This window comes from Pseudarthrobacter oxydans (assembly GCF_013314975.1).
In the GTDB taxonomy this organism is placed as follows: domain Bacteria; phylum Actinomycetota; class Actinomycetes; order Actinomycetales; family Micrococcaceae; genus Arthrobacter; species Arthrobacter oxydans.
This window is the reverse complement of the sequence record NZ_JABTYH010000004.1, coordinates 57,672-112,668: the sequence shown is the minus strand read 5'-3', so window position 1 is coordinate 112,668 and position 54,997 is coordinate 57,672. Positions and strand designations below refer to the sequence as shown.

Genomic DNA, 54,997 nt, shown 5'->3' with positions numbered 1-54,997 from the left:
GAGAGCATGCTGTCATTCCCCCTTCGGGGTGAGGCGGAGCAGCCGGCGCTGGAGCCAGGTGACCAGGGCGATCATGGCCATGAAGATGATCGACTGGGCTGCGGCGTAGCCGAACTCCGAGTTGGCGAAAGTGCTGTAGATGCGGGTGGAGAGGATGTCCAGGGACTGCTTGGGCGGGTTGCCCGCGATGCCCAGGATCAGGTCGAAGGCCTTGAACGACTGCACGGTGGTGTAGGCCACCACAATGGACGTCGCCGGGGCCACGAAGGGCCAGGTGATGGACTTGAACTGCTGCCACTTGTTGGCACCGTCCATCTCGGCTGCCTCGTAGAGTTCCCGCGGAATGGCCTGCAGGCCGGCGATGTATACCACCATCATCTGCCCGGCGTGGAACCACACCTGGGTCACAGCCACCCAGTACAGGGCCTGGGCGTCGTTGCCGAGGTAGGAGCTCTGGAGGGCTTCCAGGCCCACTCCGCCCAACACCGCGTTGGCCAGGCCGAAGTTGGGATCGTAGATGAACTTCCAGATGAAGGCCACGGACACCGAGGACAGGATGGTGGGGAAGAAGAACAGGGCGCGGAGCAGGACGCTTCCCCGCGAGTTCTTGGTCAGCAGCAGCGCAAGGATCAGCGAGAAGAACGTTTGCGCGATGACCACCAGCAGCACGAACTTGAGGTTGTTCGTGAGGGCGTTGGTGAACAGTGAGTCGTTGGTGAACGCCCGGATGAAGTTGTCCAGTCCCACGTAGTTGAACGCTGCCGAGAAACCGTTCCAGTCAGTGAGGGCGTACTGGAAGGCCTGCAGCGTGGGCATCACCAGGAAGAAGGCGATGACCGCGACGGCGGGAAGCGGGAAGAGGTACAGCGCCGGATTCACCCGGGTGGGGGAGCGGCGGCGCCCCTTATTGTCATTCACGTCGGGAGGGCTGCCTGGTGCCTTCCGCTTCGCAGGCAGCCCTGTATGGGTGCTCATATCCGTTCGTCAACAATCTTCTGGGCGGCCTCTGCTGCCTGCTCGGGGCTGGTGCCCGAGATGACGGCGGTGGCGCTGGCTTCCACGGCATTACGGACGTCCAGGTTCTGGAACTGGAACCGGGCTGCCAGTGCTGTGTTCTTGTCCAGCCAGGGACTCAGGCGCTTCAGGTCCGGGTTGGTGTAGTCCACGTCCTTCACGGACACGTGCTGCGCCGTCTCGTTGGCGTAGTAGGCGGCGTTCTCCGGCTCGGAGAGGAAATCGATCCAGGCAGCCGCTGCGGCCTGGTTCTTGCTGGCCGAGTTCACGCCCAGGATGAAGGTGGCGTTGTAGACACCCTCATACTTGGCGTTGCCGTCGGAGGTGTTGGGGAACACCAGCTCGATGGGGAACTGGGCACCCAGGCCGCGGACGGCGGCAATGTGGTACGAACCGGTGGCGAGCATGGCTGCCTTGCCCTGCGAGAACAGGTTCTGGGCCGGTTCCACGGCGGTGCCCGTGGCGTTGGGCTGCAGGTAGGGGACCAGGTCCTTGTACTGGTTGAGCATCTTAATGAACCAGTCGTCGGTGACTTTGAGCTTGCCCTGTTCGATCTGGGCGCACATGTCGTCCACGGGGGCGTTGTTGGCGATCATGCAGTTGAAGAGCTGGCCGCCGTTTCCAACGTCACCGCCGGGCCAGGAGATGGGGATGACGCCGGAGGACGCCAGCTTCTCGCACATGGCCAGGAACGAGTCCCAGTCCTTCGGGGCGAGTTCCGCTCCGGCCTTGTCGAACAGGTCCACGTTGGCCATGGGCATGGGGAACACCACCTGGTACGGCAGTCCCAGCTGGCTCTCGCCGGATTTGCCGGCGGAGAGCAGCCCCTCCTGGTAGTTCGAAACGGCCTTGCTGTCCTTGAGCTCGGTGTAGATCCCGGCCTCGGTGAAGTTCTTGAACTGGGATCCGCGGAAGGTTGCAAAGGCATCGCCGATGGAGCCGCCGCGAAGCTTCTGCAAGGCCTGGGCGGTGTAGTCGTTGGACGTGGAAATGTCCTGGGCCACTTCAACGCCGTCGTGCAATGCGGCAAAGCGCTTGATGAGCTCGTCGAACACCACTTTGTCCTCGCCGCGCCAGTGGGCGAAGGACACCTTGCCGGTGATGTCACCGGTGGCGGGGGCTGCCGGCCCGGTGGCGCCGCCGGGTGCCGTGGAACCGCCGGGGCCGGCGCAGGCTGCGGCAGTGGCGCCGAAGCCCAGGGCCCCCAGGAGTGCGATGGCCTGCCTGCGTGAAATCTGACTCACAATAATCTCCTCGTTGAGTGTTTTGCTGTGCCTGTTGTTGACTGCGGAACGGGTTGCCACGGTTCTGACGCTGTGGCGCTCCAGGAGGGCTATGCGTTGGTCCTTTGCGCGGTGACGACGTCGTCCACCACGGCGCAGAGGCGCTGCAGCCGGCGCACGGCGTCTGTGGACAAGGATTCGACGACGTCGGGCGCTCCGATGCAGGATGCCCAGACGGCGCGTCCGGAGAGGAAGCCGCTGGCGCCTTCCAGGCAGGCCCACCGGACTGCATCCGGGAAGACGTCTTCGGGGACGCCCGAGGAGAGCACCACCCAGGGGCCGTCGATGGCGTTGGTGAGCTCGGCGCATGCGGCGCGGACCTCGGCTTCGGAGGCCTGGCCGTGGAAGGGGACCTCCGCCTTGTACAGGTCCGCCCCCAGGCTGCCCAGTTCCCTGGCGGCGGCGAGGATCCCGGCGTTCCAGTCGAAGTCCCCGCCGGCCAGCGGCTTGCGGGAGACGGGCTCGATGATGCTGATGAGTCCTGCGGACCGGCAGCTCTCCACGAATTCGCGGACCATGGCCACCCTGCCCTCGGCGGGCTCGTCCGGGCGGTACAGCACCAGGAGCTTAAGCGCCTTGACGCCGAGGGCCTTGTACTTGTGCGGGTCCACCAGGCGGTCGATGGTCACCTCGCCCACCAGCTCGCCGTGCGCCGATTCGAAGTGGTCCGCCGAGGCGATCAGCCCGCAACTGGGGTCCACCACGTTGTCCGCGATGGCCTGGTCCAGGGCGAACTGCCGGTCGATGAGGACGCCGGATGCGTAGGGGGTGAGGATTTTGGCGGCCTGGAGCTTGAAGTCCTGGAGGTCCTGGTCCGTGACGGGCTGGTCCGTGTGTTCGGCGAACATGTTGCGCATGGCTTCGCGCTGGTCGACGGCGAGCATTGCGAAGGCGCCTGACGGGCGCTGGAGGGGTGAAAGGTCTGTGGGGCTCATGGGCTGCTTCTTTCAGCTAGGCGGTGTGGTTGGAAGTAAGGACAGGGGAGATGGTCTGGTGCGGGATTGCGGAGCGGCCGTCCAGTCCTTCGCAGGAAGCGGAGGCAGTGCGGCCGGCGAAGGCTGCCGCGTCAGCCAGGGAAAGACCGGCGGCGACGGCGGCGAGCAGGGCGCCGTGGTAGACGTCGCCGGCTCCCAGCGTGGAGACAATGGCGGCGGGTGTTGCGGGCACGCGGAGCGGGTGCGCGGTGCCGTCCTTGACCCAGGCACCGTCGGAGCCGGCGGTGGCGACGACGGCGGAGGCGCCGTCGTCGACCGCTTTGCCCAGGAGCGCCTCGGGGGAGTGGTGCCCGCCGTACTCTGCCTGGAGCCGTTCGATGGTTGGGACGTAGAGGGCCACGCCCCGCGGGCTGAACGACGCGATGGGGTTGCCGGCATCCACGCTGACGTCCAGGCTTCCGGCGCTGAAGGCCGGAAGGGATGCGACGGCGTTCCAGCCCAGGTGGTCCACGTGGACCCAGGCTGCAGATTCCACCAGCTCATGGAAGCGGCTGCCGGCCGGAAAGCTGACGGGCGGCACGGGCCGGGTGACAATCGCCCGGCTTTCGGAGGCCTTGCTGACCACGATCACGCTGGCACCTGTTTTGACGTTGGGATCGCGGATCACCGCGGAGGTGTCCACGCCTTCGGCCTGCAGGCCGGCGATGATGCGGTCGCCTTCCTCGTCTGTGCCGAGGACACCCGCGAAAGCTGTGTTTGCTCCGGCACGGGCCGCTGCCACGGCTGCGGTGGCGGCCGGGCCGCCACCCGCCGTCGCGAAGTCCGATGCGACGGTGCGGCTGTCCGCGGCGGGGTAATCCTCCACCAAAGCGATGGAGTCAAGCGTGGCGCAGCCTACGAAGAGCAGGGTTCCAGTTGACGGTTGGGGCACGTTCCACCTCGTTGTAGTTTCGGCTGGTACTGAAGAAATATACACACGCTATGTTGGAATAACAACACTTTCTGTATAGTTCTGTTTGGGATGCAACGCCGCGGTCCCCCAAAAACTCAACGTAGAGAAACGGAGCAGCACATGTCATTGCCTTCTGCGGAAACGGTCCGGACCATCCGATACGGCCTCATCGGGGCCGGCCACATGGCCCGCGAACACGTCCGGAACCTCGCCCTGATTCCCGGAAGCCGGATCACTGCAGTCTCCGATCCCCAGCCGTCATCCCTGGAGGAGACCGCTGCTGAGATCGGCTACGAGGTGCAGACCTTCCCCTCGCACCAGGAGCTGCTCGCTTCCGGCCTGGTGGACGCACTGGTGATCGCCAGCCCCAACGACACGCACCTGGCCATCCTCAAGGACATCTTCGCCAGCGGAACCAACCTGCCCGTGCTTGTGGAGAAGCCGGTGTGCACCACCGCCGCGCAGGCAGATGAACTCGAGGTGCTGGCCGCCGGCTACCCGGCGCCTGTGTGGGTTGCCATGGAATACCGCTACATGCCTCCGGTCCAGGAAGTCATCCAGGCCGCACACAACGGCAAGCTCGGCAACATCTACATGCTGTCCATCGTGGAGCACCGCTTCCCGTTCCTGCATAAGGTGGATGCCTGGAACCGCTTCGCGGAGCGGACCGGCGGGACCCTGGTGGAGAAATGCTGCCACTTCTTCGACCTGATGCGGCTGATCCTGCAGGATGAGCCCGTGCGTGTGTACGCCAGCGGCGGCCACGACGTGAACCACATGGATGAGGTGTACGACGGCCGTGTGTCGGACATGATCGACAACGCCTACGTGATTGTCGACTTCAAGGGCGGCCGCCGGGCGATGCTGGAACTGTCCATGTTCGCCGAGGGCTCCAAGTTCCAGGAGCGGATCTCCATTGTTGGCGATGCCGCCAAGATCGAAACGCTCATCCCGGTGGCGGCCAACCACTGGATCGAAGGCGATGAAGCGGAAGCCACCGTTGAGTTCAGCCCGCGTTCGCCGCTCGGACCGGAAAAGCACGAAGTTCCGGTGGATGAGGCAGTGCTCGCCGCGGGCGCCCACCACGGCTCCACCTACTACGAGCACCTGGGGTACCGGAAGGCGATCCTGGGTGAAGGGCCGGTTGAGGTGACGGTGGCTGACGGCCTGCAGTCGGTCCGGATGGGGCTGGCGGCAGAGCGTTCCATTATGGAGGGGCGCCCCGTTGAGCTTACGAATGCCGGTGCCGGGGTACGACACTAGGTAAGTTGGTGTTGGAAAAGCAACACTTCGTGGGCCGGGGGCCGGCGGGTGGGGCAGGAAGAAGGGGATATGAGCACCGCACGTGATGAGGCGCCGCTGACGCCCCGCCAGCGCACCATCCTGGAGGAACTTGGCCGTCGCGGGTTTATTTCCACCACGGACCTGGCCGAGACCTTTGCGGTATCGGACATGACCGTGCGCAGGGACACCCGGGTACTGTCCAAGCTGGGCCTGGTCAGGGTGGTTCACGGCGGGGTCAGCGCCATCCATGGACAGGGCCAGAACGCGGACTTTGCCGCCCGCGTGCGGGAGGACGCCGACGCGAAGCTCCGGGTGGCGCGGGCCTGCATCTCCATGATCGGGGAACGGGACGCGGTCATCCTGGACGCCGGCACCACCACGTACCAGATCGCGCAGGAGCTGCCCACGTCCTTCACGGGCACCATCATCACCCACTCCGCACCAGCCATCCAGCGCTGCCTGCAGCTGACGGCTGCCCGGACCATCTGCCTGGGCGGGGAATTGCTCCTGGACAGCCAGGCGTTCAACGGTCCCATGACTGTCAGCGCCGCCGCAGGCCTCCGTGCCAAGACGGCCTTCATTGGCGTGAGCGGAATCCACGACGAAGCGTTTTACATTGAGCGGGACGTGGAGCGCGCCACTAAGATCGCCCTCATGAACTCTGCGGAACAGGTGGTAGTAGTGGCAACACACCAGAAAATGCTGCGGTATGCGCTGGCCAGGCTGGCAGCCTTTGATGCGGCGGACGTGCTGGTGACGGACGCGCCGCCGCCGCGGGAAATCGAAACGGCGCTGCGGGCCGCGGACGTGAAGCTTGTGGTGGCCGCGTGAGGGCGCCGCTGCACGTTTCCCTTCCGGACCAGAAACTGCTGGACGCGCTCGCCCCGACTGCCGGCGTCGAGTTCTTCGTGTGGGACTTTTCCGGGCCTGCCCCCGCCGGGCGGTTAGACATCGTGGTGCCGCCGTACATGCGCGGGCCGGAGGTGCTGGCCGCGCTGGAGTCCGTGGACATCGGCCTGGTCCAAAGCCAGTCCATCGGGTACGACGGCGTGGCGGACGTGCTGCCCGCCGGGTGCGTTTTCGCCAACGCGGCAGGGGTCCATGAGACGTCGACGGCGGAGCTCGCCCTGGGCATGATGATTGCCAGCCAGCGCGGCATGGATGGCTTCGTGCGCAACCAGGCCACCGGGACATGGGACAACAGCCAGCGGCCCAGCCTCGCGGACCGGCGCGTGCTGCTGGTGGGCTACGGTGGAGTGGGCAAGGCCATCGAGGCCCGGCTGCTGCCGTTCGAGACGCACGTTACCCGGATGGCAAGCCGGGAACGGGAGGATGCCAGCGGCAAAATCTTCGGCATCGACTCGCTGTATGAGCAGCTGCCGCTGCACGACATCGCGGTGGTCAGCGTGCCCCTCAGCGAGCAGACCCGGCAGCTGGTGGACGCGAAGTTCCTGGCCGCGATGCCGGACGGGGCGCTGCTGGTCAATGTGGCCCGCGGGGCGGTGGCGGACACGGATGCGCTGCTGGCCGAGACATCCACGGGCCGGTTGCGTGCTGCTGTTGATGTGACGGATCCGGAGCCGCTGCCGGCGGACCACCCTCTGTGGACCACGCCCGGCGTACTGATCACCCCGCATGTGGGCGGGGCGAGCTCGGCGATGTTCCCCCGCATGGTCCGGCTGGTCAAGCAGCAGATCGGCCTCATGCTCGAGGGCAAGGAGCCGGTGAACGTGGTGCTCGGCGGGGCTGGGGAGTAGGGGCTCGGGTCGAGTCTGGGCGTTATCCACATAGCGATTTCCGCAGCCTCTGAATGTCAGGGGTCGCTGGAAGACTGTGGTTATGGATGGCACCGTTCAGGATTTGATTAACCAAATTCGGTGTTTGCCCGTGTCCTCTGACAGTACCGCGCTGGTTGACCAGTTGCGGGCCCTGGAGGAGTTGAAGGCGGCTGCTGCGGCCGCGCAGGCGAGGGTAGCTGTGGCGTTCGATCGTGCCCAGCGCGCTGAGCAGGCTGAGGCCGGGATTCCTGCGTCGGAGCAGGGCCAGGGGGTGGCGGCGCAGGTTGCGTTGGCCCGGGGTGAGTCGCCGTCCCGGGGCGGGCGGCTGCTCGGGCTGGCCAAGGCGCTGGTGGCGGAGATGCCGCGTACCCTGGCTGCGCTGGATGCTGGCCGGCTGAATGAGTGGCGGGCCACGCTGGTGGTGCGGGAGACGGCGTGCCTGGGCGCGGCGGACCGGTGCGCGGTTGATGAGGAGTTGGCCGCTGACACGGGTACTTTTGCCGGGGCCGGGGACCGGGCGGTGGTGGCTGCGGCGAGGGCGGCGGCGTACCGGCGGGACCCCCGTTCGGTGACACAGCGGGCGGCCCATGCTGCCGGGGAGCGGTGTGTGAGCCTGCGTCCGGCCCCGGACACCATGGCGCGCCTGACGGCGCTGCTGCCGGTCGCGGAGGGCGTGGCGGCGTATGCGGCACTAAGCGCGCATGCCGATACTTTGCGTGCCGGCGGTGACGACCGTTCCCGGGGGCAGCTCATGGCCGATGCCCTGGTGGAGCGGACCACCGGCACCCCGGGCGGTGTCAGTAGTGTGGAGATCCAGCTTGTCATGACCGACAGGACTTTGTTCCAGGGTGATTCTGAACCGGCACGCCTTCCCGGTTACGGGATTGTCCCGGCCGGCTGGGCCCGCAGTCTGGTCTCAAGCGGTGGCAAGGGCGGCAAAGCCAAGAGTCCGGGATCAGCTGCCGGCGGCAGGGAGCCTGCGCTGGGTGGACCGGAAAGTCCGGGCAACAGGACGCCCGCCGCCGGCGCCTGCCAGCCCGCAGCCGAGGCGCTTGAGCCCGAGCCCGGGGAGAAGGACTTCAGGGTGTGGCTGCGGCGACTGTACACGGCCCCCGGGGCGGGTGACCTCGTGGGGATGGATTCGCGGGCGCGCTTGTTTCCTGCAGGGCTGTGCCGTTTTATCCAGGCCCGTGATGACACGTGCCGCACGCCCTATTGCGATGCGCCCATCCGGCACCACGACCACGTGGTGGCCTGGCATAGGGGCGGAACCACCAGCCTCGGCAATGCAGCCGGGCTATGCGAGGCCTGCAACCACACCAAGGAAAACCCCGGCTGGAAAACCACCCCTCGGCCGGGCCCAAGGCACACCATCGAATACAGGACACCCACCGGCCACACCTACCATTCAACAGCACCTCCACCACCCGGAAGCCTGCCAGCAGGTCACTTGGTGGGTGCCGCGCAGCTCGTGCGTGTTTAGTTGTCCTGGTGCGTGCCGCGCAGTTGGTGGCGGCTGGCCTTCCGGATGGCCTTGGTGACGCGGTCGAGCCGCGGGGAGTCAAGCGTCCAGGTCTGCCAGTAGAGCGCGACGTCATGGTGCCCGCGCTCCTTCAAGACCGCCAGGGAGCCATCGGCGAGGTCCGTTCCCAGCTGCAGCTCGGGAATCATTCCCCATCCAAGGCCTGCCCTCAAACCTGCAAGGAATCCCTCGGATGAAGGGATGAAGTGTGTTGGTGGAGCCTGCTGTACGCCGCGGGCCTTGAGCTGCAGCTGCTGCAGGTTGTCCTTGGCATTGAACTGCAGCATGGGCATGCGCTGCCAGTCCACCCCGCTGCCTGCTGTGAAGCGTTTGCGCAGCCCGGGGGTGGCTACGGGCAGGTAGCGCATGTAGCCCAGCCGTTCCGCCCGGCATCCGTTGACGGGCGTGGGGTCGGAGGTGATCGCTCCGAGGACGTCAGCCCGGCGCAGGAGTTGGCTGCTGTGGTCCTGGTCCTCCACATGCAGATCCAGGGTGGTCTCCGCCCAGGTGCTGGCCTCATGGAGCACGTCCACGAACCACGTGGCAAGGGAGTCGGCATTCACGGCAATGGGGGTTACGGCCCGGGAGGAAACACCGTGTCCGAGCGACTCCCACGTTTCCGCTTCAAGGACCTGCACCTGCCGGGACATGCGCAGCAGGATTGAGCCGGCATCGGTCGGGGTGCACGGCACGCTGCGGCGAACCACCACCTGCCCCACGGACTTCTCCAAGGCCCTGATGCGCTGGCTGACGGCGGAGGGGCTGATCCCCAGCAGATCGGCCGCGGCCTCGAAAGTTCCCTCGTCCACGATCGCGGCGAGGGCCCGGAGATACTCGAAGTTCATGAAGATATTCTAATGGAAGTGCAGAATCTATCGTTTGTCTTCATCTGGTGCGGCGGGCTACCGTCAAAACATGTGGAGTATCTGGACTACTGGGCTGATGACGGGCCTGGCTTTGATCATTGCCATCGGCGCGCAGAATGCGTTCTTGCTGCGGCAGGGAATCCGCCGTGAACATGTTGGCGTGGTGGTGGTGCTCTGCATGGTCAGTGATGCGCTGCTGATCCTTGGCGGCACAGTGGGGATCGGGGTTTTGGTTTCCCGATTTCCACTGGCGCTTGAGGTGCTGAAGTGGGGCGGGGCTGCCTACCTGGCATGGTGGGCGGTGCGTTCATTTAAGTCGGCACTGAAACCGTCAGCGTTGACGGCCGAGGCCCCTCGGTCCAAGGGATCCGTTATCGCCACCACCTTGGCGCTGACCTACCTGAATCCGCACGTCTACCTGGACACCGTGGTGCTGCTGGGCGGCCTGGCCAACCAGCACGGTCCGGACGCGCGGTGGATCTTCGCGGCCGGGGCCGTGGTGGGAAGCGCCCTATGGTTTTCGGCCCTGGGGTATGGAGCCCGAAAGCTTTCCGGGGTGCTCAGCAGCCCGCGGACGTGGCGGATTGTGGACCTGGCCATCGGCGTGGTGATGCTCGCCCTGGCCGTCAAACTCGTTCTCGGCTGACACGCCGATGGGGAGCACTACCGCCTGAATTCGATACGGACGGAGTTATCGTCCGGCAGGACGATGACCGTTCCGTCCCGCGGCGTCCAACCGTCGTGCAGGAAAAAGAAGCGTCCGCCGCTGAGGACCAGCAGGCGGAGGCCGTCGTACCGGTAGAGTGCTGCATCCCCGGTTCCCACCTGGACCTCCGTGACCGCGGTCGAGCCGATGCCCAGCGGTTTAGGCGAATAAACCTCCGCCCGGGGCATGTACTGGACTCCCTGCTCGAAGTTCAAGGCTAGCCGGCGGCCCACAGCCTGGGCGTAGTCGGCCGTGCCCCAGAAGAGCAGCAGCGTCACGATGCTGAGGATCAGCGTGGTTTCCACAGCCCGCTGCTCGGAGCTGAGGGCGGATGATGTGCGGTCGCGGCCCAGCCGGCGCAGGCGCATGCACCAAGTGGCCACGAGTACGCCCAAAGCCATCAGATACGGAGTGAAGAGTGCTGTCCGGGCGGGTTCCACAACCGCCAGGACCAGGCTGACGCCCACGAGGAGGCCGCTTAGCAGGGCTGTTATGCCGGCGGCCTTCAGGATGAGGGTCCGGCCGCGGCCCTCTTCGATGCGGAGGCGCAGCCAGCGGTCCAGGGCCAGCCAGACGACGCTCGCCGCCAGGATGCAGACGAGCGGCAGGAACAGCGCGTTGATGCTGATCAGGATGTAGTCCTGCACTGCGTACCCAAAGAGGCTGACGTTCAGGCCCATCTGTGCTGCCTGTGCCTCCGCGCGGGCCCAGCCGAAGTAGAACAGAAGCGCCGTGGCCACCGTGACCGGCGGGCCGATAGCCGAGATCACTCCGAGGGCGCGGGACCAGGAGGAACGCTCGTCCCCGCCGGTCTCCGTCATGGCGCGGTGCCTGGCGCCTGCGGGCATGTGCCCTGGTCCGTTGCGTACTCGAAGGAAGCGGATCCGCGTACCGGCCAATCGGCGTCGGCAATGCTGACCTCGGAAAGGGCTGGCTGCCCCGGTTCGAGGGGCGGTGCCAGGAAGTAGAACTCAAGCGGGTGGTTCGTGTCGATGAAGCTTTGGCGCTGCATGACGGGAGCAGTTGTGGTACCGACATAAACCGAGCGGACGGTCCCGGCAGGCAGGCCGGTGATGTTTCCGGACAGGACAATGGCCTGGCCGGGACAGACCAGGAAGGGCGGGGAGTTGCCTTCGATGTCCTCCAGGCCCGAGAGTTCGGGCGGGCACGCGGTTCCGCGGCGAGGGGCAAGCTCCACGGAGACGCCCGGATTCTGTTTCCGGACCACAGCTATGGTGCGGAGGATCTCGATGGCGGTGGCGGACCAGCAATCGCCCTCGAATGGCGGCGGCATCGTGTCCAGCGCAGAGGCTCCCGCATCCCAGGCAGCCTGGTCTCCCGTCAAGCCGAGGCACAGCGTTTTCGCCGCTTCCTCGACGGTGTTGAAGGGGCCGGTGTACTCGGGAAGGGATCCGCAGTCCATGCCCCTCAGGTTCCTGTACCAAATGGGGTCACCCCTGCCTACGGGGCCTATCGGCAACCAGTCGAGCACCACGGTCTCCGGGACGGGCGGCAACTGCGGGGCGGGCGGTCCCGGAGGCGGGGCGGGTGGCTGGTTCGGGGCAGGTGCGGCAGGCGGCTGAGCAGGTGCGGCAGGCGGCTGGGCCGGCGCGGGCGGGCCCGGCGGCTGGGCAGGTGGCTGGTTTGGCGCCGGCGGGCCAGGCGGTTGTGCCGGCGGCGGTGCCGGATCGGGCTGCTGCTGCCCTCCGGGTACGGGCCGTTCCTGGCCCTGTTCCGGACTTGCGGACTGGCTGCCCGCTCCGCCGCTGGTGGGGGTGTCGCCAGAAACGCCGGACTCTATGGGCTGGCTCGATTGTGACGTGCTGCTGCTGGGAGCCGGCTCACCATCGCCGCCGGTTGCCATGCACGCAGACAAAAGCAGCGCCAGGGTGACCGCCCAGGTGAGGGCGATCGGGCGGCGGCTGCAGGAGTGCATCTCGCACCATCACTATCTGTGCTGCCCGGGTTCCAGCCTTGGGTAGGGTCCCGGCAGGCCACGGAAAGCATGGACCGCCAGGAGATCATTGCGTCCACTGGAATTAGACCCTGCAGGCGTTACAGCGGCGTTACTGCCGGCGGAGAGCGAACGACGGCGGTGCGTGCCGCCGAAGCAGGCCCATCATGGGTGCCTCCAAGGCAAAGTCCGGCGCCGCCGTCGTCCGTTGCCTGGTGCTTTGACCTAGACGGCAGGCTCGCGCCGCCGCCGGAACACCATGCGGAGGTTGTCCCGGAAGCTCAGGCTGTTCCGCCTGCTGACCACAACCACGGCGGCCACGGCCGCCAGCAGCACGATGATCCCTCCGGCCGCCACGGACCAGCGGGCGCCGAACTCCGAGCCGACCCAGCCCATGAGCGGAGCGCCCACAGCGGTTCCGCCCTGGAGCACGGCAAGGTACAGGGCCAGCACCCGCCCGCGGAACTGGGGCTCCACCGAGAGCTGGATGCTGGTATTGCAGCTGTTCAGGAACGTGATGGAGGCCAGGCCCACCGGAATCAGGACCGCTGCATACAGCCAGAACGACGGCGACACGCTTCCCAGGAGGGTAAAGGCACCAAGCCCGAGCGCACCGCCCAGCAGGAACCTCAGCCGCGGACCGGCCCTCCGTGCGGCAAGGAGCGCCCCGGCCAGGGTGCCCACCGCCATGATGGAGCCCAGCAGCCCGAACTCGCCGGGGCCCACCCCAAATTCAGTGGTGGCCATCAGGGCGTTGATGATGGGAAAGTTCATCCCGAACGCGCCGAGGATGCCCACCAAAACCATGATCAGCACCAGATCCGGGCGGTTGCGCACATAGCGGACGCCTTCCGCCACCTGGTGCTTGCCCCTGCTGGCGGGCGCCGCGGGGGCAAGTTCGGAGGTCCGGATCCGGAACAGCGAGATGATGACTGCGCCAAAACTGGCGGCGTTGAGCAGGAACACCGGGCCGGTTCCCACCCAGGCAATCAGCACGCCGGCGATGGCAGGGCCGGTAAGCCTGGCCGTGTTGAAGGACGCGGAATTCAGTGCCACCGCGTTGGAGATGTTGTCCTGGCCCACGAGTTCGGAGACGAAGGCCTGCCGGGAGGGCGCGTCCACGGCGCTGGCAATGCCCAGGCAGAGGGCGGCGAGGTAGGCGTGCCACAGTTCCGCGGTGCCCGTGACCACCAGCAGCCCCAGCGCCAGCCCGGTCAGGCCCATGGCCACCTGCGTCCACAGCAGGATCACCCGTTTGCGGTAGCGGTCCGCCAGCACTCCGCCATATGGTCCGAGGAGCAGCATGGGAAGGAACTGCAGGCCGGTGGTGATCCCGACGGCGGCGCCCGAGTAGTTGGTAAGGACAGTCAGCACCAGCCAGTCCTGGGCTATTCGCTGCATCCAGGTGCCGATGTTGGACACCAGCGCGCCGCTGGCCCAGATCCGGTAGTTGCGGTTCTCCAGGGCCCGGAACATGGCGCTCATGTGCCGCTCATTTCCTGCATGATGTGCGCCGCGCGGCTGAGGATCTGCCGGTCCTCCTCGCTCAGCCCGGCCACCCGCTGCGCCAGCCACGCCGTCCGCTGGTTCCGGGCCTCGGCAAGGACTGCCCGGCCGGCGTCGGTGATGTCCACGCGGACCTGGCGCCCGTCGTCGGGGTTTGCGGCCCTGGACACGAAACCCTGGTCCGCGAGCGCGTTGACGATCCGCGTCATGGACGGAGCCTGTACGTGCTCGCTGTCGGCAAGTGCGCGGAGGGTGCTGGGGCCGTTGCCGTCCAGGAGCGCCAGGACCGTGTACTGCCCCGGAGTGATGGCGTCCCCGGTGGCCTCGACGCGGAGCCGGCGCGAGGTGCGCATGACTGCCGTGCGGAGATCAATGGCCAGGCTGTCCGGGCCGGCCGATCCGGTGGTTCTCGGGTTCTGGGTGTCGGTGGTGGTCACGCCCGGGTTGCGCCTCCTGAAAATACTTAGCACTGCTAATTAGTCCTGCTAATAAGTATGCTCCTGTTCCTCGTCTCCGGCAAGGAAGTGTGGGTGGACTAACAGCCTTCCAAGGCCTTCCGATAGTTTCCATGTTCATCAGGAAAGGCGGAGCGTTGCGGGTTTACGGTGCTTGAGCTCCCTGGGGCTGTCCGAGTCCGTGCTGACCCGACGCCGGGCAGTCAGCGCCTGGTCTCGTACCGGGTCAGGACCACACCGCCGGGAAACATCCGGGTCTCAATCAGGCTCAGGTTCACCCAGTTGTCCAGGGTGGTGAAGAACGGAGTGCCGCCGCCAACCAGGACCGGATGGGTGACGATGGCGTATTCGTCGATCAGCCCTGCCCGCATGGCTGCCGCGGCGAGTGTGGCACCGCCGATATCCATGGAGCCGCCGTCGTCGGCCTTGAGGCGGGTAATCTCGGTGACCGCGTCGCCGGTAACCAGGCGGGTGTTCCAGTCAACCGTGCTCTTTGTCGAGGAGAACACCACCTTCGGCATGTCCCGCCAGCGGCGGGCGAACTCGATCTCCGCCGGCGTGGCGTCGGGCTGCTGGTCAGCAGTCGGCCAGTGGGAGCTCATCGTCTCCCACAGTTTGCGCCCGTACAGCGCCAGGCCCGTCGAACCCACCCGGTCGGACCACCATTGGAACAGCTCGTCGCTTGGTGCGCTCCAGCCGAGATTGTCGCCGGGGGCTGCGGTGTAGCCGTCCAGGCTTACGTTCATGGCGAAGGCCAGTTTGCGCATGGGGTCAGTCTCCCGTGAGCCCTTATCCGTTGTACAGACCGGCACGGTGCGGAAGGCTCATAGGGCCAGGGACACGCAGACCAGCTGACTACCGCGGGGCTCGCACGGGCTAGCCAGCCGCGGCCGCGGGCGTGCCGGCCAGGGAGCCGAGCTCGGCGGAGGTGGGAGGGTTGGCGCCGGGCCGGGAACAGGTGATGGCGGCCGCCCGGTTCGCATAGGACGCCAGGGCAGCCAGTTCCGCGGGGGAGAGGCTGTGCAGGCGTTCGCGTCCGCCGGCGCCCAGCGTGTCCAGCTGCGCCAGGCCGGAGATGAGGCCCGCCATGAAGGAGTCGCCGGCCCCCACGGTGTCCGCAACGGTGGTAACTTCCCTGGGCATTTCAACACGTCCGTGCCGGGTCAGGATCACCGGACCGTCCGCGCCGCGCGTCAGTGCAACCAGCGCCGGTCCCAGCTCCAGCCAGGCAGCCAGGGATTCGTCCGGCGTCCTGCCCGGGTACAGCCAGCGCAGGTCCTCGTCGCTGGCCTTGACGATGTCGCTGGCGGCAACGAAGCCTTCAACGTCGCCCCGGACCGCGTCCGCCTCTGCGCTGATCGCGGGCCGGCAGTTGGGATCGAAGCTGACGGTGGCGTGCGTGCGCGCAGCCGCCACCAGCCGCCGGACCATCTGGTTGCCCGGATCCAGGACGGTGGCGATGGACCCGGTATGGACATGGAGGGAGCTCTCCACTGCCGCAAGGGCCGGGATGGAGGCGCCGGTGATGTCCCAGGTGATGGAGAAGCTGTACTCCGCCGCTCCGGTGCTGTCCAGGCGCGCCACCGCGGACGACGTCGGAGAGGCGCCTCCCACAATCGCCTCGACGCCGTTGCCGCGGAGGTGCCCGGCAATCACGTGGCCGTGCGGGTCGTCGGCATAGTGCGTGACGAGCGTGGCTGCCTGGCCGAGGCGGGCAATGCCCACAGCGACATTGAGGGGGCTGCCGCCGGGATGGACCCGACGGCAGCTTGCCCTGGCCGCGCCTTCGCTGTCAGGGGAGTCAATGATGTCAACGAGTGACTCGCCGATCACGGTGAACATGGTCAGCGGCCGGGGTAGACAACGGCTTTGAGCTGGCCGGGCTGCCTGCCCGCCGTGAGCGCCTGTTCGGACTCGGCGAGGGCGAACCTGCCGGTGACCAGGATGTCCAGGTTCACTTTCCCGTCGGCAATGAGCTGGATGGCCAGCGGCCAGGTGTTGGTGTAGCGGAACACGCCGGAGAGCCAGATTTCGCGGTTCTGGATGAAGGAGACGGGCAGTTCCACGTCGTCCGCGCCCAGCCCGACAAGGATGACCCTTCCGGCGGGGGCAACGGCCTTGATGCCGGAACGGACCGCCTGCGGTGCCCCGGACGCGTCAATGAACGCGTCGACGTCGAGCCCTTCCACGTTGTCCGTCTTCGCGTTCAGCGCGTGGGTGGCGCCGTGTTCCAGCGCGAAGGCCAGGCGGTCTTCGGCGATGTCGCTGATGTAGATTTCGGTGGCGCCGTAGGCGCGGGCGGCCTGGGCGGCGATGATGCCGATGGGTCCGGCACCGGCAATCAGCACCCGGCTGCCGGGCTTGATCCCGGCACGTTCGCAGGCCCAGAGGCCGACGGAGAGCGGTTCGATAAGGGCGGCTGCCTCGTCGCTGACACTGTCCGGGATGTCGTAGGCGAAGTCGCTCTGGATGGTCACGTACTCGGCGAACGCGCCGTCCACCGGCGGGGTGGCGTAGAACTCGATGTCCGGGCAGAGGTTGTACCGCCCGGCCTTGCACTGCTTGCAGGTCCGGCACGGGCGTTGGGGTTCGACGGCGACGCGCCGGCCGATGCGGGCCGGATCCACGGCACTTCCGACGGCGGCGATCCGCCCCGAAAGCTCATGGCCGAGGATGAGCGGGTGGTCCACCACATACGGGCCGATCCGGCCGTGCTCGTAGTAGTGCACGTCGCTGCCGCAGACGCCGACGGCCGCGACCTGCACCAGGACCTGGTCGGCGTCCAGCCCAGGTAGGGGCAGGGTTTCCATGGTCATCTCGCCCTGGCTTTTGAGGATGTTGGCGCGCATGGTGGCGGGCAGCGCCTGATCGGTGGCGGGCACGGTCTGGGCGGTTGGTGTTGTCATTGACGTGATCCTTGAAAGAGTTTGGTGGGGCGGCGGGCTATTTCATGGCCTGTTATTTCACGGCGCCCAGGGAGAGCCCCTGGACGAGTTTGTCCTGGGCGGCGAACCCTGCGAACAGCACCGGCAGGGAGATGACGACGGCGGCCGCACAGACCTGGGCGAGGAAGAGGCCCTGGCCGGAAACGAAGCCGGTGAGGAACACGGGCGCTGTGCCTGCCACCACGCCGGTGAGGACCCGGGCCAGGAGCAGTTCGTTCCAGCTGAAGATGAAGCAGATCAGGGCGGTGGCTGCGATGCCGGGCATGGCCACGGGGGCGATGATTTTGCGGAGGATGAGCAGGAGGTTGGCGCCGTCGATCTGTGCTGCCTCCAGCATTTCTTCAGGCACCTCGGCCAGGAAGGACCGCATCATCCAGACGGCGATGGGCAGGTTCATGGAGGTGTACATCAGGATCAGGAACCAGATGTTGTCCAGTGCCCCCACGGTCCGCGCGAAAAGGTAGAGCGGAAGGATGGCCGCGACCACGGGCATCATCTTGGTCGAAAGGAAGAAGAACATGACGTCCGTCCACTTCTTCACCGGCCGGATGGAGAGCGCGTACGCTGCCGGGAAGGCCAGGAGCAGCACGAGGACCGTGGACAGGATCGAGGCGGAGGCGGAGTTGATCAGCGACGGCCACGGGCTGACGCCGGACGTTTCGCCGAAAAATTCCCGGTACGCGTCCAGGGTGAGGTTCGCGGCGATGGACGGCGGGTTCGTCGCGGCGTCGGTCTCGGAGTGGAACGAGGTAAGGATCATCCACAGGACCGGGACTGCGAAGAGAAGCGCCAGCAACCAGGCTGCAATGCCGGCGGCGGTGTTGTTGCGGGTGGGGTCCATGCGTGCCTTGCCGCGGCGTGGAGCGCGGCCGGTTGCCCGTGCGGCGGGGGAGGTGGAACGGGCCGGGCCTGAGCTTTGCGGTGCAGCGGGGGTGAGGGTGCTCATCGTGCTGCCTCCTTCTTGAAGAGTGAAAAGACGGTACGGAGTGCGAAGGTGGCCACGATGATGGTGCCGATGACCACCACGACGCCGGCGGCGGAAGCCAGGCCGTATTCGTTGGCGAAGTAAAACGTCTGGTAGATGGCGTAGGGCAGGTTGGCTGTGCCCAGTCCGCCGGCGGTGAGGGTGAAGACCGCGTCGAAGTTCTGCACGATGTAGATCGCGCCGAGCAGGCCGCCGAGTTCCAGATATTGGCGCAAGTGCGGCAGGGTCAGGTGCCGGAAGATCCCCCAGGGTGTGGCGCCGTCCATCTGGGCAGCTTCCACGGTGTCCATGGGACGGGACTGCAGCCCGGCCAGCAGGATCAGCATCATGAACGGCGTCCACTGCCACACCAGGGAGAGGATCACGGCCATCATGGGAGCCTGCGAGAGCAGGTCCAGTTGCGGCGCCGCCGTGCTGCCGAACAGCGACCAGACCCAGGTCAGGATTCCGTTGATCAGCCCGTACGTGGGGTTGAGCAGGGCATGTTTCCAGATGAGGGCCGCTGCCACCGGCACCACCAGGAACGGGGCGATCAGCAGGGTCCGGGCGAGGCCGCGGCCAATGAACTTCTTGTCCAGCAGCAGGGCAAGTCCCAGGCCGATCAGCAGGCTGATCAGCACGACGGAGACGGTCAGGAGGATGGTGGTGAAGATGGCCTGGCGCAGGTCAGGGTCGGTCAGGACCGTGGCGTAGTTCTCCAGCCCGGCAAAGGCGGTCTTGTCCGGGCTGAGGCTGTTCCAGTTCATGAACGAGATGACCAGGGTCGCCACGAACGGAAGCTGGGTGACCAGGATAAGGAAGACCAGGGCCGGCAGCAGCGGTGCACGCCGTGCCCAGGCCAGGGAGCGTTCCCGTTGCCGGGCGTTGAGTGAAGGTGTGGCTGCATTGCGTCCCGGGCGGGAGATGCGCGCCGTTGCGGTAGTCATGATGTTCTCCTGCGGTTCGGTTAAGGCTGCTTGTACTTGTCGCCGACCTTTTGGGCGGCTTCCTGGCCTTTGGCCAGCGCGTCGGCCACGCTGCCCTGGCCGGCGATGGCGGAGCTGACGCCTTGGGACACGTTCGTTCCCAGGGCTGCGAATTCGGGGATGCCCACAAACTGGATCCCGACGGCGGGACGTTCCTGGGCGCCGGGGTTCTTCGGGTCGGCGTTTTCGATGGCGAAGCGTTCTGCCTCGAAGAACGGGGCGGCCTTCTGGAATTCCGCGTTTTCGTAGGTGGAGATGCGCTTGCCGGACGGGACCTTTGCCCAGCCGAGCTCGGAGGCGACGAGTTCCTCGTAGTCCTTTGAGCTGGCCCAGGCAATGAATTTCTCGGCAGCGTCCTGCTTCTTGGACGCAGCCTGCATGGCCCAGGACCACGTCCACAACCAGCCGGAAGAGGCGGTTTCCTTGACCGGCGCCTGGGCGTAGCCGATCTTGCCCTGGACCGGGGAATCCTCGGCTTCCAGTGCCCCTGCGGCGGACGTTGCGTCGTACCACATGGCCACTTTGCCCTGGCCCATGTTGTTGAGGCACTCGGTGAACCCTGCCTGCGCGGCGCCTGCTTCACCGTGCTCGCGCACCAGAGTTGTGTAGAACTCCACCGCCTCGGTGAACTCGGGGGAATTGACCTGGGCGTTCCAGTCCTTGTCGAACCAGGTTCCGCCGAAGGTGTTCACCACGGTGGTCAGGGGTGCGAAGACCTGGCCCCAGCCCGGCTGTCCGCGGAGGCAGATGCCCTTCATGCCCGGTTCCGCGCCGTCCACCTTTGCCGCTATGCCAGCAACCTCATCCCAGGTGGGCTTTGCCGGCATGGCCAGGCCCTTGGCGTCCAGGATGTCTTTCCGGTACATCAGGAAGGAGGACTCCCCGTAGAACGGTTCGCCGTACAGCTTGCCGTCCTCACCGGTGAGGGACGCCGTGTAGGCGGGCAGGATGTCGTCTTGGTCAAATCCGGGATCGGCAGCGACGTCGTCCAGCGGCGCCAGCCAGCCGTTGGCGGAGTAGAACGGGATCTCGTAGTTGGAGAGGGAGGCGACGTCGTATTGGCCGGCCTGGCTGGAGAACTCCTGGCTGATCTTGGCCCGTACGTCGTTTTCCGGCAGGATCGTGTAGTTGACCCTGATCCCGGTTTCCTTGGTGAAGTTCTCTGCCGTGAGCCGCTGCAGGTCCTCCATCTGGGGGTTGTTGACCATCAGGACACTGATGCTGTTCGGGTCTCCGGCGGAATTGCCGCCGCCGGCACCTGCACAGGCCGAGGCACTCAGCGCGACACACAAAGCGCCGGCGGCCAGGGTCGCAGCACGCATTTTTGGGCGCATTAAGGACTCCTTTGTTCTTCAGGGGTGCACAGTCACCGCACCTCGACTGCCGTGCCGGGGTGCTGGACCTGGGCGAGGGCTGGGACCGGAGATTCCGGGGTTCCTCGCTGATGTAGTTCAAGGTTAGGCGGGAGGCTGAGGTAACAACTAGCGCCCTGGTTGCCGTTTTCTGATACTTATTTTCCCGCCGTGCACCCCCGTGAAGGCGCTACTCTGGGACCAGGGCCACCAATGCCTGTCCCGAGTTCATAACCGGCCACCCCTATGGAGCACCTCGATGACCGCCGCGGAAATAGCTGACGGAGCCACGGCACGGCTCGCCGAACGCCTGCTGGGGATGCGGGCAAACCGCGAGGTCATCCCGCCTGATCCCAACCATTCGGTCCGGTGGCACCAGCACAGCTACCCCAGCCCGCTGGCACGGTGGAACTACCATCCCGAGTACGAGATCCACTTGATCCGCAAGGGGACCGGAAAGTTCATTGTTGGTGACCATATCGGCACATTCGAGGCGGGCCACGTTGCCTTGGTGGGGTCCGGCCTGCCGCACGACTGGGTCAGTGACCTTGAGCCAGGTGAGGTGCTTGAGAACCGGGATGCCGTCATCCAGTTCGACGGCAGATGGGTTGAACAGGCGGCGGCCCTGGTTCCCGAACTGGCCGAGGTGGCGCCGCTGCTGGAGCAGTCCCGGCGGGGAATCGAGTTCCTGGGACGTTCAGCGGAGGAGGCAGCCGCGGCTATCGAGGCGATGGGCGCTACGAGCGGGCTGCAGCGGCTCCAGCACCTGTTCGCCCTCTTTGGAATCCTGACCCGGGCACCCAGGGAGGAACGGCGCTACCTTGCCGAGGAATGGTTCAGGCCGCAGCTGGACGGACAGGCCGCCGCCGTCGTCGACCTTGTCCTGGAGTATGTGTTCAGCAACCACGCCGGCAGTGTCAAAATGTCCGAGGCAGCGGCGCTGGTGGGCATGCCCGAGCCCACCTTTTCCAAGTACTTCAAGCGCGCCACCGGCCAGAACTTCAGCGATCTTGTGCGCAAGCTCCGTCTTGCCCACGCCAGGCGCCTGCTGGAGCGGACGGACAAGCCCATCTCGGACATCTGCTACGAAGTGGGCTTCTCCAACCTGTCCAACTTCAACCGGCACTTCCTGAACGACGCGGGGGAGACGCCGAGGAACTACCGCCGGCGCGTTCAAACCTGACCGGAAAGCCCGGTGGCAGGTCTGTTGCCGCCGGACCAACGCCCATAGGGTGGGGCCATGGCTGATGCATTCCCGACACTGATCGAAGCATTCAAGAACGTCGGCGTCTCCCGGGCGTACGGTTCCCCGGTCCAGCTCGGAGGGGAAGAAATCATCCCGGTGGCGTTGGTGTCCTTCGGGTTCGGTGGAGGCGGCGAAGCCGGGCCGGACGGCGCCTCCGGCGGCGGGGGAGGCGGAATGGTGCTGCCGCTTGGTGTGTACCGGAACGTCGGCGGGCAGGTGTCCTTCCGGCCCAACACCGTGGTGGCACTGGTTTGCCTGGTGCCAGTCATTTCGGCCGTCGGGGCGGCGGTGCGCAAGGCGATCCGGGCTTCGAAAGCGTAGCCGGAAAGCCTGGCGGCACCGGGCTGCGCACGGGTCTAGACTGACCGCATGGGTGACGTTGACGATTCCCTTGCCGCCTTGGCTGAACCTGCGCGCGGCTGCCTGCAGCGCGTTATCGCGGCCGCGCGGCGCATTGTCCCGGACGCCGAGGAAGGCCGAAGCTACGGGATGCCTGCCCTGAAGCTGGACGGAAAGCCGCTGATCGGTGTGGCGGCGGCAGCCAAGCACCTGTCCATCTTCCCGTTCTCGCCCGGGGTGGTGGACGCCGTCGCGCCCAGGCTGGAGGGCTTTTCACTGTCGAAGGGCACCGTCCGGTTCACCCCGGACCACCCCGTCCCGGATGACGTGGTGGAGGAGATGGTCCGGCTGCGGCAGGCGGAGATCCGGAAGTAACGCACGGGGCCCACGCGCCCCTGGGGAAAGACGCAGGAAGGGAACCGTGAAAACCAACGAACTGCTGCTGGACGCCTTTGTCCGGATCCGCGAGACCGTTGAGGCCACCCTTGAAGGGCTCGACGGCGGTGCGCTGGCCCTGCGGCCAGGCGGCACCGGCAACTCGATCGCCTGGCTGCTATGGCACCTGGGCCGCGTGGAGGATGCGCAGGTGGCGGACGTCGCTGGTCGCGAGCAGGTGTGGACCGCGCAGGATTTCGTGGGCCGCTTCGCCCTGCCGTTGCCCCGGAAAGACACCGGGTATGGACATTCCAGTGAGCAGGTGGACGCGGTGCGCGCCGAGCCGCAACTGCTTTTGGACTACTACAACGCCGTCCACCGGCAGACCGTGGACTTCCTGGAGACCCTCGGTGATGGTGACCTTGACCGTGTTGTCGACACCCGCTGGGACCCGCCCGTCACGCTCGGTGTGCGGCTTGTCAGCACCCTCGCCGACTGCCTCCAGCACGTTGGACAAGCCGCCTACGCCAAGGGCCTGAAACCTACGCGGGGTCAATAACATTTCCCTATTTCCGTGGGCGCAATTCGGTTCCATAATGGCCACGTAGGCTTCGGGGACACGCGCGCCATTGATGGCTGGCGGGGCACGCACGGTTCCAGGTGGCCGCCCCGGAAGTGGCGCGACGGGCGGCCATGCGCCCCTCACCGGGATGTCCCGGGGGAGCGCAGCCGGGGGAGAGCAACCGCCATCAGTGCGCACAACGCATAAAGGAATCACCATGCTCAAGGATTCAGCAATCATGGCTGTTCTTCCCGCGAAGGACATCAACAGGGCCAAGGATTTCTACCGGGACAAGCTGGGACTGGAACCCTCTGAAACCATCGAGGAAAGCCTGTTGTACCGCTGCGGCAAGGGAACCAGCTTCCTCATCTACCAGACCGACAACGCCGGCACTGCAAAGAACACCCAGATGGGCTGGGAGACGGACAACCTTGAACGGGACATGGAGGAACTGCGGGGCCGCGGGGTGGTCTTCGAAGACTACGACTTCCCTGGCCTGAAGACGGAGAACGGCGTGTCCACCGACTCATTCGGAAAGGGCGCCTGGTTCCTGGACAGCGAGGGGAACATCCTCAACATCGCCCAGCGCGCGTAGTTCAGGGGCAGTTCCCGAAGAGGACAACGACGCAACACGATGCCGTGGATACCCTCGCAGGGTGTCCACGGCATTTCCGTGAGTTGGTCCCGGCGTCCCACTGTCAGTGCGACGTCAGTTCGCGCATCAGTCCGAGCTGTCCAAGGAACTCCGTCTGGTCGAAGTAGAAGTGGTGGGACGTGATTTCGCCTCCTTCAACCCGGGCGATATCGCAGCTCCGGACCCTGACCTGCTTGCCCGTGGCCGGTATTGTCTCGCCGGTGGGCAGGCTCAGCGGCCCGGTGTTCGTCCCGATGACGAAGCCCTCGTCGATGGCCACGTTTCCGGCCTCGTAGCTGTCACCGTGCTCGTACCGGACGTCGGGCATGGACTCCCAGAAGTGGAAGAGGTAGTTGGTAATGGCGTCGCGCCCGGTCAGTTCCCCTTCGTCGGGGGTGTAGGCAACAGCGTTTGCTGCGTAGCACCGGGCCAGCGTCTCTTTGTCTTTTTCGTCCATGGCCGTGGTGAGACGGTCCATGACTTCGCGTGCCTGTCCCATTGTGGACCTCCAATTTTTGGGCGGCCTCACGGAAGCGGGGGCCGCTTCGTGGATTGGCTTCGGCTGCTGCCGGAACCACTTTAATTGCACGTCCGCCGCAATTTGCTGTCAACGGACAGGGCTACCCTGCTTCAGAAGGGCAGCGTCACCAGTGCCAGCAGGGCCGGAACGGTGGCGCCCAGGGTGCCCGGGATGCTGTCGCCCTTCTTCGGGTAGTGGCCCAGCATGTCCGCCAGGAACATGGCCGGAGCGGTCAGCACCATGTTCAGGCAGCAGTAGACCACCAGGGTGTAGCCCACCACCAGGTAGCCCATGTTCACCGCGGCCACCCCCGCCAGGACTCCCAGGCCGATCACCAGGTTCCGGAACCCGGTGGGGATGGCCCACATCATCACGGCCGGAACATTGCGCGGCGGGGTACTCAGGAACTTCTGCGCCCACGGCCGGTGCATCAGGAAGCTTTCCAGCGGGAACACCGCGATGTACACCACGGCGGCGAGGACCGCGAAGATCTGGGATACGGCGTTCATGAGGGAAGAGTACGACGGCGGTGCGCACCTTCCCCATCCCCTGCCAGGGGGTTCCGGGGTGCCCGGGGAATACCCACTTTGGGGGATTGCGCTGCGGCCCCCCGGGCGGATACTGGAGCTATGTGGGAGGAGCGCGCTGAGCGTGCCCGGCGGGACATCGCCGCCCTGGCCACCAGTGGAGTGAACCTGGCGGACCTCTACCCTGCGGCGCTCGCGGTGGTGCAGCGCACGGTGCCGTTCGAGCAGGGGTGCTGGGCCGGCGTCGACCCCCACACCCTGGTGATGACGTCCATCACCAACTGGAAGCCCTGGCCGGTGCGGAGAGAGGAGTACGTGGAGTACTCGGCCCGCTTCGCCGAGACTGAATATGCGGGCAACGAACCGAACACCTTCGCCCAGCTGCTGCGGCGTCCCCGTCCCATCGCACGCATGTCCGACGCCCCGCACCGGGAGGTGGTCCGCAGCATCCGGATCAATGACCTGCTCAAGCCGCAGGGCCTGGAGCACGAACTGCGGGCGGCCTTCCGCGTGGACGGTACCTGCTGGGGTGTCGGCAGCATCTTCCGCGATGCCGGCCGGGATTTCACGGACCGCGAGGTGGAGTTCCTGGCGGCGGTGACAGCCTCCCTGGCGGCCGCCACCAGGATCGCGGTAAGGGCAGGGCACCCAACCCGGGCCGCCGCCGTCGGACCCGTGATTGTCATCGCCGGCCGGCACGGGGAACTGAAGGCGGCAACCCCCGCGGCCGCTTCCTGGCTCGCCGAGGTGGAGGACGCCGCGCCGGGCCGGTTCAGCATGGTGCTGTACTCGGTGGTGGCCCAGGCCTCCGCGGCCGTTTCGGGCACGGCTCGGGCCAGGATGCGCGACGCCGGGAACAACTGGGTGGTGCTGCAGGCCAGCCGCCTGATCACCGGCGACGATCCCGAGCAGATGGTGGTCACCGTGGAACCCGCCACCACCCATGACCTGGCCACCCTGCTGCTGGCCGCGTATGGCGTCACGGCACGCGAGCAGCAGGTCTGCCTGGAGGTGCTGTCCGGAAACCCGACGGCTGACATCGCCCGGCACCTGTTCATCTCCCCGCACACTGTGCACGACCACCTGAAGTCGCTCTTTGAGAAGGTGGGTGTGGGCAGCCGCGGCGAACTGGTGGCCAAGCTGGTGGCCTGAGGGCCCCTGCGCCGCCCTGGAAACGCGCCACGGCGCCAGTGCTCTGCGGCTCTTCCTCGCCGGCGCGGGCGCTTGTATGCTGTGGATCGGAGAGCCGGGAAGCCTGGTCGGCCCGCAGTCAATGCCTGCGGAACGCCTTGGCGCCGCCAAGGGCGTTCGCGTGACGAGCCAAGGAGCGGACTGCCGATGAACGCAGCAGCACAACCCGTTATTGAAGCCCACGGCCTGGCTAAGCACTTCGGCAGAACCCGTGCGCTGGACGGTCTCACTTTGAGCGTGGCGCCGGGGGAGGTCCACGGATTCCTGGGTCCCAACGGCGCCGGCAAATCCACCACGCTCCAAATCCTCCTGGGCCTGATCCGTCCCACCGCGGGCACCGCCCGCGTCTTCGGGCTGGACCCGTGGGCCGACCCGGTGGCAGTGCACCGGGACGTTGCCTACGTTCCGGGTGACGTGAGCCTGTGGCCGAACCTTTCCGGCGGCGAAGTCATCGGCCTCCTCACAGGCCTGCGCGGCGGTGCCGACGACAAACTGCGCCGCGACCTCATTGCGGAGTTCGAGTTCGATCCCCGCAAGAAGGCCCGGACGTATTCGAAGGGCAACCGGCAGAAGGTCGCCCTGATAGCGGCGTTTGCCCGCCCCGCCCGGCTGTACCTGCTGGATGAGCCGAGCGCCGGCTTGGACCCGGTGATGGATGCCGTATTCCGGCGCCAGATTGCGCGGGTCAGCCGGGACGGAGCCACCGTTTTGCTGTCCAGCCACATCCTCAGCGAAGTGGAACAGCTCTGCGACCGGGTGACCATCATCCGCGCCGGGACAGCCGTGGAAACGGGCACCCTGGGCGAACTGCGGCACCTGCAGCGCACGCATTTCCGCGTCACCGGGTTGGCTGATCCGGCACGGCTGGCTGGGATGCCCGGCACCCACGGGGTGAGTATCGCCGGCAGCGCCGCAGAGTTCGACGCCGACCCCGGGGACCTCGGGGCTGTCTTGGCCGGCATCGCGGAACCGGGGATCAGCGGCCTGTCGGTGGCTCCGCCGTCGCTGGAGTCCCTGTTCCTGCGCCACTACAGCGACGGTAACGGGGGACAGCGGACGGGTGGAAAGCGGGCCGGCAACGGCAAGGACAGCAGCGAGCGCACGGACAGCGGGGTGCTGTGATGTCCGGGGTGCTGCGGCTGCTCCTGTTCCAGGCCCGGCGGGACAGGGTGGCGGTGCCCGTCTGGATCCTGGGCATCACCCTGCTCAGTTTCGCCACCTCCACCGCCGTCGCCACCCAGTTCGGGGATGAAGCAGCGCAGGTTGCCATCCTCACCCTGGCAGCAGCGAATCCTGCGTTCCTCTTCCTCCGCGGCCTGCCGGACGGAACCGGCGTGGGCGCGGTGGTGTTTCTTTCAGGGCTATGCGTTCACGGCAGTCCTGGCCGGCCTCATGAGCACCTTACTGGTGGTGCGGCACACGCGCTCGGACGAAGAGCTGGGACGGGCCGAACTCCTCGGCTCGGTGCCCATCCCGCGGGCCGCGTCCCTGACGGCAACGCTGCTGCTGGGAACCGCCGCGAACCTGGTGCTGGCCGTCTTTGTGGCCGGCGCCTTTATCGCGGCCGGACTGCCCGCGGCCGGTTCGGCTGCGGCGGGTGCCGCCGTCGGAAGCGTGGGCACCTTCTTCGTGGCACTTGCGGCCGTGGCCGCACAGGCCCTGCCCTCGGGACGGAGCGCAAACGGTGCCGCCGCGGGACTGGTCGGCGTGGCCTACCTGGTCCGCGGCATCGGGGACGCGCTGGGGACACCGTCCGCGGACCTGCTGCACGTCGCCAGTGCCTGGCCGTCGCTCCTTTCGCCCATCGGCTGGGGCCAGCGCACCCGGCCGTTCAGCAGCCCGGACTTGGCATTCCTGCTGGTGCCGCTCGCTGCCGCGGCCGTCCTGGCGGCGCTTGCGGTAGTGATCCGACGACGGCGGGACGTGGGTGCCAGCCTGCTGCCCGAGCGGTTGGGCAAAGAGCGTGCGGGCGTGGGCGGCCGGTCCTTTGTGGGCCTGGCCTGGCGGCTGCAGCGGTCCACCCTAGCCGGATGGTGTGTGGGGGCCGCCGCCCTGGGAGCGGTGGCAGGCGTCCTAAGCCCCATGGCCTCCGAAACAGTCTCCAGCATTGCACCGCTGAGGGAGCTCATTGCCAGGCTGGTGCCGGGCGGCCAGACCGGACTGATCGACGTGTTCGTCACGGCGCTGCTGGGCATGGCCGGGGTGTTCGCGGCCGCAGCCGGGATCCAGGCAGTCCTCCGGATGCGTGCCGAGGAGGCGGAAGGCAGGGCGGAGATCCTGCTGTCAGCGCCGGTATCCCGTGCCCGCTGGCTGGGCGCCAACCTGTTCGTCGCCGCGGTCTCCGCCGCCGTGGTCTCCACGACGGCGGGAGCCGCGGCCGCCGTCGGCCTGGCTGTCTCAGGGACCTCCGATGGGCCCGCCTGGTCACTGGTGCCGGCGGCGCTGGCCCACGTCCCGGCAGCCCTGGTGTTCGCGACCGCGGCCGCTGTCGCCTTCGCGCTGGCACCTCGGCTGAGCATCCTGGTGGCGTGGGGCGTGCTTGCTGTGGCCATAGTCCTGGGCGAGTTCGGGGAGCTGTTCGGCCTGCCGGCGTGGCTGCAGGACGCGAGCCCGTTCCGGCACTCCTCCGCCATGCCGGTGGAATCCTTCAACCAAGCGGGGGCGGTGGGCCTGCTGCTCGTGGCGGCGGCCGGGGCGTCCCTGGCCGCCTACTTCCTGCGCCGGCGGGACCTGGCAGCATGATGCCAACACTCCCCACCGGGGGAAGGACCCTCGTGCCATGAAGGTGATGCTGCTGACCGCCGGGACGCGCGGCGACGTGGAACCCTTCTTTGCCCTGGCCCGGGCCGCAGCGGCCCGGGGGCACCAGGTCCGGATCGCCATTCCGGAGAACTCCGGCGCGGACACCGCCGGCCTGGACACCGTCAGCCTGCGCATGGACTTCGCCCGGCTCGTCAGTGACCAGGGGGTTTCGCCCCGGGCTGCAGCCAGGACCTTCCGGACAGTGATCCGGCCCGCCGTCGGCCAGCTTCTCTCCGCGGCCGTGGAGCATATCGTGGCGTTCGCCCCGGATGTGGTGGTCTATCACCCGAAGGTCCTCAGTGCTCCGGCCGCGGCCCGCAGGCTGGGGATCCCGTCAGTGCTGGTGGAGACCGTGCCTGCGCTGACGCCCACCAGGGAGTTCCCGTCGCCCATCATCCCCGCGGCCAGCCTGGGCCCGCTGAACCGGGCCAGCTACGCCCCGGCCCGGGCGGCCACCCTGATGTTCAGGCGGGAACTGCAATCTGCGCTGGACCTGCTGCCGCCAGGGCGCACACCGGCAACGGAAACCCGCGCCACACTGATCCCCGTCAGTCCCCACCTGCTTCCCCGCCCGTCCGATTGGCCCGAATCGGTGCACCTGACGGGCCATTGGGCCGACAAACCCGCGGCCACGGAAATCGACGACGAGCTGGAAGCTTTCCTCAACGGCGGGGATGTTGTGTACGCGGGGTTCGGGTCCATGAAGGCCGGCGACGCCCGGGCCCGCGGCGAAGCGATCATTGAGGCGGCCCGGAGGAACGGCCTGAGGGCGCTTGTTGCCACGGGCTGGGGAGGGATCGACATTCCGGCGGCTGCGATGGGCGGTGATGTCCTGGTCAGAAAATCGGTGGCCCACCACCTGGTCCTGCCACGCGCCGCGGCCGCGATCTACCACGGCGGGGCGGGAACGGTCCATGCCGTGGCGCGGGCAGGGGTTCCGTCCGTGGTGGTGCCGTTCATCGCTGACCAGCCGTTCTGGGGAGCAGTCCTGCACCGGCGCGGCCTCGGCCCGCAGCCGGTCCCGTACCGGAAACTCTCCGCGGACACGCTGGCCCGGGCCCTTGGCGAGGCGGGGAACTGCCGTGGCCAGGCCGCGCGCACCGGTGAGCTGATGCGCGCAGAGGACGGGACCGCCGTCGCGCTTGGTGTGCTGGAAAACCTGGCGGGTGCGTAGGCGCCCAGGTTCCCGGGCCCGGAAGTCCCCAGGCTCGGGAAGTCTGATGTTCAGTCAGCCCCGGGAACGCTGGCGGGGAGATGGCGGGCGGGGTCGAACGCGTCAAAGGATGACGCGCCGATCAGGAAGATGCCACGCTGCGGAATCCAGAAGTCGCCCAGCCGGGTCTGCACGCGCAGTGGCTGCAGGGTGCCAAAGTCTTGCCCTCCCAGCGAGGCCGAGCTGCGGGACACGAACCACAGGCGGCGGGGTTTCGCGCGGAAGCCCTGCCCGTTGGGAACAGCCCCGGTCAATCCAAGCCGTCCCGCCCGCAACACCGGTCCCGAGGCCGCACCCATGGCTTTCAGGACCGCCGTGTTCTCCAGGACCGCGCCAGGCAGGGCCGCCAGCACCGCCGTCATGGCACGCGTGACGGGCGTTGACGCCAGCTCAATGTCCCAGGCCAGGTCCACGTCCGCGCCAATGTGCACACTGAACGCCGAATCGCCCGTCCAGGTGACCGTGACAGGGCATTGGACCGCAGCCTCCAGGGCGGCGCCGAAGTAGCGGGCGCAGGACACGGCGGGCGGGGCGTCGGCGTAGATGGTCCAGGAGCCGGCGGGCCGGCGCAGCCACACCGATTTATACCCGGGCCCAACACTGGTGACGGGGAAACGCCGCATGGCCAGGACATGGCCGGAACTGAAGGATAGGCCCATCACCCCGTACCCGGAAAACCGCTCATCCTCCCCGGGACCCAGGGCGGCACTCTGTTCAGTTTCGAGGACCTGCGCCCGGATGCTCTTCATGGCTTCCCTGCCTCCACCGTCAGCGGTGGCGTCAGTCTACGCCCGGCTGTCCTGCCGCGGGAGTGACCCGGATCCACCCTGGGACTCTTCCGACGTTTCCTGACAGTGGCCCGGTTCTAACGCAAGTGATTGTTGACTCCTCTTGAGTCCTGAGTAGGCTCACAGATGCCGGGGAACGCGACAGTAGTTGTTTCGGCGCTGTGCGGCACTGCCATTGGCAGTCGCTTCGCCGGCGTCGCCCCGCCGAATGTTTCGGCGACATTTGACGTGCGGCTACCTTCTGGAAGCCCATCTTTCTGCTGCGGTCAATTGACCGTCCAAGCCGGATCATTGGAGACATCATGCGTTTTCCTGCACTAAGTCAACTAGTTCCCGTTTCCCTTCTTGCCGCCGCGGTACTGGCAATACCAACTGCAGCAGCCGGCGCGCCACCTATCCCAAACGATCCCCTGGCACCGTTTGGTCCCATCGATCTTCCCGCTGGGATCGCGTGTCCGGACTTCGACTTGCGGATTGAAGGCTCCGACCCTATGGGAAAGGTGAGGACATTTGTGGACCAGAACGGCGATCCTGTGCGGATCCTGACGACTGGGCTGGGTTACACCCTGACATTCACCAACTTAGACACGGGCGAAGAGTTAGTTACCAGATCAACGGGATCAAGTCAGGTTACAGTCCCCAACGCAGACGGTACCTACAGCTCCACGATCCGAGGTTCCGCGCTGATAATTTTGTTTCCGGAGGATGATCCCGCGGGGCCAAGCAGCAATATCTATCACGGCCGTACGGTTTTCTCATTGGAGTCGGATGGTTCAACATTCACGTCGTTGGCAACATATGGGACGAGCTTAGATGTATGCGAGGCACTGGGCTGAGCCGAGCCTTTTCCTCGGTAAACCTGCCTCCACCGTCAGCGGTGGCGTCAGTCTACGCCCGGCTGTCCTGCCGCGGGAGTGACCCGGATCCGGGAGATGCGCAGCCGGTCCATCGCCGTCACGGTGAGCACGTGCCCGGCCACCTCTACGCTGTCGCCCACCCGGGGGAGCCGGCCCAGCCGGTCGATGACGTATCCGGCCACGGTCTCATAGTGGCCCTCCGGCAGTTCGATGCCGGATGCGGTTTCGAACTCCTGCAGGATCAGGGCGCCGTCCACGTCCACCGTCCCGTTGGCCCGTGTGATCCGGTCCTCGGCGTCCACGCCGGTGTCGTACTCGTCGTAGATTTCTCCCACCAGCTCCTCCACCAGGTCCTCGAGGGTGACGATGCCGTCCGTGCCGCCGTACTCGTCCACCACCAGCGCGATGTGCTGGCCCAGGCGGCGCATCCGGGACAGCGAGGGCAGCACTTTGTTGGTGCCCGGCAGTGGAAGGATCTCCCGCACGATGCCCCGCACCGGACCGTCGTCGTACCCTCCCTCGCGGGGCATAAGGTCACGGATGTGGACAAACCCCAGGACGTCGTCGGGCGTCTTGTCCATGACGGGATAGCGCGAGAACGGGCCGTCCCGCACCATGCTGCGTGCCTCGGCGATGCTCAGGCTGCCGTTGATGAACGTCACCTCGGTGCGCGGGCGCATCACCTCCTGCAGCGAGCGCTCGCCGGCGCCGAACACGTCGCTGAGGATAACGCGGCTGTGTTCCTCCAGCATGTCGCTCTCGGCCACCATGTCCCACAGTTCCTCGGAGCTGATGCTTTCCTGCTTGGCGTTGGGGTCGCCGCCGAAGAGCCGCACCACCGCGTCCGTGGAGACGGACAGCAGCCAGACGGCGGGCCGCATGATCTCGGAGAGGACGCCCAGCGGCGGGGCCAGGACCTTGGTAAAGCCGACGGCGCTCTGCATGGCCAGGCGCTTGGGCACCAGTTCGCCGAGCACCAGGGAGAGGTACGCCACCAGCAGCGTCATGCCGATGAAGGCGACCGGCTCGGCCGCGGAGCCGAATCCGACGCCTTCCAGGAGGGGCTCGACGTCCGGCGCGATGGTGGACGCACCGTACGCGGCGGAGAAGAATCCGGACAGGGTGACACCGATCTGGACGGTGGACAGAAACCGGTTGGGGTTGCCCGCCAGTGCGGCGATCCGGGCCCCGCGCTTGCCGGATTTTTCCATCCGGCGGACCTGGCTCTCGCGGAGGGACACCAGCGCCATCTCCGTGCCCGCGAACACCCCGCCCAGCAGCACAAAGAAGAGGACCAACAGGAAGTTGAGCAGGGTGTCGCTGTCCATGATCAGACATTACCCAATGGCGCCGCGCGGGTTACGCTCCGGGGCTTTGCGGCGTAGGGTCTGAGGGACCATGACTGAACAGCAACCCTATGAGCTCGTGAGGCGCTACCCGCACTTCGAGCTGCGCCGCTATCCCGCCTATGCTGTGGCGGAAGTCCAGGTCAACGCGACTTTTGACCGTGCCGGGAACGCCGCATTCAGGCACCTCTTCAACTACATCAGCGGCAGCAACACCGAACGGCAGAAGCTCGCCATGACGGCGCCCGTCATCCAGGCGCCGGGGGCCTCGCAGAAGCTGGCGATGACCGCCCCCGTGCTCCAAAGCGGCCCGCTGCAGGGCGGCACACCCACTGATTTTTCCGTTGCTTTTGTGCTGCCTGCGGGGCTCACCGCAGAGACGGCACCCGTTCCGCAGAATCCCGACGTGAAAATCCGTGCCGTCCCCGGCTCCCTGACAGCGGTTGTCCGGTTCTCTGGCAGCGGTTCGGAGGCCGCGTTTGCCCGGCACAACGAGGGGCTGCAGGCCGCGCTGAACCTGGTAGGGCTGGCGCCCGTGGGGCCGCCCCGGTTCGCCCGCTTTGATCCGCCGTTCAAGCCGTGGTTCCTCCGCCATAACGAGGTGCTGCAGGACATCGCGGACGCTTAACTGAATGACGACGGCGGAGGGTGCGTTGGTCAGGACGCGCGGTCCTTCGCGAGGAACCTTCGCAGGACGGTGGCCGTCAGCCAGGTGACCAGGCTGCAGGCCGCGGCGCCCCAGAGGATGTCCGTCACGGCGACGACGGCGGGGAAGTCCTTGAGCACGGCAAACGCCGTGAGCGCCCAGGTGGCATAGGTGAAGAAGCCGAACAGCGCCGCGCCTGTGACCCGCTGCCGCAGGGTGGCGTGTGCGTCGTTGGGCCGGACGCCGTAGTGCACCATCCCTGCTACAAAGATGAGGTAGAAGGCCACGGCTCCGGCAGCGTTGGGCCTGGGGGCAATCAGGTGGCCGATCTGGCTTTGGTAGAGGTTGCTAGCCACGAAGCTGATCCAGACGAGGTCCAGCACAGCGAAGATCACGGCGGTGACCGCGTAGGAGAGCAGCCATCTTTTGGTCCGGGTGTTCATGCTTGGCTCCTTGACTCGGCGTAGAGGTTCTCCACGATGTGGCGGGCGCGTTCGGTGAACGCGGTGCGTTTGAGTTTCATGGTGGGTGTGACCATTCCGTTGGCTTCGCTGAGGTCGGCCAGCAGCAGCACGAACGTGCGCACCTGCTCGGAGCGGGCCAGCTTTGCGTTGGCGGCACTGACCGCTTTGCCGATGGTGCTGAGGAGGCGCGCGTCCTCGATCTGGACGGCGCAGCCGTCGTCCGGGACCCGCAGCCCGGCGAGATCGTTGATGCCCTCGCGCTCGGCCCACGCCGTGACCGACTCGGGGTCCAGCAGCACCAGGCCGCCCAGGTACGGTTTGCCCTCGCCCACCATGACGGCGTGGGCCACGAGCGGATCGCCCTCCACATAGCCTTCCCAGATGGCCGGGGTGATGGTCTTGCCGCCGGCGGTGACAATCACGTCCTTGATCCGGCCCTTGAGGGTGAGCCGTCCCAGCTCGTCGAGCTCTCCGAGGTCCCCTGTGTGGAAGTACCCGTCCGTGAACGCGTCCTGGTTGTCCGCCGGCCTGCGGTAGCCGGCGAACACGCCCACGCCGCGGGCCAGCACCTCGCCGCGGTCCGAGATGCGCACGGTGGTTCCGGGCATCGGGACGCCCACCGTTCCGGCGCTGATGGCGTCCGGCATGTTCCCGGTGAGCGGCGCGGTGGTTTCCGTGAGGCCGTAGCCCTCGATGACGGGCAGGCCCAGGCCGCGGAAGAACAGGGACAGCTCGGCGTCCAGTGCGGCGGCGCCGGAGAGCAGGTAGTCCAGGCGGCCGCCCACCAGCGCGCGCAGCCGGGCGTAGAAAAGGCGGTCGAACACTGCATGCCTGGCACGCAGGCCGAGCGGGGCGCGGACGGAGGGGTCGGCGTCGTGCGCTTCGGCGAACCGGCCCCACTCCACCGCGGTCTGCTGCGCCACCACCCACACCCGCCCCAGGTGCTTACGGGCTGCGGCGGCGGCAGCGGACGCCTGGATCTTCTGGAGCACGCGGGGGACCACCACCAGGAACGTGGGCTTCAGGACGCCGAGGGCGGGCACCACGTCCCTGGGATCGGAGAGGTGGGCGATGCGCATGCCGTTGGCCAGGCAGATCAGCTGCAGGCCGCGGGCCAGCACGTGGGCCATGGGCAGGAAGATGACGGTGTTGCCGCCTTCGCGGACCACGCCCGTGTAGGCGGCGCCCACGTTGAGCACCTGGCCCACGAAGTTGCCGTGGGTGATAAGGGCGCCCTTGGGGGCGGCGGTGGTGCCGGAGGTGTAGACGATGGTGGCCACCGAGTCGAGGTCCGGCAGCAGGCGCCGCTCCTCGACGGCGCTGTCCGGGACGCCGGCGCCGCGCTGCGTCAGCTCGGCAAGGTCCGCGCCGGGGCGCGGGTCCATGGTCCAGACGCCCAGGCTGGTCCGTCCGGCCTGTTCAAAGCCCTGTTCCAGCAGGAGGGCATGCCCGGCGGTGCCAGCGATGGCCAGGCGGACGGCGGCGTCGTCGAGGACCGCGGCCACCTGGGGCAGGGCGGAGGTTTCGTAGACGGGGACCACGACGGCGGCGGCGAACCACGCTGCCATGTCCGCCACCGCCCACTCGTACCGGGTGGGCGACATGATGGCGAGGGATTCGCCGGGCTGCAGTCCGGCGGCGATGAGGCCTTTGGCAAGGGCGCGCACCTCCCCGACGAACTGCCGGGTGGTCACCTGGCGCCACGGGTCCGTGATGGCGCCTTCGGAAGCGCGCACCTCGAAGGCGACGTGGTCCGGGGACGTCCGGAACCGCTGCATCAGCAGCTCCGTGGCGTTCCGGTGGCTGGACGGTTCAACCAGCAGCGGGGTGGAGAACTCTCTCAAGCGGTGTCCTTTGGTGTAAGCGTGTGCAGGTGGTCCTGCATGAGGCGCTGGGCGGTGTGGAGGAACCCGGCCACGGCGTCCTGCTGGGCGGCGGGCAGCGATTCGATGTGCCGGTTGGTGGCGTCCATGAGGGGCCGCATCAGGTGCATGATGTCCCGGGAGGCGGCGGCGGTGGCGCTGACGTTGACATGGCGGCGGTCGCCTCCGCCCCGGAGGCGTTCGGCGTAGCCGCGGGTTTGCAGCCGGTTGACGATCGCGGTGGTGGTGGCGGCCGTGGCGCCCAGCTTCACAGCGAGGTTCCCCACCGTCAGGGGTCCGGACTGGGACAGGGCGGAGAGGGCGCGGTAGTCGGTGAGGTTCAGCCCCAGCCTGCCTGCCACTTCGCGTTCGGTCTCGTTGGCCAGTGCCAGCACTGCCTGTAGGGCAAGGGCGGCCGGATGGTACGTGCGTGCGCTCATGGTTCCTCCTCTCCTTCGCTAGTCTATATAGTAATTAGATAAGCTTGTAATCAAATCAGTTTGAATAGGCGGTTGCGCCGGTGCCTCCTGCGGCTTCCGGCCCGGCGTGCGAAAGGAACATCCTCATGAAGGACTCGGACCGTAAGGCGCTCATCATTTTTGTCATTGCGGTGCTGGTGGGGGCTCTCGTTGCCGTCGCCGGCAGCCAGGGTGGTGCCGCCGTGGGCGGTTTCCCCCTCTTTGCGCTGGGGGTGGCGGCGGCGTTCCTCATTCAATGGCTGGCCTTTATTCCCGCGTTCAAGGCGCAGACCGAGAAGTACTACGACCTCACCGGCGCCCTGACCTACATCTCCATCACCGTCCTCCTGGTCCTGCTCACGCCGGGCGTCGATGCGCGCGGCCTGCTGCTGGCGGCCATGGTGGTGGTGTGGGCCCTCCGGCTGGGAAGCTTCCTCTTCCGCCGCGTCAGCAAGCACGGCAAGGACGACCGCTTCGACGAAATCAAGCCGTCCTTCCTCCGCTTCCTGAACACCTGGACCGTGCAGGGCCTGTGGGTTGTCCTCACCGCGGCAGCGGCCTGGATCGCGATTACCTCCGCCACCCGGGTGGGGCTGGACTGGTGGGCGCTGGCAGGCTTCCTGGTGTGGGCTGTTGGCTTCGGCATTGAGGCTGTGGCGGACAACCAGAAGGGCCGGTTCAAGGCCGACCCGGCCAATGAGGGCAGGTTCATCTCCACGGGCCTGTGGTCAAAGTCCCGGCACCCCAATTACTTCGGCGAGATTGTGCTCTGGGTCGGGGTGCTCCTGATCGCCGTGCCGGTGCTGGAGGGCTGGCAGTGGGTGGCACTGCTGTCCCCGGTGTTCGTGGCGCTGCTGCTGATCAAGGGCAGCGGCATCCCGCTCCTGGAGAAGAAGGCGGACAAGAAGTGGGGCGGCGAGCGCGAGTACGAGGAATATAAGAAAAATACCCCGGTCCTGATCCCGAAGCTGTAAGGGGCTGGCGGACAAGCTTGCTAAGGCCAGTGATAGGGACGCTGGGCCCTAGCTCTGGCTGTCCCTGATGGGTACGGTGTCCGCATGCAGAAGATATCGATTGATGCCCTGGCACGCCAACAGCTTGAGGCAGCGGTGGCGGCTTCCAGCGGGCGGGCGGCGGATACGGCGTTCGGCGGCCATGAGAAAAAGCTACGCCAGACCGTTATGGCCTTCCGCGCCGGCACCCAGCTCAGCGAACACCAGAACCCGGGAGAGGCCACGGTGTACGTGATTAGGGGGTCTGTGTGGCTGAAGTCCGGCGGCGCGGCATGGCAGGGCAAAGCCGGGGACCTCCTGATCGTTCCGGACGGGCTGCACAGCCTCGAGGCCGAGGAGGACTCAGCGGTGCTGTTCACGGTGGTCAAGACCGACCGGTAGTCTCGGTGACGCGAAGCCGCGCGAACAGCCATACTGTTCGCGGGCGGACCAGACGAGGGCCAGCCCGAGCACCGGCACCAATGAGAGACCGGCCTCGGGGAACTGGGGACGATGACAACCAGGTGGGTGCTGAACCGGGGCTTTCGCCTTACGTGGTTTCTTCGGGCGGGGCAGGCCTTCCGCCGGGCCCGCCCTGGGCGGTCACCGGCAGCAGGGAAGCCGACATGTAGCTGGTGATGTACCGGGCGAAGCGTGGCTGGGACCAGCCGCGCTTCAGCACGAGGAGCTCGTAAAGCTCGGCCGAGCTGCAGACCCAGAGGACGTCGGCTGCCTCAGCCGCTGAGACGCCATCGCGGAGGTAGCCGCGGGCCCTAAGATACCGGGCGTGGTGCCGCATTCGTCTGAGGCGGTCATGCTCGATGTCCTCGAGAAGCGCAGCCATTTCTTGGTCGTTGACGGCGGCCGCACGCATCAGCAGCCGGACCGGCGTAACCATCGAACCCACCTCGGCGGTAAGGAGGCCCCACTCCCGCAGGACCGCCGCCGGCTCGGATTCACGTTCCCGCATGGCATCTGAGCGCATATACGCGGAAACAGTGCCGGCGCCGGCCAGATTCCGCTCGTAGAGGGCACGGACCAGGCCCGCCTTGCCGCCGAAGGCCTTGTATACCGTTTCCACCGAAACGCCGGCCTCGCCGGCCACGGCTGCAACCGTGGTGCCGGCGTAACCACCCCTATTGAGCTGCCGCTCGGCTGCCTGGAGGATGGCGGCCCTGTTCCGCCGGGCCTGCTCCTGCCGCCCGCTGGCGTTGTACCGGCGCTTACCCTTGACGTCTGCCATTATTCGTTCCATGCTGGAGTATCAGATACAGGCGACTGTATCAAATCATTCGAGGAGTGGGAATGATGGGAACGGCAGCTCCCGCGGAAGAGGTATTGCAGCGATTGCTCGGTGCCGTGAACGCCCACCGGCTGGACGATCTTGCGGCCTGCTTCTCCCCGGACTACTTCAATGAGACCCCCGCCCACCCGCAGCGCGGCTTCCGCGGTCAGGACCAGGTCCGCAAGAACTGGGTGGAGATTTTCTCCCAGGTTCCGGATATTCGCGCGCGCGTCCGCGGGACCGCCTTACAGGATGACACCCTGTGGACCGAGTGGGAGATGGCCGGGACACGGCACGACGGCGCTCCCTTCCTGATGCGCGGCGTGGTCATTTTCAGCGTCACCAACGGGCTCGTTTCGTCCGCCCGGTTCTACCTCGAACCGGTGGAGGACGCCAGCGGCGACGTCAACGCAGCAGTCAGCCGGGTGCTGGGGAACACCCCGGACTCCAGGGAGCAGGCACCATCATGATTCTTGTCGCGGGGGCCACCGGCCAGTTGGGTGGCCTGATTGTCCATACATTGCTCGCCAAGGGGTTCCGGGTGAGGATCCTGGTCCGTCAAGGGGCGGCGCAGGAGGCCCTGGTGATGGCCGGCGCCGAGCCAGTCACCGGTGATTTGAAGGACCCTGCCTCCCTCGCGGTGGCCTGTGACGGGGTGGACACCGTGGTGACCACAGCCAATTCCTCTGCCCGCCGCGGCGGGGACACTGTGGACTCCGTGGACCGCCTCGGCAACCGGAACCTTATTGAGGCAGCCAGCAGTGCCGGCGTCGGCCGTTTTATCTTTGTGTCCAACCTCGGCGCCAGCCCCGCCAGTCCGAACCCCTTCATGGCCGCCAAAGGTGAGACCGAGCTGCTGCTGCGCGGCAGCACGATGTCCTGGACCATCATCCAGCCCAACCTTTTCATGGATAAGCTGCCGGTCCTCGTGGTGGGGATACCGGCTCTTTCCGGCCAGCCGGTCACGCTCGTGGGGGAGGGCAGGCGTCAGCATTCCCTGGTGGCCATGCGGGATGTGGCACAGTACGTGCTGGCGGCGGTGGAACACCCGGAATGGGACGGCCGGGTACTGGTCCTCGGCGGGCCGGAGGCGGTGTCCTGGCGTGATGTGGTGGAGGCTTTTGAGCAGGAGCTCAGGCGCAGTATTCCGGTGCGGACGGTTCCCCCGGGTCAGCCCATCCCCGGCATGCCGGACCTGCTGGCCGGGTTCCTTGCGCTGCTGGAGACCTACGATTCACGGCTGGAGGTGGCAGATCTGGCCGCGCAATACGGAGTGGTGCCTACACGTCTCAGGTCCTGGGCGCACCGCTTTGTACTGGAGTCTTCCGGCTCTCCGGCCGGGGCGGTTCATAAGGCGTGACCGCTACTGGTTAGGCTGGCGCCATGGACTTTCAGCTTCGCCAGGCCGCAGCGGAGGACGCGGAGGCAGTGGTCCTCATGCAGACGCTGGCGCATGAGGAGTGCTACCCGCACCTGCTCTCACCCGGTTTCTTCCGCGGACGCAGGGCCAGCATCCCGGAACGGGTGGAACGGCGCCGGCCGCACCTGGCCGTTCCCGATCCGCGGATCATCGCCGTGGATGCCAACAACGAACTGGTGGGCTTCGCGGACGCCGGGCCCGGCCGCGACGACGACGGCCCCGAAGCGCTGGAGCTGTACTCGATCTACACCCTCCGCCGGACGTACGGAACAGGGCTCGGCGCAGCGCTGATGCGTGCCGCCATCGGCGACGGACCGGCCTACCTCTGGGTGGTGGAGGACAACCCGCGAGCGCTGGCCTTCTACGTCAAGCAGGGCTTCCGGCCTGACGGTAAGCGCAACACGCTGCCACCGGAGTGGGAGTCGCTGCCTGAATTCCGCATGGTCCGGGACGGCACACGTCCTGCAGGCCCGGCATAGACTCGCCAGCATGAGTGAAGGCCACAGTGACATCGACTGGGATTCCGCACGCGCCAGCAACCTGGCCAACTGGGAGGACCGGGTCCCCCTGCACGAGGAGGCGTACTGCACCGGTGCTCTGGACGATCCGGACCACCTGACCAGCGTGGTCCGGACGGACCTGGCTGCACTGGCGCCGTTCCTCCCGGACGGGACGGTCTCAGGCCTGGATGTGTGCCACCTTCAGTGCCACATCGGAACGGACACGCTGTCCCTGGCCAGGGCTGGGGCCCGGGTCACCGGCGTCGACTTCTCCCCGGCCGCACTGGCGTCCGCAGCCAACCTGGCCGCGCGTCTTGGCCTTGACGCCACGTGGGTGGAGACGGACGTCCTCGACGCCCGGGCCGCCGTCGTGGGCTCTTTTGACCTGGTGTACACCAGCATCGGAACCATCACCTGGCTGCCGGACCTGGACCGCTGGGCTGCCCAGGTGGCAGGGCTTCTGCGGGCCGGAGGCACCTTCTACATCCGGGACGGCCATCCCATCCTGTACGCCCTTGATGAGAACGCCGAGGGGCTGCAGCTCCGCTACCCGTACTTCGGCACCGGCGAGGCGCTGATATGGGACGACGAAAGCACCTACGCGGGTGACGGCAAGGTGGCCCACCCGCGGACTTACGAGTGGGCGCAACCCTTGTCCGAAATCATCAACTCCCTTATAGGAGCCGGCCTGCAGATTCTCCGCCTAGAGGAGGGGAAAACCCTTCCGTGGAAGTTCTCGCCCCGCATGATGGAGGTGCCGGACGGTTTCGCCTGGCCCGAAGCTGAGCGCGACCTCGTGCCCTGCACCTACACCATCGTCGCCCGCAAGACGGGGGAGTTGCCTACTCCGTAACTGCCACGGGAGCCGGCTCGCCGGCGCGGGAAGCGGGAGTGCTGCGGCGGCGCCAGTAGGCGGCCAGGACGGCGCCGGACACGTTGTGCCAGACGGAGAAGATGGCGCCGGGCAGTGCCGATTCGGGGGTGAGGTACTGCCGGGCCAGACCTGCCGCGAGGCCGGAGTTCTGCATGCCCACCTCAATGGCGGTTGTGCGCCGGGAAGGAACCGGCAGCTTGAACAGGCGGGCGGCGCCGTAGCCGAGGGCATAGCCCAGGCCGTTGTGCAGGATCACGGCCAAAAGGACCAGCAGCCCTGCGGCGAAGATCGCCTTCGCGCTGGCGGCAACCACCGCAACCACCACGGCCGTGATGGCGAGGACCGAAATCCAGGGGAGGGCGGGCAGCGCTTGGTTGACCAGGCGCGGCAGGAAGAGCCGGATGACGAGCCCCAGCAGCACGGGGAACAGCACGATCTGCACGATGGACCACGCCATGGAGCCTGCATCCACCGGCATGTACTGGCCGGCCAGCCACAGGGCGAGGACGGGGGTCAGCAGGGGAGCAAGCAGTGTGGACACAGTAGTCATGGCCACGGACAGGGCGACGTCGCCCCGGGCCAGGTAGGAGACCACGTTGGAGGCTGTACCGCCGGGGCAGCAGCCCACCAGGATCACGCCGGCAGCCAGCGCCGGCGGCAGCCCCAGTGCCGCCGCGATCACCCAGCCCAGGAGCGGCATGATGGCGTACTGCGCCACCACGCCGATGACGACGGGGACGGGGCGTTTGGCGATGACGGCAAAGTCAGGGGGAGTAAGGGTCAGCCCCATGCCGAACATGATGAGCCCCAGCAGGGGGTTGATCCAGGGGCCGAGTCCGGTGAAGGAGGTGGGGGTGGCAAGCGCCACGGCACCTCCGGCCAGGATCAGCACGGGGAAGAGTGTGACGGCGATGCGGGCGCTGCGTTCTTCGGCGGCTGAAGCCGTCGTCGAAGATTCGGGTAAGGAAGACATACCTACCGGATTATCACAGCGGAGGTTGCGTTCCAGAATCAGGGGTCCTTGATGACGCCGGGCCTTGGTGAGGCTGCGCCCTGATGGCGTCCTGCTGATGGGGGTGTGACCGTGCGCCGCGCAAGCGGCGCGGCGCACGGTCCAGTGTGTACTGCGCGGTGCGTGCTAGACGCGGGCGGATTCCTTCTCGCGCTCGGCCGGCTTGTAGGACTCCCAGAAGGTTGCCCCCGTGATTCCGAGGGGGCGGGGGTCGAAGACCGGGTCGAGGCCGAGCTTCTGCTGGCGCTCAAAGTCCTTGAGCGCCTTGAAGGCCGGCTTCTGCAGGACCAGTATGCCCACGATGTTCAGCCACGCCATGAGCCCGACGCCGATATCGCCCATCACCCAGGCGTCAGCGGCGGTGTTCACGCAGCCGTAGGCGGCGGCGACGAGGATGGCCACCTGCAGGGCGACGGTGGTGGCGCGGCCGAGGCTGGTGCCGAGGCCAGGAATCATCCTGCTCGACGAGTTGCCCAGCAGGAAGCGCAGGTTGGTTTCGGCCATGTAGTAGTAGGCGATGACGGTGGTCAGGCAGAAGAAGACCAGCGTGATGGCGATGAACGCGGCGCCGACGCCGGGGAAGACGGAGTCGAATCCGGTCTGCACGTACTGCGGCCCCACCACGGCGCTTGCGGACAGCAGGCCGCCCTCGGCGAGCACTTCGCCGTCTTCGCTGCCGCCGGAGAAGACGCGGTAGGCGCCGGTGGAGAGGATCAGGAAGCCGGTGGCCGAGCAGACGAACAGCGTGTCGATGTACACCGCGAAGGCCTGGACCAGGCCCTGCTTGGCCGGGTGGGATACCTCGGCGGCGGCAGCGGCGTGCGGGCCGGTGCCCTGGCCTGCCTCGTTGGAGTAGACGCCGCGCTTGACGCCCCACATCACGGCCAGGCCGATGATGGCGCCGAGGGCCGAATCCATGCCGAAGGCGCTGCGGAACACCAGTGAGAGGATTCCCGGGAGCTGTGCGGCGTTGATGACGACGACGATCAGGGCGAGGATGATGTAGCCGGCGGCCATGAACGGGACCACGAACGCCGCAACGCTGGCGATGCGCTTCACGCCGCCCATGACCACGAGGGACAGGAGGATGACGGAGCCTACGGCCACAGCCCAGGACGGGATGGTCCAGGCGCCGCTGATTGCGGTGGCCATGGAGTTGGTCTGGACGCCGGGCATCAGGACGCCGCAGGCCAGGACGGTCACGGCGGCGAAGACGTAGCCGTAGACCTTGAAAAAGCCGGCGCCCTTAGTGTGGGCGAAGGCGCGGGAGAAGTAGTAGGCCGGGCCGCCGCGGTATTCGCCGGTCAGCGGGTCGCGGGTCTTGTACATCTGGCCGAGGGTGGACTCAACGAAGGATGTGGACGCGCCGAGGAAGGCGACGGTCCACATCCAGAACAGCGCGCCCGGTCCGCCGAAGGCGATCGCGGTGGCGACGCCGGCGACGTTGCCGGTGCCGACGCGGCCGGACAGGGACATTGCCAGGGCCTGGAACGAGGAGACGCCGGAGGCGGACTTTTCACCGTGGACCAGCTGCTGGAACATCCCCTTGACGTGCCGGACCTGCAGGAAGCGGGTGCGGATGGAGAAGTAGACGCCGGTGGCGAGGCAGAGATAGACGAGCCAGTCGCTCCAGATCACGCCGTTGATGGCTGATAAGACATCGCTCATAAGTGTGGGTTCCCTCCATGGAAGAGCGCGGGTGGTGCGGTTCGGTGGTGCACGATGTCGGGTGAACGGAGTGGCGCACACCACACGAAAACTTGTGAAGTGTCGCACAAAACGCTGGTGCGAGTCCATTTGGTCATCGCCCAGACTGTTCCCCAGGTCACATTGGCGAATTTGTGGTAATCGGTGCACTATGCGCCAGACTGGAGTCCGGCCACAACGAAAGCAGTTTCTCCGTGATTACTCTCCAGCAGGACGCAGATGGCTTCATCCGGATGAACCGGCTCTACCCCGCCAGCGTCCGCATCAGGATCAATTTCAACGACGGCAGCACCGGCGAGTTCTCAGGCAAGGCCCTCAACCACGCCTACGACGCCGCCCTTGCCGAATTCCGGGCAAAGAACAACCTCGACGCGCGCGGGTACTCCCGGACGACCGCAGGCCGCTCGAACTCGGGCAACAAGATCGACTTTGTTCCGGTGCACCCCGGGATGAGCGAGGAGTAGGACACCCGCGCCCGGGGTGTGGCCTGCCGGCGGTTGGTCAGCGGGGGTTCTCGAGCGAGACCGTCTCCAGATGTTCCGGGACGCGGACTTTCCATCCGAGCTGGTGCTTGATGCGTGCCCGGAGGGTGTCCGAGGCATTCGGTTCCCCGTGGGTGATGTACGTCATGGACGGCGCCTGGGGGGCAGCCTTCATCCATTGGATGATTTCGTTGGCGTCGGCGTGCGCGGACAGTCCTTCCATCTGGATGACCTCCGCCTCCACCCTGACCTCCTGGCCGTAAATGCGCAGGTACTTTTCGCCCGCGGCCAGGGAGGCGCCCCTGGTGCCGCCCGCCTGGTAGCCGCTGAGGATGATGGCGTTCCGCCTGTCGGGTCCATAGCTTGCCAGGTGGTGGAGGATCCTGCCGCCGGTGAGCATGCCGCTGGCGGAGATGATGATCATGGGCCCGCCGCGGAGGTTGAGCAGCTTGGAATCGTCAGGGCTGCGGACCGGGACGGCCACTTTGTACATGGCCTCGAATTCTTGGTCTTTGAGCCGGTGTTCCTCGCGGTGCCGCTGGTACATGCCGGACGCGTCGATGGCCATAGGGCTGTTCAGGTAGACGGGGACCGGCGGAATGGCGCCCTTGGCCAGGAGGCGTGAGAGGTGCAGCAGCACCGTCTCTGCCCGGCCCACCGCAAACGCTGCGATCATGATGACCCCCTGCCGCTTGGCCACCCGCGTGATGACCTCGCCCAGTTCGGCCTCCGGATTCCCCGCCGGGTGTTCGCGGTTGCCGTAGGTTGACTCGGCGACCAGCACGTTGACCGGTTCCAGTGCCCGGGGTGGGTACATCAGGGGGTCCTGGGCGCGGCCCAGATCCCCGGTGAAGTGGACGGTCCGGCCGCCCACTTTGAGGTGCACCTGTGCCGCGCCGAGGATGTGGCCGGCGGGCAGGAACGTTGCCTCGATGCCTCCGGGCAGCTGGAACGGCGCGTCAAAGTCGCGGGTGATGAAACTGTCGAGGGACCGGACGGCGTCGGCTGCCGTGTAGAGGGGCACGGGAGGGTGGTGCGACGTGGATCCGGTGTGGTCGGCGTAGCGGGCCTCCTCTTCCTGGAGGTATCCGCTGTCCGGAAGCAGCAGCTTGCACAGCTCGGTGGTGCCGGCCGTTGCGTACACGGGGCCGCGGAAACCGTCCCGGACCAGCGCGGGGATGTACCCGGTGTGGTCCAGGTGCGCATGCGTCAGGACAACGGCGTCGATGTTTGCAGGATTGACCGGGAAGGGCACACGGTTGCGGTCGCGGAGGCGTTTGTATCCCTGGAAGAGCCCGCAGTCCACCAGGACGTGCCGGCCCTGGGACCGGACCAGGTACCGGGATCCGGTTACGGTGTCCGTTGCCCCCAGGAAACGCAGGGTCGGAGGATGCTGCTCCCTCATGCCGGCTCCTTACTCATGGGTGCTCGATAGTGACCGTGCCGGCGTCGCCATCTACGGTGACCTGCTGGCCGGTGGCCAGCCGCTGGGTGGCCGCGCCGGTGCCCAGGACGGCGGGGATGCCGTACTCGCGGGCCACGATGGAGCTGTGGCTCAGCGGGCCGCCCACGTCGGTGACGATGCCGGAGGCCATAGCGAACAGCGGGGTCCAGGCGGGCGTGGTGATCCGTGCAACGAGGACATCCCCGGGCTCCATCCGGCCGAAGTCCCGGGGCCCGCTCAGGACGCGGGCCGGAGCGGTGACCCGCCCCGAACTGGCACCCACGCCTTTGATCACGTCGCCGTGCTGGCGTTGCGACGCCGCCGGCATCATGGACCCGAAGGCCTTCTCCATCCACGGGCGCTCCGGGAGCATCTGCGGGGCGGCGGCCCTCGCCTGGCCCCGCCACAGCATCCTGCGTTCCTCGACGGCGGCGGCGCGGACGGGGCGGTCCGCTCCGGTGATGGCGGCGTGCGCCCCGGGGGCGGCGAGGCCGAACTCGACGGCGGTCCGCACCTCCTGGAAGCGCAGCCAGAACACGTCGGCGGGCTCCGCGATGACGCCGGATGCCACCAGCCGGCGCCCGAGTTCCAGCAGCGTCTGCCGCAGCAGCGGCCAGGCGAGCCCGACGTCGGCCAGCGCGTCCTCGCGGACCGGCGCGGTGTCCTGGGCCCACCGGAGCAGCCGGAGGAAGGCGGCCCGGCGGCGCGGCCCCAGCCGGGCGGCCACTTGTTCAGTCAGCTCCTCCCGGCGCCTGGTCAACAGCCGCTGCCGCTCGTGCGGGTCGGTGCCCTGCCCCCGCAGGTAGAACTTCACCGTCGCCAGGAGGGTGGACGGATCATCCGTGGCCACCGGGGTGGCGAAGTCCAGGTTGTAGACCGCGTGGCCGTAGAGGTCCAGGTGCTCCCGGAAGGCGAAACGCCACTCCTGCCACAGGGCGTCGTCCACCCCTGCGGGCGGCGATCCGGTGCGCTGGCACTCGGTGAGCTCCGCCGTCGGCCGTTCCAGCAGCACTGATGCCAGCCCGGGGTCACTGCGGGCCCAGGCGGCCAGGTCCCAGAGCGACTTCTCCGCCCGGATGGGTTCGCTGTCGTACCCCAGGAGGAACGTCTGGGCTGGCGGGTCCCCGGCGCGACGGACCAGCTTGTCGTAGAAGGTGCGGAAGGCCAGCTCGCTGCTGGTGGCCAGCGGAATGATGGACTGCACGGCCGTGTAGTAGACGGTACCGGCGTCCAGCAGCGCCTGCGCGCCCGCCAGCAGTTCCCCGCCGGTGAGCTGGGCCGGCGGCTTTTCCTGCCAGTCCTTGATGGCCTGCTTGTAGCGCGGGTGGGAGAACTCGCGCCAGCCGGCGATGCCCATGTGCGCCTTGCCGCGGGCCAGGGCACGCACCGCCGTCAGCAGTCTGCCCATCATCCGCCACATGCCCGAGCTGCGGTAATAGTAGTAGGCGTAGCCGTTGACGGTGGGCAGCCCGACGTCGCCTTCGCGGATGACGTTCTTGCCCAGGGCCTCCGCCATCAGGGCCTGCAGCGACCTTGCCACGGAGCCGTCCACCAGGTCGGCGAACAGCGGCGAGAGCGGGTCCGGAAGCTGTTCCACGATGCTCGCCCGGAAGTAGAGCCCGTTCGGGTACGGCACGGGCCAGGCCTCCGGGGTGTCCGCCGTTGGTTCGGGCAGCGCAGTGATGGGGCGGGACTGCAGGATGAAGAATTTGCCCCCGGCCCGCGCCCACTCGATGTCCTGCGGGGCGCCGAAGTGCGCGGCGGCCCGCCGGCCGTGGCCGGCAAGTTCCGCCGCCTCCCGGTCATCGAGCACGGGTTCGCGACGGCGGGCTGCCGCCACCGGCTGCTCCCGGGTGCCGTTCTCCGCATAGACGGTCATGACGTCCTTGTCCGCTGTCCGCCGCGACAGCACGGACCCGGTCCCGGCGTCCACCACCACGTCATCGGTGGTGACCGTCCCGCTGACCACCGACTCGCCCAGGCCCCACGCGGCACTGATCACCGTCTGGTCCCGCCGGCCGTTGGCGGGGTTGGCGGTGAACATGACCCCGGCGGCGTCGGCCTCCACCATCTGCTGGATGACGACGGCGAGGCGCACCTGGCCGGGTTCCACGCCTTCGCGCGCGCGGTAGGACATGGCGCGCGCCGTCCAGAGCGAGGCCCAGCAGCCGATCACGGCCGTGGACAGTTCCACCATGCCGCGGACGTTCAGGGAGGTTTCCTGCTGCCCCGCGAAACTGGCCGAGGCGAGGTCCTCGGCCGTGGCGGAGGAGCGGACTGCCACGGGTGTTCCGTTGCCGAGGTGCTCGTAGGCGGCACCGAGTTCCGCGGCGATCCAGGCGGGCATGGTGCCGGTGGTGAACAGGGCGCCGATCCGCCGGGAGGCTTCCTCATACGCCTGCGGCTCCGCGTCCGGTGGCAGGGCGGCAAGTTCCTGGATGCCGGCAGCGAGGTTGTTGGCGTCCACGAACCCTGAGTACGCGGCGGTGGTAAGCACGAACCCGGGCGGGACCGGCAGCCCGGCCCGGAGGAGGCCGCCCAGGCCCACAGCCTTGCCGCCCGCCACGGCGACGTCGCCTGGCCCCACGTCGCTGAGGTCCCTGATATAGGTCATGGCCGTGCGTCCTTGCTGCCCGGCTGGGGCGCCTGGGGGTGAACCTGATGCTCACATACTGGCACTGCAGGCGGCGGCTGGCCATGGGTCCAAAGTCAGGTTCCGAACCCGGCGGCCGGCGGTAGGATCGGAGGGTTGCCGCGGGGGTCGGCAGCAGTTTTGGGGGAAACACCGTGCTTCACAAGCTGTTCCGCCGTGCCGCCGGCATGGTCTCTTCCGTCCGGACGGCGCTGCTGGCCGGCGCCGCAATCTTGCTCGCATCCGCCGTCGTAGCCGTTCCGGCGTCCGCCGCCGATGCCACGGTGATTGACGCCGTCGGGCAGCCGTTGGGCATTGCGTACGGTCCCGACGGGGCGCTGTATGTCAGCGACTACAACTGGGTGGGCGGCGTCAGCGTCCACCAGCCGGGCGAGGCCCAGGCCCCCCGTCACATCACGGTGGGCCACTTTTCAACGTCCCTGGCCGTCACTGCCGGCGGAACGGTGTACGTGCTCCAGCACACCGAGTCCCAGCAGACGGAGCTGGGAGTCGTGGCGCCCGGTGCCAGCGGGGTGTCCGCGACCATTCCGTTGACGCAGGGCAACCATTGGCTGGCGGCAGCACCGGACGGGTCGCTGTATGTGGCCAGTCCCTCCGAGGGGACCGTTTCGGTGGTGCCGCCGGGTGGAACACGGGTGAAGCGCGTCCTGGACGCCGGCCCCTTCCCGGTGGAGGTGGCGGTGGCCAGGGACGGCACAGCCTACGCTGCCAACCAGCACGCCGGGACCGTCACCGTGATTCCCGCCGGTGCCGCAGGCCCCTCGCACACCGTTGACGTGGGCAGGACGTCCAGCCCGCACGGTATCGCCGTCGCGCCGGATGGAACTGTCTATGTGGCGAACGTCCTCTCCGGCGACGTCGCCGTCATCGAGCCCGCCGGCACCACCGTGTCGCAACGGATCCGGGTGGGCCGCGGACCGCAGGAGGTGGCGGCCGGTCCGGACGGGACCGTATACGTGACCAACAGTGTTGACAACACAGTCTCGGTGATCCCGCCGGGGGCTGATGCCGTGGCCCAAACACTTCCCACGGGCGAGGACCCCGGCCGCCTGGCGATTGCGGCCGATGGTTCGGTGGCAGTGGTCAACAGGGGAAGCAAGACAGTCACCGTGTTCGACGGCGGACCGGACGGTTCCGCCGCTGCGGCCGCCGCGGGCAGGGGAGACCCCAAGGCGGCCACCGCCACTCCTTCAGCGCCTCCATCCGAGGGCGCTGTCGTCGCCAGGGGTTCCCTCGATATCGGGCTTCCTGCCGTCGCCGCCGGTGCTGGTGCGCTGGTGCTGGCTGGAGCCGCCTTCCTTGTCGCCGTGCTCCGGCGGCGCCGTTCGTCGCGGATTACCTACCGCCCACCGCATTAAAGATACGTTTGCTTACTATCTGCCCCATGATTGCCGGAGGCCGCAGCGGCGTAAGAGGGACTTTCTCCTCTGGAGGGGTATGCGCTGCGGCAGCTACAGGACACTGACGTCTTTGACGAGCAAGGGAGCACCATGGGCTGGCTGGACCGAGAACGAACCGTTGCCCCGCCGGGATTCAACCGCTGGCTGGTGCCGCCCGCGGCGCTCGCCGTCCACCTCTGCATCGGCCAGGCCTATGCCACGAGCGTGTACAAGACGGCACTGGTCAAGCACTTCGGCGCCAGCCTGACCGAGATCGGCGTGATCTTCTCCATCGCCATCGTGATGCTGGGCCTGTCCGCCGCCATCATGGGCACCTGGGTGGACCGGAACGGCCCGCGCAAGGCCATGTTCACGTCCGCCATGTTCTGGGCGGGCGGCTTCCTGATCGGTTCGCTCGGCATCTTCACGCAGCAGCTCTGGCTCGTATACCTCGGCTACGGCGTGGTGGGCGGCATCGGCCTGGGCATCGGATACATCTCGCCGGTGTCCACCCTGATCAAGTGGTTCCCGGACCGCCCGGGCCTGGCCACCGGCATGGCCATCATGGGCTTCGGCGGCGGCGCGCTGATCGCCAGCCCCGTCTCCACGGCGCTGCTCAAAATGTACGATCCCAACTCCGGCGCCAAGGACTGGGTGGCCAGCGGCGATGCCGTGGGCAGGCTCTTCCTGACGCTCGCCGTCGTCTACCTCGCCTACATGCTGTTCGGCGCCTTCACCATCAAAGTCCCCGCGGACGGCTGGAAACCGGCCGGGTTCGACCCCGCCAAGGTCAAGGCCGCCAAACTGGTCACCACCGAGAACGTCTCGGCCAAGAATGCCGTCAAGACCAGGCAGTTCTGGCTGGTGTGGATCGCGCTGTTCTGCAACGTGACCGCGGGCATCGGCATCCTGGAGCAGGCAGCGCCCATGATCCAGGACTTCTTCCGCCAGTCCGACGGCGTCTCCCTGGTGAGTGCCGCCGTCGCCGCGGGCTTCGTGGGGCTTCTCTCCATCGGCAACATGGCAGGACGCTTCGCCTGGTCCGCCACCTCCGACGTCACCGGCCGCAAGCGCATCTACATGGTGTACCTGGGCGTCGGCGCCGTGCTCTACACGGTGCTGGCGCTGGCCGGGTCCACCACCACGGTCCTCTACGTCGCGCTGGCGTTCGTCATCATCTCCTTCTACGGCGGCGGTTTCGCCACCGTGCCGGCCTACCTGCGGGACCTCTTCGGGACCTACCAGGTGGGGGCCATCCACGGCCGGCTGCTGACCGCCTGGTCCGCCGCCGGCGTGGCCGGGCCGCTGATCGTCAACGCGTTCCTGGACGCCCAGGGCAAGCCCGGCCAGCTGAACGCCGTGTCCTACCAGCCGGCTCTGCTGACCATGGTGGTGCTGCTGGTGATCGGCTTCCTGGCCAACCTGATGGTCAAACCGGTGGACGCACGATTCCACGAACCCCGCCCGGACCGCGGACGGACACACGAACCTGCCATGGAGGCCTGAGATGAGCACCGCACACAACCCCGGCGCGAAGGCGCCCGCCACAATGTCCACCGGTAAGCTCGCCGTGGCCTGGGCGCTGGTGGGTGTCCCGCTGGCGTACGGGATCTACCAGACCCTGACCCGGGTGGCGGCGCTGTTCGGGTAGGGGATCCTGCGGTCAGCGCCGCTGGAACGCCCGCACAGCCTCGCTCACTGTCGGGTAGAAGTGCTCGGGCGAGAAGCGGGCGCCCATGCCGTACTGCAGCAGCCTGTCCTTGACCGGACCCTTGAGTTCGGCAAACACCAGGTCCACGCCGTGCCGTTCCAGCCATTCGTCAAGCTGCACCAGCTCATCCAGTGCGGTGGTGTCGATTCCGGTCACGGGCTCTGCCGCCAGCACCACGCGTTCGGTGCCGGGCGGCGCCTGGTCCAGCTTGTTGCGCACGAAGGACCCCAGGAGTGCCCCGTTGCCGAAGAACAGCGGTGCGTCGAAGCGCAGGATCAGCATGCCGGGAATGCGTTCCCCGTCCGGATGACGGCTCACGTCGTGGTATCCGGGCACCCCCGGCACGTCCACCAGTTCAGCGCGGTAGGGCTCCCAGGCCCGGCGCAGGAAGTCCAGGATTGCCAGCCCAACGGCCACGGCGATGCCGGTGAGGACACCCAGGATCGTGACGCCCAGGAACGCCGCGAGCATGACCAGCGACTCGCTGCGGCTCATGCCGATGAGCCGCCGCACGCCTGCAGGGTCGGCCAGTGCCGCGGCTGCGGCGATGACAATGGCGGCAAGGGTGGCGGCCGGCAGGAACTCGGTGGTGCCGGGCGCCAGGAGCATGAAGCCGAGCACCAGGACGGCGCCCACCACCCCGGTGACCTGGGTTTTCGCCCCTGACTCGACGGCGACAGGGGTGCGGGACGTACTGGCCGAGATCGGGAAGCCGCCCAGCAGGCCGCTGGCGGCGTTGGCCGCGCCGAGGGCAGCCATCTCATGGTTGCCGGAGACCCTCTTGTCCTCCGCCGCGGCGAGGGACTGGGACAGGGTTCCGGTGTCAACAAAGACGATCAGGGCGATGGCCGCGGCCGCGGGCAGCAGCGCCAGGACGTCGGCCCAGCCGATGCCGCCAAGGGCCGGTGCGGGGAGTCCCTGCGGAAGGGCGCCGGTCACCCGGACGCGCCCCTGGAGTTCCAGCAGGGCCACGGCGATGCAGGACGCGACCACGGCAAGGAGCACGCCCGGTATTCTCCATTTCAGCCAGCGGGGGACCACGATGAGCGCCAGCGAGGCCAGGCCAATCAGCAGTGCCACCATGTTGGTCTCACCGGCGAGAACCTTGGGTACCGCGGCGATGAGTCGTTCCCAGGGCGTGCCGCCTTCCACGGAGATCCCCAGGAGGGTGGGAACCTGGGACACGGCCACCAGCAAGGCGATGCCGTTGAGGTAGCCCAGCCGGATGGGCTTGGACAGGAGTCCCGTGACGATTCCCAGCCGCAGCGCCGAACCGCACAGCAGAATGGCGCCAATCAGGATGGCCAGGAGGCCCGCCAGGGCCACGGATTTCTGGTCGTTGGCCGCGGCCAGGGGAACAAGGGCTGCAACGATCATCGGGGCCAGCGACGAATCCGGCCCCAGCACCAGCACGCGTGACGGCCCGACAATTGCGTAGACAATAAGGGGCACCACCGTCGCGTACAGGCCGGTCACCGGTGGCAGGCCGGCGGCCTGGGCGTACGCCATGCCCGCGGGCACCAGGATCGCGAACAGCGCGGTGCCCGCCAGCAGGTCGTGGCGCAGCCACTCCCTCCGGTAACCGCGCAGGGCTGGCGGAACCCACCAGGATCGGGAGCCGGAACGCCCGGTGAACGGCCTCACCAGGTCACGGTACCGGCGGCACCGTCCACCGTGATGCTCTGGCCGTCGTGCAGCCGCGTGGTGGCATCGGCAACACCCACCACCGCGGGGATGCCGTACTCGCGGGCCACCACCGCACCGTGCGAGATGACGCCGCCCATCTCCATCACCAGGGCGCCTGCGGTCATGAACAGCGGCGTCCAGCCGGGATCGGTGGAGGGTGCCACCAGGATTTCCCCGGGTTCCAGGTGGGCGCCTACCGGATCCATCACCACCCTGACTTTTCCGGTGGCAGTACCTGCGGAAGCCGGCGTCCCGGCAAGGCGGTCCGCGGAAGCCTGGGGCAGGGCGGCCTCTGCCGCCATCATGGCAGCCTCCACGTCCGTGCCGTCCGAGAGCAGAAGGCGCGGGACGCGCCGCCGGCGGAGTTCGACGTCGTACAGCCGGCGGCGGGCGGCGACGATGCCTCTCAGGTCCGCGCCGCGGAGGCCCACGCGGAGTTCGTCGAAGTCCAGGAAGAACGCGTCGCCGGCGGCGCCAATGGTGCCATTCTTCACCAGTTCGGCGCCCACCTCCGCCAGCTGCCGGTGCATCTCCGCGAGCACCAGCACGATGCAGAATTTGGGAAGTTCCCGCAGGCCGGCGAGCTGCCTTGTGCGGCGCAAGCACAGCGCCACCAGGCGCCCCCGCAGCCGACTCTCTGTACCGGCACGCTCCACCAGCTCGCTGATCCGGGCCTCGGCGTGCTCGGCGGCCCTGGCGAACTGGCGGTCCGGGGCCAGTTCGGGGTCCTCCACACGGAGATAGTTGGAGACCATTCCGAGGAGGTGGTCCGGTTCCTCGGACCACCTGGGCATGCCCAGGTCGATCTCCGCCACGGCCCTGTGGCCGTACTTGGACAGGAATGCCTGCAGCGCGGACTGGGCTGGGACGGGGAGTGTGCCCGCCCGGTAGCGGGCGGCAAGCTCTCCGGGCTCCAGCTCCATGAAGGCACGGCGGGCCTCCGGATCACGGCCCAAGGACTCCGCCAAATGCCACAGCTCCAGGTCCATCATGGTGGTTACGTTGTGGGGAAGCCCGCGCAGCACAGCCTCAAGCTCACGCGGCTTGGCAATTCCGCGCAGCAGCCTGCGGGCGGCGGCCAGCGTCAGATAGCCCACGGACGGGGCCGGCAGCGTGGCCTGGATCAGCTTATTGATGGAGGTGGCCAGGATGTCCTCGGTGTGCTGGAGGCGCCTGGCCGCGGTGGCCGGCAGGGGGAGGACCAGCTGGTCCGCCAGGCGGTCCTGGTACCGCTGCGCGCGCCGCAGTTCCCGGTCCGGCCACAGCAGCGCCCGGACCATGGCGGGGATGAGCCCCAGGACCAGGCCCAGGCTCTGGGTGCCTTCGCTGCCTTTGGCCTGCTTCCGGGCCTGGGCGGCTTTGCGCCTGCGCTCGGGTTTCCTGCGGGGAGGCCGGCCAACGCTGAACCGCGGATCCTCCAGGAGGGCAGGGAGGACGGCGGCTGACCGACCGTCCGCGAGGGGCAGCATCTTCTCCAAGGCCTGGCGGCCGGAAATGTTGCGGAAGATCGGCGTGAGCTC

The 54,997-nt window shown here is 67.5% G+C and carries 55 protein-coding genes (2 of these 55 only partly in view); 25 read left to right on the top strand and 30 right to left on the bottom strand.

The window, feature by feature from the left end; genetic code table 11:
• The 5 genes from HTS88_RS04365 to HTS88_RS04345 form a co-directional block, all read right to left on the bottom strand.
• Nucleotides 1-8, bottom strand: partial view of a carbohydrate ABC transporter permease gene (locus HTS88_RS04365; protein WP_174175866.1) — the 5' portion only. Its footprint begins 808 nt before the window's first position; 8 of the gene's 816 nt are visible here — the first part of the coding sequence; its start codon is at nt 6-8; its stop codon lies off the left edge, out of view.
• A 4-nt stretch (nt 9-12) separates the two neighbouring features.
• A complete protein-coding gene (locus tag HTS88_RS04360) occupies nt 13-918 on the bottom strand; it encodes a carbohydrate ABC transporter permease (RefSeq protein ID WP_251423710.1) in 906 nt (301 codons plus the stop codon).
• A gap of 53 nt (nt 919-971) precedes the next feature.
• Complete coding sequence (locus HTS88_RS04355; protein WP_174175862.1) at nt 972-2,258, bottom strand: extracellular solute-binding protein; 1,287 nt, start codon at nt 2,256-2,258, stop codon at nt 972-974.
• Between the two features lie 89 nt (nt 2,259-2,347).
• Nucleotides 2,348-3,232 carry an aldolase gene (locus HTS88_RS04350; protein WP_174175860.1) on the bottom strand — a complete coding sequence of 295 codons (885 nt, stop codon included), beginning with the start codon at nt 3,230-3,232 and terminating at the stop codon, nt 2,348-2,350.
• Between the two features lie 16 nt (nt 3,233-3,248).
• Nucleotides 3,249-4,163, bottom strand: coding sequence for a carbohydrate kinase family protein (locus tag HTS88_RS04345; RefSeq protein WP_174175858.1), 915 nt, complete (start codon nt 4,161-4,163; stop codon nt 3,249-3,251).
• Between the two features lie 141 nt (nt 4,164-4,304).
• Here HTS88_RS04345 and HTS88_RS04340 point away from each other — a divergent pair, with 141 nt between their 5' ends.
• The 4 genes from HTS88_RS04340 (at nt 4,305) to HTS88_RS04325 (ending at nt 8,729) form a co-directional block, all read left to right on the top strand.
• Entirely contained in the window at nt 4,305-5,447 is a 1,143-nt protein-coding gene (locus HTS88_RS04340) for a Gfo/Idh/MocA family protein (protein ID WP_174175856.1), read from the top strand.
• Between the two features lie 69 nt (nt 5,448-5,516).
• Nucleotides 5,517-6,299, top strand: a complete 783-nt coding sequence (locus tag HTS88_RS04335) for a DeoR/GlpR family DNA-binding transcription regulator (protein WP_174175854.1) — start codon at nt 5,517-5,519, stop codon at nt 6,297-6,299.
• Nucleotides 6,296-7,225: a 2-hydroxyacid dehydrogenase gene (locus HTS88_RS04330; RefSeq protein ID WP_174175851.1), complete on the top strand. Its 930-nt coding sequence runs from the start codon at nt 6,296-6,298 to the stop codon at nt 7,223-7,225. The genes HTS88_RS04335 and HTS88_RS04330 overlap by 4 nt, the downstream gene beginning before the upstream one ends.
• Before the next feature lie 82 nt (nt 7,226-7,307).
• Complete coding sequence (locus tag HTS88_RS04325; protein ID WP_174175849.1) at nt 7,308-8,729, top strand: HNH endonuclease; 1,422 nt, start codon at nt 7,308-7,310, stop codon at nt 8,727-8,729.
• On the opposite strand, the gene HTS88_RS04320 is transcribed toward HTS88_RS04325, so the two are convergent.
• Nucleotides 8,726-9,613, bottom strand: coding sequence for a LysR family transcriptional regulator ArgP (locus tag HTS88_RS04320; protein WP_174175847.1), 888 nt, complete (start codon nt 9,611-9,613; stop codon nt 8,726-8,728). The two genes, HTS88_RS04325 and HTS88_RS04320, sit on opposite strands and share 4 nt — an antisense overlap.
• Before the next feature lie 70 nt (nt 9,614-9,683).
• Here HTS88_RS04320 and HTS88_RS04315 point away from each other — a divergent pair, with 70 nt between their 5' ends.
• Nucleotides 9,684-10,280 carry a LysE/ArgO family amino acid transporter gene (locus tag HTS88_RS04315; RefSeq protein ID WP_174175845.1) on the top strand — a complete coding sequence of 199 codons (597 nt, stop codon included), beginning with the start codon at nt 9,684-9,686 and terminating at the stop codon, nt 10,278-10,280.
• 17 nt (nt 10,281-10,297) lie between these two features.
• On the opposite strand, the gene HTS88_RS04310 is transcribed toward HTS88_RS04315, so the two are convergent.
• From HTS88_RS04310 to HTS88_RS04265, 10 genes are all read right to left on the bottom strand, one after another.
• Nucleotides 10,298-11,161, bottom strand: coding sequence for a hypothetical protein (locus HTS88_RS04310; protein WP_174175844.1), 864 nt, complete (start codon nt 11,159-11,161; stop codon nt 10,298-10,300).
• Entirely contained in the window at nt 11,158-11,763 is a 606-nt protein-coding gene (locus tag HTS88_RS04305) for a hypothetical protein (RefSeq protein WP_174175842.1), read from the bottom strand. The genes HTS88_RS04310 and HTS88_RS04305 overlap by 4 nt, the downstream gene beginning before the upstream one ends.
• A 756-nt stretch (nt 11,764-12,519) precedes the next feature.
• A complete protein-coding gene (locus HTS88_RS04300) occupies nt 12,520-13,779 on the bottom strand; it encodes an MFS transporter (RefSeq protein WP_174175840.1) in 1,260 nt (419 codons plus the stop codon).
• Nucleotides 13,776-14,153 (bottom strand): MarR family winged helix-turn-helix transcriptional regulator, encoded by a 378-nt coding sequence (locus tag HTS88_RS04295; protein ID WP_246255988.1) that lies wholly within the window; start codon nt 14,151-14,153, stop codon nt 13,776-13,778. The genes HTS88_RS04300 and HTS88_RS04295 overlap by 4 nt, the downstream gene beginning before the upstream one ends.
• A gap of 305 nt (nt 14,154-14,458) precedes the next feature.
• On the bottom strand, nt 14,459-15,022 hold the full coding sequence (locus HTS88_RS04290) for a dihydrofolate reductase family protein (RefSeq protein ID WP_174175836.1): 564 nt from the start codon (nt 15,020-15,022) through the stop codon (nt 14,459-14,461).
• A gap of 109 nt (nt 15,023-15,131) precedes the next feature.
• The gene (locus HTS88_RS04285) at nt 15,132-16,097 is read right to left on the bottom strand and encodes a carbohydrate kinase family protein (protein WP_174175834.1); all 966 of its coding nucleotides are present in this window, start codon (nt 16,095-16,097) and stop codon (nt 15,132-15,134) included.
• A gap of 2 nt (nt 16,098-16,099) precedes the next feature.
• A complete protein-coding gene (locus HTS88_RS04280; protein WP_174175832.1) occupies nt 16,100-17,161 on the bottom strand; it encodes an NAD(P)-dependent alcohol dehydrogenase in 1,062 nt (353 codons plus the stop codon).
• Between the two features lie 52 nt (nt 17,162-17,213).
• Nucleotides 17,214-18,146, bottom strand: coding sequence for a carbohydrate ABC transporter permease (locus tag HTS88_RS04275; RefSeq protein ID WP_174175830.1), 933 nt, complete (start codon nt 18,144-18,146; stop codon nt 17,214-17,216).
• Entirely contained in the window at nt 18,143-19,111 is a 969-nt protein-coding gene (locus HTS88_RS04270) for a carbohydrate ABC transporter permease (protein ID WP_174175828.1), read from the bottom strand. The genes HTS88_RS04275 and HTS88_RS04270 overlap by 4 nt, the downstream gene beginning before the upstream one ends.
• Nucleotides 19,112-19,131: 20 nt before the next feature.
• A complete protein-coding gene (locus HTS88_RS04265) occupies nt 19,132-20,484 on the bottom strand; it encodes an ABC transporter substrate-binding protein (RefSeq protein WP_174175826.1) in 1,353 nt (450 codons plus the stop codon).
• Nucleotides 20,485-20,761: 277 nt separating this feature from the next.
• Between HTS88_RS04265 and HTS88_RS04260 the strand changes: the two genes are divergently transcribed.
• The 5 genes from HTS88_RS04260 to HTS88_RS04240 all read left to right on the top strand — a co-directional run bounded on the left by HTS88_RS04260 (nt 20,762) and on the right by HTS88_RS04240 (nt 23,619).
• On the top strand, nt 20,762-21,685 hold the full coding sequence (locus tag HTS88_RS04260) for an AraC family transcriptional regulator (protein ID WP_174175824.1): 924 nt from the start codon (nt 20,762-20,764) through the stop codon (nt 21,683-21,685).
• 57 nt (nt 21,686-21,742) lie between these two features.
• Entirely contained in the window at nt 21,743-22,069 is a 327-nt protein-coding gene (locus tag HTS88_RS04255; RefSeq protein ID WP_174175822.1) for a hypothetical protein, read from the top strand.
• Between the two features lie 48 nt (nt 22,070-22,117).
• Entirely contained in the window at nt 22,118-22,462 is a 345-nt protein-coding gene (locus HTS88_RS04250; protein ID WP_174175820.1) for an iron chaperone, read from the top strand.
• A 46-nt stretch (nt 22,463-22,508) separates the two neighbouring features.
• A complete protein-coding gene (locus HTS88_RS04245) occupies nt 22,509-23,021 on the top strand; it encodes a mycothiol transferase (RefSeq protein ID WP_251424241.1) in 513 nt (170 codons plus the stop codon).
• A gap of 220 nt (nt 23,022-23,241) precedes the next feature.
• The gene (locus tag HTS88_RS04240; RefSeq protein ID WP_174175816.1) at nt 23,242-23,619 is read left to right on the top strand and encodes a VOC family protein; all 378 of its coding nucleotides are present in this window, start codon (nt 23,242-23,244) and stop codon (nt 23,617-23,619) included.
• A gap of 103 nt (nt 23,620-23,722) precedes the next feature.
• Here HTS88_RS04240 and HTS88_RS04235 read toward each other — a convergent pair whose 3' ends face one another.
• Together HTS88_RS04235 and HTS88_RS04230 are read right to left on the bottom strand one after the other, a co-directional pair.
• The gene (locus tag HTS88_RS04235) at nt 23,723-24,157 is read right to left on the bottom strand and encodes an ester cyclase (protein WP_174175814.1); all 435 of its coding nucleotides are present in this window, start codon (nt 24,155-24,157) and stop codon (nt 23,723-23,725) included.
• 131 nt (nt 24,158-24,288) lie between these two features.
• Nucleotides 24,289-24,687 (bottom strand): DUF1304 family protein, encoded by a 399-nt coding sequence (locus HTS88_RS04230; protein WP_104186288.1) that lies wholly within the window; start codon nt 24,685-24,687, stop codon nt 24,289-24,291.
• A gap of 120 nt (nt 24,688-24,807) precedes the next feature.
• Between HTS88_RS04230 and HTS88_RS04225 the strand changes: the two genes are divergently transcribed.
• The 4 genes from HTS88_RS04225 (at nt 24,808) to HTS88_RS04210 (ending at nt 29,872) form a co-directional block, all read left to right on the top strand.
• Nucleotides 24,808-25,857, top strand: a complete 1,050-nt coding sequence (locus HTS88_RS04225; RefSeq protein WP_174175812.1) for a helix-turn-helix transcriptional regulator — start codon at nt 24,808-24,810, stop codon at nt 25,855-25,857.
• A gap of 186 nt (nt 25,858-26,043) precedes the next feature.
• Nucleotides 26,044-27,018, top strand: coding sequence for an ABC transporter ATP-binding protein (locus tag HTS88_RS04220; RefSeq protein WP_174175810.1), 975 nt, complete (start codon nt 26,044-26,046; stop codon nt 27,016-27,018).
• A 270-nt stretch (nt 27,019-27,288) separates the two neighbouring features.
• Nucleotides 27,289-28,638: an ABC transporter permease subunit gene (locus HTS88_RS04215; RefSeq protein ID WP_246255970.1), complete on the top strand. Its 1,350-nt coding sequence runs from the start codon at nt 27,289-27,291 to the stop codon at nt 28,636-28,638.
• Nucleotides 28,639-28,675: 37 nt separating this feature from the next.
• Complete coding sequence (locus HTS88_RS04210; RefSeq protein ID WP_174175808.1) at nt 28,676-29,872, top strand: glycosyltransferase; 1,197 nt, start codon at nt 28,676-28,678, stop codon at nt 29,870-29,872.
• 50 nt (nt 29,873-29,922) lie between these two features.
• Here the strand turns inward: HTS88_RS04210 and HTS88_RS04205 are convergent, their stop codons facing one another.
• Both HTS88_RS04205 and HTS88_RS04200 read right to left on the bottom strand, forming a co-directional pair.
• Entirely contained in the window at nt 29,923-30,660 is a 738-nt protein-coding gene (locus HTS88_RS04205; protein WP_174175806.1) for a hypothetical protein, read from the bottom strand.
• A gap of 922 nt (nt 30,661-31,582) precedes the next feature.
• The gene (locus HTS88_RS04200) at nt 31,583-32,884 is read right to left on the bottom strand and encodes a hemolysin family protein (protein WP_174175804.1); all 1,302 of its coding nucleotides are present in this window, start codon (nt 32,882-32,884) and stop codon (nt 31,583-31,585) included.
• A 70-nt stretch (nt 32,885-32,954) separates the two neighbouring features.
• Between HTS88_RS04200 and HTS88_RS04195 the strand changes: the two genes are divergently transcribed.
• Nucleotides 32,955-33,530, top strand: a complete 576-nt coding sequence (locus tag HTS88_RS04195; protein ID WP_174175803.1) for an SOUL family heme-binding protein — start codon at nt 32,955-32,957, stop codon at nt 33,528-33,530.
• A gap of 29 nt (nt 33,531-33,559) precedes the next feature.
• On the opposite strand, the gene HTS88_RS04190 is transcribed toward HTS88_RS04195, so the two are convergent.
• From HTS88_RS04190 to HTS88_RS04180, 3 genes are read right to left on the bottom strand one after another with little or no spacing between them, the layout of a single operon-like run.
• Nucleotides 33,560-33,991, bottom strand: coding sequence for a DUF2177 family protein (locus HTS88_RS04190; protein WP_174175801.1), 432 nt, complete (start codon nt 33,989-33,991; stop codon nt 33,560-33,562).
• A complete protein-coding gene (locus HTS88_RS04185) occupies nt 33,988-35,856 on the bottom strand; it encodes an AMP-dependent synthetase/ligase (RefSeq protein WP_397425879.1) in 1,869 nt (622 codons plus the stop codon). Before HTS88_RS04185 ends, HTS88_RS04190 begins: the two co-directional genes overlap by 4 nt.
• Nucleotides 35,853-36,314: a MarR family winged helix-turn-helix transcriptional regulator gene (locus tag HTS88_RS04180; RefSeq protein ID WP_174175799.1), complete on the bottom strand. Its 462-nt coding sequence runs from the start codon at nt 36,312-36,314 to the stop codon at nt 35,853-35,855. Before HTS88_RS04180 ends, HTS88_RS04185 begins: the two co-directional genes overlap by 4 nt.
• Nucleotides 36,315-36,439: 125 nt before the next feature.
• On the opposite strand from HTS88_RS04180, the gene HTS88_RS04175 reads away from it, so the two are divergent.
• Together HTS88_RS04175 and HTS88_RS04170 are read left to right on the top strand one after the other, a co-directional pair.
• A complete protein-coding gene (locus HTS88_RS04175) occupies nt 36,440-37,306 on the top strand; it encodes a DUF1295 domain-containing protein (RefSeq protein WP_174175797.1) in 867 nt (288 codons plus the stop codon).
• Nucleotides 37,307-37,390: 84 nt separating this feature from the next.
• Nucleotides 37,391-37,726 carry a cupin domain-containing protein gene (locus tag HTS88_RS04170; RefSeq protein WP_174175795.1) on the top strand — a complete coding sequence of 112 codons (336 nt, stop codon included), beginning with the start codon at nt 37,391-37,393 and terminating at the stop codon, nt 37,724-37,726.
• 148 nt (nt 37,727-37,874) lie between these two features.
• Here HTS88_RS04170 and HTS88_RS04165 read toward each other — a convergent pair whose 3' ends face one another.
• Nucleotides 37,875-38,567, bottom strand: coding sequence for a TetR/AcrR family transcriptional regulator (locus tag HTS88_RS04165; protein ID WP_174175793.1), 693 nt, complete (start codon nt 38,565-38,567; stop codon nt 37,875-37,877).
• Between the two features lie 62 nt (nt 38,568-38,629).
• Here HTS88_RS04165 and HTS88_RS04160 point away from each other — a divergent pair, with 62 nt between their 5' ends.
• The 4 genes from HTS88_RS04160 to HTS88_RS04145 are packed head-to-tail and all read left to right on the top strand — an operon-like array spanning nt 38,630 to nt 41,382.
• A complete protein-coding gene (locus tag HTS88_RS04160) occupies nt 38,630-39,079 on the top strand; it encodes a nuclear transport factor 2 family protein (protein WP_174175791.1) in 450 nt (149 codons plus the stop codon).
• Nucleotides 39,076-39,969: an SDR family oxidoreductase gene (locus tag HTS88_RS04155; protein ID WP_174175789.1), complete on the top strand. Its 894-nt coding sequence runs from the start codon at nt 39,076-39,078 to the stop codon at nt 39,967-39,969. The genes HTS88_RS04160 and HTS88_RS04155 overlap by 4 nt, the downstream gene beginning before the upstream one ends.
• 23 nt (nt 39,970-39,992) lie before the next feature.
• Nucleotides 39,993-40,508, top strand: coding sequence for a GNAT family N-acetyltransferase (locus tag HTS88_RS04150; protein ID WP_174175787.1), 516 nt, complete (start codon nt 39,993-39,995; stop codon nt 40,506-40,508).
• A 10-nt stretch (nt 40,509-40,518) separates the two neighbouring features.
• Entirely contained in the window at nt 40,519-41,382 is an 864-nt protein-coding gene (locus HTS88_RS04145; RefSeq protein WP_174175785.1) for a class I SAM-dependent methyltransferase, read from the top strand.
• On the opposite strand, the gene HTS88_RS04140 is transcribed toward HTS88_RS04145, so the two are convergent.
• Nucleotides 41,372-42,376: a bile acid:sodium symporter family protein gene (locus HTS88_RS04140; protein ID WP_174175783.1), complete on the bottom strand. Its 1,005-nt coding sequence runs from the start codon at nt 42,374-42,376 to the stop codon at nt 41,372-41,374. The genes HTS88_RS04145 and HTS88_RS04140 overlap by 11 nt on opposite strands.
• Nucleotides 42,377-42,541: 165 nt before the next feature.
• Nucleotides 42,542-44,083, bottom strand: a complete 1,542-nt coding sequence (locus tag HTS88_RS04135; protein WP_174175781.1) for an alanine/glycine:cation symporter family protein — start codon at nt 44,081-44,083, stop codon at nt 42,542-42,544.
• Between the two features lie 233 nt (nt 44,084-44,316).
• Between HTS88_RS04135 and HTS88_RS04130 the strand changes: the two genes are divergently transcribed.
• Nucleotides 44,317-44,586 carry a hypothetical protein gene (locus HTS88_RS04130; protein WP_174175779.1) on the top strand — a complete coding sequence of 90 codons (270 nt, stop codon included), beginning with the start codon at nt 44,317-44,319 and terminating at the stop codon, nt 44,584-44,586.
• Nucleotides 44,587-44,623: 37 nt separating this feature from the next.
• Here HTS88_RS04130 and HTS88_RS04125 read toward each other — a convergent pair whose 3' ends face one another.
• Together HTS88_RS04125 and HTS88_RS04120 are read right to left on the bottom strand one after the other, a co-directional pair.
• Nucleotides 44,624-46,009, bottom strand: coding sequence for an MBL fold metallo-hydrolase RNA specificity domain-containing protein (locus tag HTS88_RS04125; protein WP_174175777.1), 1,386 nt, complete (start codon nt 46,007-46,009; stop codon nt 44,624-44,626).
• A gap of 13 nt (nt 46,010-46,022) precedes the next feature.
• Entirely contained in the window at nt 46,023-48,662 is a 2,640-nt protein-coding gene (locus HTS88_RS04120; RefSeq protein ID WP_174175775.1) for a PEP/pyruvate-binding domain-containing protein, read from the bottom strand.
• Between the two features lie 173 nt (nt 48,663-48,835).
• On the opposite strand from HTS88_RS04120, the gene HTS88_RS04115 reads away from it, so the two are divergent.
• From HTS88_RS04115 to HTS88_RS04105, 3 genes are all read left to right on the top strand, one after another.
• Nucleotides 48,836-50,059: a virginiamycin B lyase family protein gene (locus HTS88_RS04115; RefSeq protein ID WP_343044878.1), complete on the top strand. Its 1,224-nt coding sequence runs from the start codon at nt 48,836-48,838 to the stop codon at nt 50,057-50,059.
• A 132-nt stretch (nt 50,060-50,191) separates the two neighbouring features.
• Nucleotides 50,192-51,586 (top strand): OFA family MFS transporter, encoded by a 1,395-nt coding sequence (locus HTS88_RS04110; RefSeq protein ID WP_174175773.1) that lies wholly within the window; start codon nt 50,192-50,194, stop codon nt 51,584-51,586.
• 1 nt (nt 51,587) lies between these two features.
• The gene (locus HTS88_RS04105; protein ID WP_174175771.1) at nt 51,588-51,731 is read left to right on the top strand and encodes an MFS transporter small subunit; all 144 of its coding nucleotides are present in this window, start codon (nt 51,588-51,590) and stop codon (nt 51,729-51,731) included.
• A 12-nt stretch (nt 51,732-51,743) separates the two neighbouring features.
• On the opposite strand, the gene HTS88_RS04100 is transcribed toward HTS88_RS04105, so the two are convergent.
• Together HTS88_RS04100 and HTS88_RS04095 are read right to left on the bottom strand one after the other, a co-directional pair.
• Nucleotides 51,744-53,435: a SulP family inorganic anion transporter gene (locus tag HTS88_RS04100; RefSeq protein ID WP_174175769.1), complete on the bottom strand. Its 1,692-nt coding sequence runs from the start codon at nt 53,433-53,435 to the stop codon at nt 51,744-51,746.
• On the bottom strand, nt 53,432-54,997 hold the 3' portion of the coding sequence (locus tag HTS88_RS04095) for a PEP/pyruvate-binding domain-containing protein (RefSeq protein WP_174175767.1). 1,185 nt of this gene lie beyond the right edge of the window; 1,566 of the gene's 2,751 nt are visible here — the last part of the coding sequence; its start codon lies off the right edge, out of view — the gene reads right to left on this strand; its stop codon occupies nt 53,432-53,434. The genes HTS88_RS04100 and HTS88_RS04095 overlap by 4 nt, the downstream gene beginning before the upstream one ends.

What these genes read in the sequence shown, in the direction of transcription:
- HTS88_RS04195 (WP_174175803.1), top strand. Translation starts at nt 32,955, where the DNA reads ATGACTGAACAGCAACCCTATGAGCTCGTGAGGCGCTACCCGCACTTC.
- HTS88_RS04335 (WP_174175854.1), top strand. Translation starts at nt 5,517, where the DNA reads ATGAGCACCGCACGTGATGAGGCGCCGCTGACGCCCCGCCAGCGCACC.
- HTS88_RS04300 (WP_174175840.1), bottom strand. Translation starts at nt 13,779, where the DNA reads ATGAGCGCCATGTTCCGGGCCCTGGAGAACCGCAACTACCGGATCTGG.
- HTS88_RS04220 (WP_174175810.1), top strand. Translation starts at nt 26,044, where the DNA reads ATGAACGCAGCAGCACAACCCGTTATTGAAGCCCACGGCCTGGCTAAG.
- HTS88_RS04180 (WP_174175799.1), bottom strand. Translation starts at nt 36,314, where the DNA reads ATGAGCGCACGCACGTACCATCCGGCCGCCCTTGCCCTACAGGCAGTG.
- HTS88_RS04295 (WP_246255988.1), bottom strand. Translation starts at nt 14,153, where the DNA reads ATGCGCACCTCGCGCCGGCTCCGCGTCGAGGCCACCGGGGACGCCATC.
- HTS88_RS04310 (WP_174175844.1), bottom strand. Translation starts at nt 11,161, where the DNA reads ATGACGGAGACCGGCGGGGACGAGCGTTCCTCCTGGTCCCGCGCCCTC.
- HTS88_RS04105 (WP_174175771.1), top strand. Translation starts at nt 51,588, where the DNA reads ATGAGCACCGCACACAACCCCGGCGCGAAGGCGCCCGCCACAATGTCC.
- HTS88_RS04210 (WP_174175808.1), top strand. Translation starts at nt 28,676, where the DNA reads ATGAAGGTGATGCTGCTGACCGCCGGGACGCGCGGCGACGTGGAACCC.
- HTS88_RS04340 (WP_174175856.1), top strand. Translation starts at nt 4,305, where the DNA reads ATGTCATTGCCTTCTGCGGAAACGGTCCGGACCATCCGATACGGCCTC.
- HTS88_RS04140 (WP_174175783.1), bottom strand. Translation starts at nt 42,376, where the DNA reads ATGTCTTCCTTACCCGAATCTTCGACGACGGCTTCAGCCGCCGAAGAA.
- HTS88_RS04145 (WP_174175785.1), top strand. Translation starts at nt 40,519, where the DNA reads ATGAGTGAAGGCCACAGTGACATCGACTGGGATTCCGCACGCGCCAGC.
- HTS88_RS04235 (WP_174175814.1), bottom strand. Translation starts at nt 24,157, where the DNA reads ATGGGACAGGCACGCGAAGTCATGGACCGTCTCACCACGGCCATGGAC.
- HTS88_RS04150 (WP_174175787.1), top strand. Translation starts at nt 39,993, where the DNA reads ATGGACTTTCAGCTTCGCCAGGCCGCAGCGGAGGACGCGGAGGCAGTG.
- HTS88_RS04190 (WP_174175801.1), bottom strand. Translation starts at nt 33,991, where the DNA reads ATGAACACCCGGACCAAAAGATGGCTGCTCTCCTACGCGGTCACCGCC.
- HTS88_RS04305 (WP_174175842.1), bottom strand. Translation starts at nt 11,763, where the DNA reads ATGGACTGCGGATCCCTTCCCGAGTACACCGGCCCCTTCAACACCGTC.
- HTS88_RS04120 (WP_174175775.1), bottom strand. Translation starts at nt 48,662, where the DNA reads ATGACCTATATCAGGGACCTCAGCGACGTGGGGCCAGGCGACGTCGCC.
- HTS88_RS04240 (WP_174175816.1), top strand. Translation starts at nt 23,242, where the DNA reads ATGCTCAAGGATTCAGCAATCATGGCTGTTCTTCCCGCGAAGGACATC.
- HTS88_RS04175 (WP_174175797.1), top strand. Translation starts at nt 36,440, where the DNA reads ATGAAGGACTCGGACCGTAAGGCGCTCATCATTTTTGTCATTGCGGTG.
- HTS88_RS04205 (WP_174175806.1), bottom strand. Translation starts at nt 30,660, where the DNA reads ATGAAGAGCATCCGGGCGCAGGTCCTCGAAACTGAACAGAGTGCCGCC.
- HTS88_RS04170 (WP_174175795.1), top strand. Translation starts at nt 37,391, where the DNA reads ATGCAGAAGATATCGATTGATGCCCTGGCACGCCAACAGCTTGAGGCA.
- HTS88_RS04200 (WP_174175804.1), bottom strand. Translation starts at nt 32,884, where the DNA reads ATGGACAGCGACACCCTGCTCAACTTCCTGTTGGTCCTCTTCTTTGTG.
- HTS88_RS04350 (WP_174175860.1), bottom strand. Translation starts at nt 3,232, where the DNA reads ATGAGCCCCACAGACCTTTCACCCCTCCAGCGCCCGTCAGGCGCCTTC.
- HTS88_RS04135 (WP_174175781.1), bottom strand. Translation starts at nt 44,083, where the DNA reads ATGAGCGATGTCTTATCAGCCATCAACGGCGTGATCTGGAGCGACTGG.
- HTS88_RS04325 (WP_174175849.1), top strand. Translation starts at nt 7,308, where the DNA reads ATGGATGGCACCGTTCAGGATTTGATTAACCAAATTCGGTGTTTGCCC.
- HTS88_RS04280 (WP_174175832.1), bottom strand. Translation starts at nt 17,161, where the DNA reads ATGACAACACCAACCGCCCAGACCGTGCCCGCCACCGATCAGGCGCTG.
- HTS88_RS04155 (WP_174175789.1), top strand. Translation starts at nt 39,076, where the DNA reads ATGATTCTTGTCGCGGGGGCCACCGGCCAGTTGGGTGGCCTGATTGTC.
- HTS88_RS04265 (WP_174175826.1), bottom strand. Translation starts at nt 20,484, where the DNA reads ATGCGCCCAAAAATGCGTGCTGCGACCCTGGCCGCCGGCGCTTTGTGT.
- HTS88_RS04250 (WP_174175820.1), top strand. Translation starts at nt 22,118, where the DNA reads ATGGGTGACGTTGACGATTCCCTTGCCGCCTTGGCTGAACCTGCGCGC.
- HTS88_RS04320 (WP_174175847.1), bottom strand. Translation starts at nt 9,613, where the DNA reads ATGAACTTCGAGTATCTCCGGGCCCTCGCCGCGATCGTGGACGAGGGA.
- HTS88_RS04260 (WP_174175824.1), top strand. Translation starts at nt 20,762, where the DNA reads ATGACCGCCGCGGAAATAGCTGACGGAGCCACGGCACGGCTCGCCGAA.
- HTS88_RS04230 (WP_104186288.1), bottom strand. Translation starts at nt 24,687, where the DNA reads ATGAACGCCGTATCCCAGATCTTCGCGGTCCTCGCCGCCGTGGTGTAC.
- HTS88_RS04215 (WP_246255970.1), top strand. Translation starts at nt 27,289, where the DNA reads ATGAGCACCTTACTGGTGGTGCGGCACACGCGCTCGGACGAAGAGCTG.
- HTS88_RS04315 (WP_174175845.1), top strand. Translation starts at nt 9,684, where the DNA reads ATGTGGAGTATCTGGACTACTGGGCTGATGACGGGCCTGGCTTTGATC.
- HTS88_RS04285 (WP_174175834.1), bottom strand. Translation starts at nt 16,097, where the DNA reads ATGTTCACCGTGATCGGCGAGTCACTCGTTGACATCATTGACTCCCCT.
- HTS88_RS04225 (WP_174175812.1), top strand. Translation starts at nt 24,808, where the DNA reads ATGTGGGAGGAGCGCGCTGAGCGTGCCCGGCGGGACATCGCCGCCCTG.
- HTS88_RS04125 (WP_174175777.1), bottom strand. Translation starts at nt 46,009, where the DNA reads ATGAGGGAGCAGCATCCTCCGACCCTGCGTTTCCTGGGGGCAACGGAC.
- HTS88_RS04275 (WP_174175830.1), bottom strand. Translation starts at nt 18,146, where the DNA reads ATGAGCACCCTCACCCCCGCTGCACCGCAAAGCTCAGGCCCGGCCCGT.
- HTS88_RS04270 (WP_174175828.1), bottom strand. Translation starts at nt 19,111, where the DNA reads ATGACTACCGCAACGGCGCGCATCTCCCGCCCGGGACGCAATGCAGCC.
- HTS88_RS04160 (WP_174175791.1), top strand. Translation starts at nt 38,630, where the DNA reads ATGATGGGAACGGCAGCTCCCGCGGAAGAGGTATTGCAGCGATTGCTC.
- HTS88_RS04110 (WP_174175773.1), top strand. Translation starts at nt 50,192, where the DNA reads ATGGGCTGGCTGGACCGAGAACGAACCGTTGCCCCGCCGGGATTCAAC.
- HTS88_RS04290 (WP_174175836.1), bottom strand. Translation starts at nt 15,022, where the DNA reads ATGCGCAAACTGGCCTTCGCCATGAACGTAAGCCTGGACGGCTACACC.
- HTS88_RS04165 (WP_174175793.1), bottom strand. Translation starts at nt 38,567, where the DNA reads ATGGCAGACGTCAAGGGTAAGCGCCGGTACAACGCCAGCGGGCGGCAG.
- HTS88_RS04255 (WP_174175822.1), top strand. Translation starts at nt 21,743, where the DNA reads ATGGCTGATGCATTCCCGACACTGATCGAAGCATTCAAGAACGTCGGC.